At 63.5% G+C, this 47,272-nt stretch carries 38 protein-coding genes and 1 tRNA gene; 15 read left to right on the top strand and 24 right to left on the bottom strand.

Annotated elements, in window-relative coordinates; translation table 11 throughout:
- Window positions 1–181 precede the first annotated feature (181 nt).
- A complete protein-coding gene (locus QJT82_RS37555; protein WP_028343306.1) occupies window positions 182–1,312 on the top strand; it encodes a GNAT family N-acetyltransferase in 1,131 nt (376 codons plus the stop codon).
- Window positions 1,313–1,386: 74 nt separating this feature from the next.
- Here the strand turns inward: QJT82_RS37555 and QJT82_RS37550 are convergent, their stop codons facing one another.
- Window positions 1,387–2,607: an NAD(P)/FAD-dependent oxidoreductase gene (locus QJT82_RS37550; protein WP_028343307.1), complete on the bottom strand. Its 1,221-nt coding sequence runs from the start codon at window positions 2,605–2,607 to the stop codon at window positions 1,387–1,389.
- 598 nt (window positions 2,608–3,205) lie between these two features.
- Here QJT82_RS37550 and QJT82_RS37545 point away from each other — a divergent pair.
- The gene (locus tag QJT82_RS37545) at window positions 3,206–4,552 is read left to right on the top strand and encodes a polysaccharide biosynthesis C-terminal domain-containing protein (RefSeq protein WP_028343308.1); all 1,347 of its coding nucleotides are present in this window, start codon (window positions 3,206–3,208) and stop codon (window positions 4,550–4,552) included.
- Window positions 4,553–4,673: 121 nt separating this feature from the next.
- On the opposite strand, the gene QJT82_RS37540 is transcribed toward QJT82_RS37545, so the two are convergent.
- A complete protein-coding gene (locus QJT82_RS37540) occupies window positions 4,674–6,782 on the bottom strand; it encodes an exopolysaccharide transport family protein (protein WP_028343309.1) in 2,109 nt (702 codons plus the stop codon).
- Window positions 6,783–7,061: 279 nt separating this feature from the next.
- Here QJT82_RS37540 and QJT82_RS37535 point away from each other — a divergent pair, with 279 nt between their 5' ends.
- Window positions 7,062–8,252 carry a glycosyltransferase family 4 protein gene (locus QJT82_RS37535; protein ID WP_028343310.1) on the top strand — a complete coding sequence of 397 codons (1,191 nt, stop codon included), beginning with the start codon at window positions 7,062–7,064 and terminating at the stop codon, window positions 8,250–8,252.
- Between the two features lie 15 nt (window positions 8,253–8,267).
- Entirely contained in the window at window positions 8,268–9,824 is a 1,557-nt protein-coding gene (locus QJT82_RS37530; protein ID WP_035632676.1) for a hypothetical protein, read from the top strand.
- Between the two features lie 18 nt (window positions 9,825–9,842).
- Here the strand turns inward: QJT82_RS37530 and QJT82_RS37525 are convergent, their stop codons facing one another.
- Genes QJT82_RS37525 through QJT82_RS37470 form a run of 12 tightly spaced genes read right to left on the bottom strand, consistent with a single transcriptional unit; the run spans window position 9,843 to window position 22,273 of the window.
- On the bottom strand, window positions 9,843–11,045 hold the full coding sequence (locus QJT82_RS37525) for an ABC transporter substrate-binding protein (RefSeq protein WP_035632677.1): 1,203 nt from the start codon (window positions 11,043–11,045) through the stop codon (window positions 9,843–9,845).
- Between the two features lie 55 nt (window positions 11,046–11,100).
- Entirely contained in the window at window positions 11,101–11,802 is a 702-nt protein-coding gene (locus QJT82_RS37520; RefSeq protein ID WP_028343312.1) for an SDR family NAD(P)-dependent oxidoreductase, read from the bottom strand.
- A 39-nt stretch (window positions 11,803–11,841) separates the two neighbouring features.
- A complete protein-coding gene (locus QJT82_RS37515) occupies window positions 11,842–12,648 on the bottom strand; it encodes a glutathione S-transferase (RefSeq protein ID WP_028343313.1) in 807 nt (268 codons plus the stop codon).
- 25 nt (window positions 12,649–12,673) lie between these two features.
- Window positions 12,674–13,834: an iron-containing alcohol dehydrogenase gene (locus QJT82_RS37510; RefSeq protein WP_028343314.1), complete on the bottom strand. Its 1,161-nt coding sequence runs from the start codon at window positions 13,832–13,834 to the stop codon at window positions 12,674–12,676.
- Between the two features lie 40 nt (window positions 13,835–13,874).
- A complete protein-coding gene (locus QJT82_RS37505; protein ID WP_028343315.1) occupies window positions 13,875–14,648 on the bottom strand; it encodes an enoyl-CoA hydratase-related protein in 774 nt (257 codons plus the stop codon).
- Window positions 14,649–14,660: 12 nt separating this feature from the next.
- The gene (locus QJT82_RS37500; RefSeq protein ID WP_028343316.1) at window positions 14,661–15,671 is read right to left on the bottom strand and encodes a nitronate monooxygenase family protein; all 1,011 of its coding nucleotides are present in this window, start codon (window positions 15,669–15,671) and stop codon (window positions 14,661–14,663) included.
- A gap of 22 nt (window positions 15,672–15,693) precedes the next feature.
- On the bottom strand, window positions 15,694–16,881 hold the full coding sequence (locus QJT82_RS37495) for an acetyl-CoA C-acyltransferase (protein WP_028343317.1): 1,188 nt from the start codon (window positions 16,879–16,881) through the stop codon (window positions 15,694–15,696).
- Between the two features lie 15 nt (window positions 16,882–16,896).
- Window positions 16,897–18,027, bottom strand: coding sequence for an acyl-CoA dehydrogenase family protein (locus tag QJT82_RS37490; protein WP_028343318.1), 1,131 nt, complete (start codon window positions 18,025–18,027; stop codon window positions 16,897–16,899).
- A 20-nt stretch (window positions 18,028–18,047) separates the two neighbouring features.
- A complete protein-coding gene (locus QJT82_RS37485) occupies window positions 18,048–19,229 on the bottom strand; it encodes an acyl-CoA dehydrogenase family protein (RefSeq protein WP_028343319.1) in 1,182 nt (393 codons plus the stop codon).
- A 12-nt stretch (window positions 19,230–19,241) separates the two neighbouring features.
- Window positions 19,242–19,979: an SDR family oxidoreductase gene (locus QJT82_RS37480; RefSeq protein ID WP_028343320.1), complete on the bottom strand. Its 738-nt coding sequence runs from the start codon at window positions 19,977–19,979 to the stop codon at window positions 19,242–19,244.
- 51 nt (window positions 19,980–20,030) lie between these two features.
- The gene (locus tag QJT82_RS37475) at window positions 20,031–21,575 is read right to left on the bottom strand and encodes a class I adenylate-forming enzyme family protein (protein WP_245288843.1); all 1,545 of its coding nucleotides are present in this window, start codon (window positions 21,573–21,575) and stop codon (window positions 20,031–20,033) included.
- Between the two features lie 59 nt (window positions 21,576–21,634).
- Complete coding sequence (locus QJT82_RS37470; RefSeq protein ID WP_028343322.1) at window positions 21,635–22,273, bottom strand: 2-hydroxychromene-2-carboxylate isomerase; 639 nt, start codon at window positions 22,271–22,273, stop codon at window positions 21,635–21,637.
- A gap of 206 nt (window positions 22,274–22,479) precedes the next feature.
- Between QJT82_RS37470 and QJT82_RS37465 the strand changes: the two genes are divergently transcribed.
- A complete protein-coding gene (locus QJT82_RS37465) occupies window positions 22,480–22,986 on the top strand; it encodes a helix-turn-helix domain-containing protein (RefSeq protein ID WP_026193238.1) in 507 nt (168 codons plus the stop codon).
- 46 nt (window positions 22,987–23,032) lie between these two features.
- Here the strand turns inward: QJT82_RS37465 and QJT82_RS37460 are convergent, their stop codons facing one another.
- The 3 genes from QJT82_RS37460 to QJT82_RS37450 form a co-directional block, all read right to left on the bottom strand.
- The gene (locus QJT82_RS37460; protein ID WP_028343323.1) at window positions 23,033–23,908 is read right to left on the bottom strand and encodes a PhzF family phenazine biosynthesis isomerase; all 876 of its coding nucleotides are present in this window, start codon (window positions 23,906–23,908) and stop codon (window positions 23,033–23,035) included.
- A gap of 27 nt (window positions 23,909–23,935) precedes the next feature.
- On the bottom strand, window positions 23,936–24,979 hold the full coding sequence (locus tag QJT82_RS37455) for an alpha/beta hydrolase (RefSeq protein WP_028343324.1): 1,044 nt from the start codon (window positions 24,977–24,979) through the stop codon (window positions 23,936–23,938).
- A gap of 104 nt (window positions 24,980–25,083) precedes the next feature.
- Window positions 25,084–27,405 (bottom strand): molybdopterin guanine dinucleotide-containing S/N-oxide reductase, encoded by a 2,322-nt coding sequence (locus QJT82_RS37450; RefSeq protein WP_028343325.1) that lies wholly within the window; start codon window positions 27,403–27,405, stop codon window positions 25,084–25,086.
- A 621-nt stretch (window positions 27,406–28,026) separates the two neighbouring features.
- Here QJT82_RS37450 and QJT82_RS37445 point away from each other — a divergent pair.
- The 6 genes from QJT82_RS37445 to QJT82_RS37420 all read left to right on the top strand — a co-directional run bounded on the left by QJT82_RS37445 (window position 28,027) and on the right by QJT82_RS37420 (window position 34,377).
- The gene (locus QJT82_RS37445; protein ID WP_028343326.1) at window positions 28,027–28,689 is read left to right on the top strand and encodes a hypothetical protein; all 663 of its coding nucleotides are present in this window, start codon (window positions 28,027–28,029) and stop codon (window positions 28,687–28,689) included.
- Complete coding sequence (locus QJT82_RS37440; RefSeq protein WP_245288844.1) at window positions 28,686–28,952, top strand: HGGxSTG domain-containing protein; 267 nt, start codon at window positions 28,686–28,688, stop codon at window positions 28,950–28,952. Before QJT82_RS37445 ends, QJT82_RS37440 begins: the two co-directional genes overlap by 4 nt.
- Window positions 28,953–29,047: 95 nt before the next feature.
- A complete protein-coding gene (locus tag QJT82_RS37435; RefSeq protein WP_155258704.1) occupies window positions 29,048–29,317 on the top strand; it encodes a hypothetical protein in 270 nt (89 codons plus the stop codon).
- Window positions 29,318–30,202: 885 nt separating this feature from the next.
- Window positions 30,203–30,469, top strand: coding sequence for an HGGxSTG domain-containing protein (locus QJT82_RS37430; protein WP_028343328.1), 267 nt, complete (start codon window positions 30,203–30,205; stop codon window positions 30,467–30,469).
- A 191-nt stretch (window positions 30,470–30,660) separates the two neighbouring features.
- Window positions 30,661–31,779 carry a hypothetical protein gene (locus QJT82_RS37425; RefSeq protein ID WP_028343329.1) on the top strand — a complete coding sequence of 373 codons (1,119 nt, stop codon included), beginning with the start codon at window positions 30,661–30,663 and terminating at the stop codon, window positions 31,777–31,779.
- 288 nt (window positions 31,780–32,067) lie between these two features.
- The gene (locus QJT82_RS37420) at window positions 32,068–34,377 is read left to right on the top strand and encodes a glycosyltransferase family 41 protein (RefSeq protein ID WP_035632680.1); all 2,310 of its coding nucleotides are present in this window, start codon (window positions 32,068–32,070) and stop codon (window positions 34,375–34,377) included.
- 452 nt (window positions 34,378–34,829) lie between these two features.
- Here QJT82_RS37420 and QJT82_RS37415 read toward each other — a convergent pair whose 3' ends face one another.
- From QJT82_RS37415 to QJT82_RS37405, 3 genes are read right to left on the bottom strand one after another with little or no spacing between them, the layout of a single operon-like run.
- On the bottom strand, window positions 34,830–35,531 hold the full coding sequence (locus QJT82_RS37415) for a YafY family protein (RefSeq protein WP_028343331.1): 702 nt from the start codon (window positions 35,529–35,531) through the stop codon (window positions 34,830–34,832).
- A gap of 44 nt (window positions 35,532–35,575) precedes the next feature.
- Entirely contained in the window at window positions 35,576–36,508 is a 933-nt protein-coding gene (locus tag QJT82_RS37410; protein ID WP_028343332.1) for an NAD(P)-dependent alcohol dehydrogenase, read from the bottom strand.
- A gap of 20 nt (window positions 36,509–36,528) precedes the next feature.
- The gene (locus QJT82_RS37405) at window positions 36,529–36,906 is read right to left on the bottom strand and encodes a nuclear transport factor 2 family protein (RefSeq protein WP_028343333.1); all 378 of its coding nucleotides are present in this window, start codon (window positions 36,904–36,906) and stop codon (window positions 36,529–36,531) included.
- Window positions 36,907–37,080: 174 nt separating this feature from the next.
- Here QJT82_RS37405 and fabF point away from each other — a divergent pair, with 174 nt between their 5' ends.
- Window positions 37,081–38,343, top strand: coding sequence for a beta-ketoacyl-ACP synthase II (gene fabF, locus QJT82_RS37400; RefSeq protein WP_028343334.1), 1,263 nt, complete (start codon window positions 37,081–37,083; stop codon window positions 38,341–38,343).
- Window positions 38,344–38,430: 87 nt separating this feature from the next.
- Here fabF and QJT82_RS37395 read toward each other — a convergent pair whose 3' ends face one another.
- The 3 genes from QJT82_RS37395 to QJT82_RS37385 form a co-directional block, all read right to left on the bottom strand.
- The gene (locus QJT82_RS37395; protein WP_028343335.1) at window positions 38,431–39,612 is read right to left on the bottom strand and encodes a radical SAM protein; all 1,182 of its coding nucleotides are present in this window, start codon (window positions 39,610–39,612) and stop codon (window positions 38,431–38,433) included.
- Between the two features lie 26 nt (window positions 39,613–39,638).
- Complete coding sequence (locus tag QJT82_RS37390) at window positions 39,639–40,034, bottom strand: hypothetical protein (RefSeq protein ID WP_028343336.1); 396 nt, start codon at window positions 40,032–40,034, stop codon at window positions 39,639–39,641.
- A gap of 633 nt (window positions 40,035–40,667) precedes the next feature.
- On the bottom strand, window positions 40,668–41,240 hold the full coding sequence (locus QJT82_RS37385) for a hypothetical protein (RefSeq protein ID WP_028343337.1): 573 nt from the start codon (window positions 41,238–41,240) through the stop codon (window positions 40,668–40,670).
- A 190-nt stretch (window positions 41,241–41,430) separates the two neighbouring features.
- Here QJT82_RS37385 and QJT82_RS37380 point away from each other — a divergent pair, with 190 nt between their 5' ends.
- Together QJT82_RS37380 and QJT82_RS37375 are read left to right on the top strand one after the other, a co-directional pair.
- Window positions 41,431–44,295, top strand: coding sequence for a transglycosylase domain-containing protein (locus QJT82_RS37380; protein WP_035632682.1), 2,865 nt, complete (start codon window positions 41,431–41,433; stop codon window positions 44,293–44,295).
- Window positions 44,292–45,314 (top strand): hypothetical protein, encoded by a 1,023-nt coding sequence (locus QJT82_RS37375; protein WP_245288845.1) that lies wholly within the window; start codon window positions 44,292–44,294, stop codon window positions 45,312–45,314. Before QJT82_RS37380 ends, QJT82_RS37375 begins: the two co-directional genes overlap by 4 nt.
- Before the next feature lie 209 nt (window positions 45,315–45,523).
- Here the strand turns inward: QJT82_RS37375 and QJT82_RS37370 are convergent.
- Window positions 45,524–45,595: transfer RNA gene (locus QJT82_RS37370), tRNA-Glu, on the bottom strand.
- A 118-nt stretch (window positions 45,596–45,713) separates the two neighbouring features.
- Between QJT82_RS37370 and QJT82_RS37365 the strand changes: the two genes are divergently transcribed.
- Window positions 45,714–47,090, top strand: coding sequence for a tyrosine-type recombinase/integrase (locus QJT82_RS37365; RefSeq protein ID WP_018273347.1), 1,377 nt, complete (start codon window positions 45,714–45,716; stop codon window positions 47,088–47,090).
- Window positions 47,091–47,272 lie beyond the last annotated feature (182 nt).

Genomic DNA, 47,272 nt, shown 5'->3' with positions numbered 1-47,272 from the left:
GCTCGCCCGTAATTTTTTGGCCGCTGTTCATCTCGCCGCTCTCGTCGCATATTGGCTCAATTGAGTCTGGACCCTAATACAAATCGTATTCTGCCGCTGCCCGAGCCGATCGACCTTTGCTATAAGGGCGGCGTGCCGGATTCAATCGGCGCTTTGAAACTGTCGTTTTGTTTGGTCTCACATGAACAAGAATGATGACGCGTTCGATGTCAGCATCGACGACGCATTCGACTTCCTGTCTGAAGAGTACGTGACGTTATTTGAAGGCTCGGACGCGACCGCCTTCCAACATCCGCTATGGCTGGACAGCCTTTACCGCAAGCTCGCTCCCGCCGCGTCGGCCAGACCGCTGGTCGTCGCCGTCCGCCATCGTGCGAACAAGTCGCTTGCGGCCGTGCTGCCGATGCTGCGCGTGCGGCGCGGCCCGATGCGCACCATCGAATTCGCCGATCTCCGCGTGTCCGACTATCTGTCGCCGGTGTGCAGCATCGCGACCTTCACCGACCTGCTGCAAGACCAGGCTGCCTGCGAAAGGCTTCGACAGCTGCTGCGGCCGTTCGACCTGCTGCGCATACCCAAGCTGCTCGATGCGAGGATGCGGATCGAGAATCTGATCGGCGCGCCCCACCGCAGCCTGATGGATACCAATGCTTACGCGACGGTCCTGGTCGCGCCGTTCGAGCAATGGCAGATCAATGCATTGGGAAAGTCGTATCAGAAGGAGTTGGCAAAGAAACGGCGCCAGATCCACAAGAAGGGCACACTCACCTTCTCATGCTGCGACGACAGCGCTTCCATCGGCGAAGCCATGGAGACGATGAGAAAGTTTCGCGGACCGCGGTTTCACGAACAGGGTGATGGCGACCTGTTGCAGCGACCGGAGTATTTCGATTTCTACTCGAGCGTGGCGCTTCGCGGCATGGGCTCCTTTGCCCGGCTCTACGCCATGAAGATGGACGGCAGCGTCATCGCCACCGCGCTTGGGCTGGTCCACCGCGGCAGCGTCCTCGTCGTCATGACGGCGTTCGACATCGAGGGATACAAGAGCCAATCGATCGGCGCGCTGACATTCGAGAGCGTCGCCAGGGATTGCGTCGAGCGCGGCGACCGCGTGCTCGATTTCACCATCGGTGACGAGCCCTACAAGATGCAGTTCGGCGGTCAGCCGACGCCGATGTCGGCGGTGACGCAGGCCGGCAGTGCGGCCGGCTCGCTCGCGCTGTTTGCCTTGAAGCAGGCGCCCTGGATCAAGCAGGCCGCCAAGCGTGTGACCGACCTCAGGCCGGTCCGCACCTCGACCGGCACGCGCTAGAGCGCGATGAGATCGGCTCGGATCATCATCGCGCTGCAGCACATTGTGAACATGATCTCGGCGCGACGACTCGCCTAGCGGAGCGCGCTGCGGACACGCATCACCCATCCCGGATGAATCCGGTCCACCCGGTGGGTGATCATGCGGCGCAGGAAGTGCAGCTTCCGCCGCAAGTTCCAGCGCACACCGGTGTTCAACGTCAAGGCCTGGCGGAAGTTCGCCAATTGCAGCGAGTGCTGATCGGCGGCGAGCTTGTCCCGATCGGAATAGAACTGCGCAATCTTGTCCACGCCCATGCCGGCGGTCTCCAGCCAGCGCGGCACATAGTCCGTGCAAAGACGTTCGACGTCCACCAGCAGTCGGCCCACGCCGGTTCCGGCTGCGGGACAATTGGTCTGAAACGCATCGCCGATCAACACGACGCCCGGCTGCAGATGGCCCTCGGTCACAGTCAGATCCATGACCCAGTTCTGCACCTGGCCGACCACCTCGAAATCGCCGAGATAGGGCTGCAATCCCGGCATCAGGCGAAGCAGCGTCCGTCTGGTGTCGCGGCGCAGCTCGCGCATGATCGGATCGGTCGGATCGCGGAACATGAACAGGTTCGCGCGCATGCCGCCCGACATCGGAAACAGGCTGAGATAGTCGACACCGTCAGCCGCCTCCTCGCCATAGCAGGTCAGCGCATCGAAATCGAACGGCGCGTTGTCCGGCCGTGCGATCGTGAAGCCGAACGAGACCGAGTGGCGCGCGGCAAGCATCTGCCGGCGCATTCCGAGACTGTGGCCGAGCATGTTTGTCATGCCGGTCGCCAGAATGACCAGACGCGAGACGACGCGCTTTCCGGAGGCCAGCGTCAACTGCTGACGTTCCTCGCTGCCGCTGACATTGGTCACCTGGTCGAGCAGGAAGCTCGACGCATCGGGCGTCAGGCCGCGTGCCATGTTGACGAGGTTGGCATAGGAAATCCCGTAGGACCGGCCGACGCCGATATCGACCAGCTTGCCGCTCCTGATGTTGAGCACCTGGTCATAAGGCGCGGCAATGGCCTCGACGTCGTCGATGAAGCCGAGGCGGCGCAGGATATCGATCTGCCGTCCGGCGATCTTCTCGACGCGGAATTCGTCCGGCGGGATCGAACGCTTGTCGATCAGGATGACCCGGTACCCGGCTCGGGCGAGCACAGCCCTTGCAAGCGAGCCTGCCAAACCGGCTCCGACAATTGCGACGTCCGCTTCGATGACCTCGGCCTCGCAGGCCACGATCGGCTTGGTCGCACTTTTCTCGGCAATCATGTTTGTCCGCTCCGACGGCTAGAGCGTTTTCGAGCGAAGTGGATACCGGTTCGCGTGAAGAAAACGCGTCAAAACAAGAATCTAGAGCCCCGTTCCGATTCCATCGGAACGGGAAAAGCTCTGGTTGGCCGCAGAACTGCAATTTCCTTGCCTGCGCTGCCGCCTTGCCGATCGAGCACGGCGAGTTCCAGAATCGAGGTTAATGAAAACGTCCGGACCACGATGAGCGGTCTCTCGGCACATGGCTTGCACGACGGTCGGCCATGAAACCGAACCTTTGCAGGCTCCGCAGCGGGATGGCGAGGCGATTGCCAGGCCATCGAGCTGCGACAGATGGCGTTGACGCGCAAGCGCAGTCTCATCCGGCAAGGTCCGCGCCACTGGACTGGGCGCCGGAGGCAAATCCAACCTGCGCCGTTTGGAGACAGGGCAGACGGCGCCGTTCCAGAATGGAGCAACGCGACCTGGCCCCGTTCACAACTGCGTTGGGCCCGGAAGCCATTCGAAAGGAACGGAATCTTAGCAAGAGAACATTAACACTCCAGGCTTCACCGATTGCTACGGTCAACAGCCCCGACTGGATATTGAGACATCTCTGGTGATTGCCTCCGTGCTCCAATTGTTACGGCGCGACGTCACGCGCGGCGTTGCCGGGACCATCCTGCTCAAGGTTGGCAGCGGCGGGCTCGCATTCGCGTTGTTCTCGCTGGCCGCGCGGGCGATGACGCCCGACGCGTTTGGACACTTCGCAACCCTGCTCTCCGTCGCCCAGATCGCCTCGGTCGTGGGCCTGGTCGGCCAGGAGCTGCTCCTGGTTCGGTTTCTCAATGAGTATGAGGTGCGCGGCCAGACCGCCTTCACCAAGGGTGTGCTGCTGACGAGCCTGAAGAACTCAGCGATCGGGATGCTGATTTCGATCGCCGCGATCGCCGCGGTGGCAGGCATTCGCGGCGAGTGGTGGCTCTTGATCCTGTCGGTCTCGGCGTTCACCGCGGTCAATGCAGGGCTCATGCTCGGCAGCCAGATCGCGCGATCCCTGGTCAGCATCCTGATGGGCGAAGGCAATCGGGAGTTCTTCTGGCGCGTCGCCGTCGTCCTGTTCCTGATCGCAGTGCTGTTCGGCCACCGGCAGCTTACCCCCGCCGAGCTGTTCAGCGCGATGTCGGCTGCGATGGCCCTCGGGCTCGTCGTGCAGATCGTATCGATCGTGCGGGTGCTGCCGAACCTGCGGTCGGTCACGGCGCGCTTCGAGACCTCGCGCTGGAACAAGAGCGCATTCCGGTTCTGGCTCGCCTCCATTCTCGAAGCGGCAAACCAGTATTTCGACGTCATCCTGGTCTACTGGATGCTGGATCCGGCCACCGCCGGCGTCTATTTCGCCGCCTCGCGGCTGGCCAACATCTTCGCCATGCTGTCGGCTGCGCTGTACACGTTCGGCGCGCGCCGGCTCCCCTCGCTGTACTTCAGCAAGAATCACGACGAGCTCGAACATACGCTGAAGCTGATGGCCGAGGTGACCGCGCTCTGCGTGCTCAGCGGCCTCGTCATTGTCTGGGTGGGCGCCCCCCATCTGCTCGGCCTGTTCGGACCGCACTTTGCGGCGCAGCAGTGGGTGTTGATCGTGCTCGCGATCGGAACGGCCTTCCAGGCGGCGGGCGGGCCCTCTGCTGCTGTTCTGCAGCTGACAGGCCATGAGCGCGATTACGTTCCCGTTGTCGCAGCCAATGTGGCGTTGCGGCTGCTGGGATTTGTCGTGCTGATTCCCTGGCTCGGCGTGCTCGGCGCCGCGATCTCGGCGACGGTTTCGCTGGTCGTCGCCACCATCGCGCTCAACGTGCTGTGCCGGCGGCGGACCGGCGTCGACCCATCCATTCTGGTGCTGTCGCATCTGTGGCCGTCGAAAGGTGACGCCTACGCGGTCCGCGTTGCGGACAGCAACGACTAGAAGCGTTTTTCGAGCGGAGTGGATACCGGCTCGCGTGAAGAAAACGCGTCAAAACAAGGATCCAGAACCGCGTTCCGATACTATCGGAACGGAAAAGGCTCTAGCTCCAGCCGTACCGCCTTCAGCTCGCCAGGCCCAGCGCTTCGTCCCGGGGACCGCGAACGGCGGCATTGACCGCCACGCGATTGACGACCAGCGCGGTCGGGACCGAACCATACCCGGATAGATCGGCCCGCGCCTTGCCGATCGCAGCCGAGTTGGCAGCCCCTTCGCGAACCACGAGGATCACGAGGTCGGCATGGGCAGCCAGCGCCACCGCGGCCGGCTGCAGGGCAAGCGACGATGCGTCGACGATGATCAGGCCGAAATCGGCGCGAATATCGTCCGGCGGATAGGGTGGCGTCTTGCTGCTGGCGCCCAGCAGTTCGACGACGGACGGCAGATCGGCCTTGATGATCCCCGATCCTTGCGGCGGCGCGGCCTCGGCGCGCCTGGATTCCATCTCGATCAGGACGCTGAGCGTGCCGTTCTTGACGGCGGATCGGTTCAGCGACCGTGCGACGGTGCTGCCGCCGGCGCCGCCCTCAACCGACAGCAGGAGCGCCACCTTGCCGTGGTCTCCCGGCAGCTGCTCGATGTTCTCGATCAGCAGCTGAAGATGCGGACTGAGTTCAGGCTCGGCCGTCGTCGCGATCGGGGTCTGCCAGACGCTCCTGACGGCGTCCGGCGACGGTATGTTGGGAATGCGGGCCAGCACCGGCAATCCCGGCGGCAGCGCGGGTTGCGGCGCGGCGGGCGCCGGCGGTGCAGGCGCCTCGGCCCGACGAAGCGGCGGAATGGCCTTGATCGGGAGCTGCTTCAGATTCAGACCGGGAACGGCGACGATCGCCGTCGACGTCAGCAGCGAGACGATCGCGAGCGCGACCAGCAACAGCGGAAGCGGCGGCAGCGTCGAGCGCACCGGCGGCGTCGCAGGCGATGCGACCTTGGTCTGCGAGCTCTGCAGCAGCCGCTGCTCGTCGGTGGTCTTGTAGCGCGAGAGGAATTGCTCGTAGATATTCTTGTTGGCATCGGCGTCGCGCTGCAATTCCTGCAGCTTGACCAGAGCCTGACCGTCGACCAGGATTTGCTGTTCGACCGCCTTCTGCTGATCCTCGAGCGCCTTCTGCTGATCGCGCTGCGCCTCATATTCCGACTTCGCGGTGTCGATGTTCTTCTTCCGCTCGATCTCGATCTGGCGGTTGAGATCGTTGAGCTGGCTGAGGGCCATCACGAGGTCTGGATGACGATCGCCCAGCACCCCCCGCTTCTGTGCGATCTGGTCGTTGAGCGCGGAGCGCTGGGCGCGCAGCGCACTCAGCAGGTCCTGCTTGACCGGCCCGTCGACATTGGCCTTCAGGTCGCGCTGCAGTTGCTCATAGCGGACCTTGGCCTCCTCGGTGCGGGCGCGCGCGGCGGCGACCTGCTGGGTCAGATCGGTGACGCGCAATTGCTGCGTCGTCGATTCCTTGCCGGCGTTGACGATCCGGTGCTCGAGCTTGAACTTCGCCACGGCATCTTCCGAAGACCGCAAGCGGTCGTTCAATGTCTTGAGCCGGCTCTTCAGCCAGTCGGCGGCTTCGTCGGTCGCCACGCTGCGCGTGCCACGCTGGCTGGCGACGAACGCCTCAGCCACCGCATTGGCGTAATACGCCGCACGCTGCGGATTGTTGGACGTGAACTTGATGGCGATGACATAGGTCAATCCGCGCCGGGAGATGTCGAGCCGGTTGCGAAACCGGTCGAGCAGGCGCGTGGGGTCGGTCCTGCCGCCGGAGATGTCGCTGTCCTCGGCGACCTTGAGTTGCTCGATCAGCGGCCCGAGAAATCCGTCGGATTTGGCGATCTCGACATAGCTCTGCAGTGCTGCGGCGTCCTGACCGATCCCCGGCAGGACGTCCTGGTCGGTGGTCACGCGCTGTTCGCGCGGGTCGACCACGACGAGCGCGGTCGCGGCATAGCGCGCCGGAATCAACATCAGCAGAATGACGCCGACCGCGAAGATCACCGCGGCGAGCATCAGAATGCGTTGACCGTTCTCGCGGAAAAATGCCACCACGCCGGGAATGCTAAGCACGCCCTTGGTGGTTTCCGCAGAGGATTGGCTGGCCGGCACGCCGGCAGTTTCCCACGACGCGGCGAGTTCCGTGGCTTCGGAACGTCTCGAGCCTACGCGGTTACCGAACTTCATGAGGCTGTGACTCGAATTCAACTGACAGTACTGCCCCAACGTAAATATCTATGGTTAATCCGCGGTTACCCCCTCTTCATGCGGCCGTAACCAATTAGTTAACGAGCCGGCTGTACCCTTTGTGTGAGACAATGGCTCTCGATTGCTGGCGATGTCTGACCGCACTAAATGAGCAGTAACCTCAACACGCGCTACTCGGTGTACGAGCGCGCTTCGCGTGATAAGCACGCGCGCAATAGCGAGGGAGCCGTCGCCACTCCTTCGACGGGTGAGGAAGCCGTGCTCCATTACAGGCCAAGCACAGAATTGCGCGAGGCATCGACCGCATCACGCAATCAATCGAACGAGAGCAAGCCGAAGCTGCGTGTCGTCCTGGTACAGACCCAGGCCGAGAACGCCGGCGCGCAGGAGATATCGCGGCTGGTCGGCGCGGGCCTGACCGCGCGCGGCTATGACGTCGCCAACCTGTTCTTCTTCCGCAAATCGGATTCGTTCGACGAGCCGCCCAATACATTCTATTGCGCACCGAGCCGCCCGGGAAATCCGCTGGCGCTGCTGCGGATGCTGTGGACGCTCGCCGCTCATCTCAGGACCCTCAGGCCCGATGTCGTGCTGACCTTCCAGCACTTCGGCAATGTGATCGGCGGAGGCGTGTCGCGGCTTGTCAGCCGCGCTCCTGTCATCGCCAACCAGGTGTCCTCGGCGATGTCGATGAGCGTGCCGGTGCGCGCCGCCGACATCATCATGGGCTCGGCCGGCTTCTTCCAGTGCATCACGCTGAATTCGCGCGACATGGAGCGTGAATATGCGCGCTATCCCGCGCCCTATCGCTCGCGCATGACGCACGTCCCGCATGGCTTCGACGACAAGTCGCACAGCCTGCCGAAGGACGTCGCGCGGCAGCAATTCAAGCTGCCGCCGGATCGCACGCTGCTCGGCTGCGCGGCACGGCTGCATCCGCACAAGCGGCTCGATGCGGCAGTTCGCCTGCTGGCCTCCGACCAGTCCTGGCACCTTGTCCTCGCCGGACAAGGCGCGGATGAGGAACGGCTGCGAGCCCTGGCGAGCGAGCTGAAAGTCTCGGACCGGCTGCACTTCATCGGCGAGATCCCACCACGCCAGATGGCCGATTTCCTGGCGTGCCTCGACGTCTTCGTATTTCCGACACAGGCCGAAACCTTCGGCCTCGCCGCGGTCGAAGCCGCGAGCGCCGGCATTCCCTGCGTCGTCAACGATCTTCCCGTGCTGCGCGAGGTGCTGTCCTACCAGGGACAGCCTGCCGCAGTGTTCGTTGATGCTGCGAACGAGGCCGAGTTTTCGGCCGCGGTGGCGAAAGTCCTGACCGATCGTTTGTTGAGCGACCAGCTGCGGCAAAGTGCCGTGGGCCTGAAGTCGCGTTATTCGTTGGATGCCATGATAGAGGAATACGTCCGCATTCTCGGCAATGCCGTAGGAGTGGACGCGCACTAGGAAATCGGGCTGGACATGATTATCGAGTTTCGCTGCGATCGCGCGCAGGCGCGACTCTGGATGCGTCGCGAGACGCTGCGCGTCAGCGATCAGGATATTCCCGTTCAAATCGCCTGGACTGCGACGCCGGGGCCGAGGCCTGCCGGCCTCGACATGCTGTTCGAACTCGAACGCATCGTGCTGCGCAAGGGCAAGGCCGGCGATGCCGACAGGCTGAAGACGATTGCGGAACGTCCGCGCATGGGCAGCCCCGATGTGGTGGTCGACTTCACCACTGCCGAGCGGGACCCGAACTGCTCCGCCGGGCTCTATCTCCGTCCACGCTTCAACGGACAGGCGGGCGAAGCCGCCGCACTGGCCGCCATTCTCGCCGGCGACCTGCCGGTGATTGAAATCGTCAACGAGCTCGACGGCATGGTCATGGACCGCGGCCATCCCTCGGCGGAAATCGCGGCCGGCCTGAGCGGCGGGCTCGAAACGGTGATGGCGCGCACCTTGTCCATGCTGCCGCCGATATTGTCGGGGGCTCCGCGCCTGGTGCCACAACTGGCTGTGCCGGCGGCCGGCAGCGCGCCGCGAAATCCCGCGCCCTTTGTCCTGCGCGGCGTCGCGACTTCGATCGCGAAGGAAATCTACCGTCTCTGCTGCTACGCGCCGCATTGGCATGTCGGCTGGCGCTACGCCGACAACGCGGATGTCTGGCGGACCGGTGACCTGTCGGGACCTGCCTGGAACGTGCTCGGCGATCCCGGCAATCACTTCTATGCCGATCCCGTCCCGGTGAAATGGCAGGGCAGGACCTTCGTGTTCTTCGAGGACCTCGACCACCGGACCGGCAAGGGCATCATCTCCGCGATCGAATTCGACGGCAACGGACCGGTCGGCACCGTGCTGTCTGTGCTCGAAGAGCCGTGGCACCTGTCCTACCCGTTCCTGATCGAGAACAACGGCGAACTGTGGATGATCCCGGAAAGCACCGCGCATCGGGATGTCCCGATCTACAAATGCGTCCGCTTTCCCGACAAGTGGGAACGGCAAGGCACGCTGTTGTCCGGGCTCGAACTCGCCGACGCGACCATCACGCAGCATGACGGCCTCTACTACATGTTCGGAGCCTGGCGCGACGGCACCGGCGGATATTCCGACACGCTGGCGATCTATTACGCCGAGCAGTTGTTCGGCCCCTGGCGGCCGCATGCAAGCAATCCGATCCTGATGGATCGCGCGACGACCCGGCCGGCCGGCAATTTCGTGACCGTCAACGGCAAGCTGTGGCGGCCGGTGCAGGACTGCACCAACGGATACGGCGCGGCGCTCGGACTTGCGGAAGTGCTCGAACTGTCGCCGACGACCTACAGGCAGGCCGTGCGCCATCTGCTCAAGCCCGGGCCGCTGTGGACCGGACGCAAGCTGCACACGCTCAATCGCTGCGGCCAGCTCGAGGTGATCGACGGCTCGCGGGTCCAGCCAAAGACCGCGGCCTTGCTGAACAGCCTGCGGTCGAGCGACCGGTCGGCGCAGCGGGAGTGGCAAAACACGCTGGCGAAGCCGATCGCACGTCGGCTCCACTAGCGCCTCGGTTGGCCCGGCTCAATTCAGGTCGGCGCTCAGCACGCCGCCGAACTGCTCCCATGAGCTTCCGGTCCAACGTTGCAGCTGAAGCTGCGTATAGGCCATGCTGTTGTCCGGACCTGTGTTGATGGTGATGCCCGGCATCAGGGTCGGCAGCACGAGCCCCCTGATGTTGCGCGCCTGCTTCACGATGTTCTCGCGCGAGAGGTCGTCGCCGCACTGCTTCAGCACCTGTTCCAGGATCTGGCCCTGCTGGGTGCCGAACAGATAATTGTTGTCGCCGATGTCGGCGCCGGGAAGATACTTCTCGAAATGGGCGCGATACCATTTCATGCCGGGATCGTCGGCCCACTTCTTGTCGTTCGGATCCTTGGTGACGGTCGCCACGACAACGCCCACCGCCTTGTCCGCTCCCGCCGGCACGATGGTCGCGGAAACAGAGCTCGACACGTAGTTGACGATGGTCAGCGGCGACCAGCCGATCTCGTTCGCCTTCTTGATCGCCTGGGCCGCGAATTTCGGCGTGCCGGCGATCAGGAACGCCTGCGCACCCGACGCCTTCAGCGTCACCACGCGGGATTCGATCGTCGGCTCGGTGACCTCATAGGGCGACGTCACCACCTTCTTGTCGAAATCGGCCTTCAGCACCTCCTTGAACGCGGCCACGAAATCGCGTCCGAGATCATCGTTCTGGTAGAGGATTGCGATCTTCGCATCGGGCGCCGTCTGCGTGATGTATTTTGCGTAGATCTTTCCTTCGGTGTTGTAGCTCGGCAGCCCCGTGGTGGTCAGCGGAAACTCGGTGAAGTTCGCAAACTTGGTCGCGCCGCTGACGACGAACAGATGCGGCACCTTCTTGGCGGTGACGTATTTGATGGTCGCGCCGATGCCGGGCGTGCCGAGCGGACTGAACAGGAACGCCACCTCGTCGCTCTCGATCAGCTTGCGGGTCTGCTCCACGGCCTTGGGCGGCGTGTAGGCATCGTCATAGGTGATGAGGTTGATCTTGCGGCCGTTGACGCCGCCGCGGTCATTGACGGAATGGACGTAGGCGATCAGGCCCCTGCCGGTGTTGCTGAGCGGCGACGCCGGGCCGCTGAACGGGAACGTCGCTCCGACCTTGATTTCCGACTCCGACACCCCCGGCGTTTCGGCGCGGACTGGAGCTGCGGCAAGCGCCGCGAGCATCGCAACGGACACGGCAAACGTCTTCAACAGCATGAAATTCCTCCTGAGCTTTTATGAATTGACCAATTCCTGCAACCGCCGCGCGGCGCTACCAGGCTTCGCCGAACGGCCTGATCTCGACGTTGAACGACCACGCGCTGCGATCCTGATGGGCGACGTGCCAGACCTCGTCGGCGATCGCTTTCGGCTTGATGAAGAAGTCGTCCGGCCGATCCGGCCAGCGCTTCCGCGTCCACTCCAGATCGATCACGGCATCGATCACGAGATAGGCGACGTGCACGCCTTGCGGCCCGAGATCGCGGGCCATCGCCTCGGCGAGAATCCGCTGCGCTGCCTTGGTCGGCGCGAACCCCGCGAAGCCGGCCTTGCCGCGCAGGGCCGAGGTGTTGCCGGTCGCGACGATGGCGCCCTTGCCCGCACCGATCATCGCCGGCGCGAACCGCCGTGCCAGGTACAACAGTCCCATCGTGTTGACCTGGAAGTTGCGATTGAGAACCTCCGGATCGATCTCGCGGAAGGTGCCGAACGCCCCGCCGACGGCGTTGTGAATGACCACGGCGGGATTGCCGAGATCGTGCTCCACCGCGGAGGCCACCGCCTCGACCTGCGCGGGATCGGACACATCGCATCGATAGGCCTTTGCGCCCGGCAGCTGCTGCTCGAGCGCGGCGAGACGCGCCTCGTTCCTGGCGAGCAGCGCGACGCGGTAGCCGCCCTCGGTGAATCTCCGGGCGAGCGCCGAACCGGTGCCCGGCCCAACGCCGGATATCAGACAGACAGGTGCGGTCATGCGATCAACCCTCCGCGTTGCGGCCTATGGCCTTCATGGTCAGGCGGCCGCCTTCGACAGCAGCTTCTCGACGTAAGGCTTGAGGTCCGGCCCGATATGCTCATGCGCGATCAGGCGGTCAAAGTGGGCAAACATCAGCGGATACTCATCCTGCACACCCGGGTGCAGGATTTTCGCCAATCCCTGCTTGCGCAGCTGCTCGGCCCGCGCGTGTTCGTTCATGAACAATGCGAGTTCGGCGGCAAAGCAGATGTCGGCAATCGAGATGCCGTCCCCGACCAGCACCTCCCGCCGTGGCGACAGCGCCTGCTCGATCCCGGACGCAAAGATCGCGAACGCATCCTTGGCCCGCGCATGAATGGCCGCATCGACTGTGCCGCCCGACAGCGCCAGCAGATAGATTTGCGAGTCCCGCGCAAACACCAGGCTGACGTCGAGAAAGCTGTCGATCCTGGACGCCTCATAGGCGTCGCGTCCATAGAGCGGGAACGCTGCCTCGCCGAGCCGCGCCACCGCGCGCATGATGCTGTTCGATTCGAAGATCCCGACCTTGCCGTCGGCGCCGAACGCCGCCGGCACATTGCCGAACGGCTGTGCCGCCATGAACGCGTCGGTCTTGAAGAGCTGCGCGCCGGTCAGTCCGACCCGCCCGGTCCGTGCCAGCGACGACAGCGAGGCGCGCTCATGCTCCGCCAGCGGACGGGCATCATAGTCCCACAACCAGTCGCGCAACTCCTTGCCCGAGGCGCCCCTGACCTCGACATCGACACCGCAGAACCGCGCCGCGATGGTTGCCTTCCAGACGCGCGGGTTCGGCAGATAGGAGAAGATGCGCAAGGCGGCCATGGTGGACTGCTCCGGTGCTAATGCCTCAGGCGGCCAGCTTCAGGATCTTGACGACGTCGGCGGGTTCGCGGATCGGCTGCGGGTTGGCCCGCGTGAAGATCGACAGCATGGCGTTCCGGCCGATCAGCTCAAACCGATCTTCGCCGACGCCGACATCGGCAAGCCGGCGCGGCAGGCCGAGTTCCGCGATGAACGCCGCGAAGGCTTCGCCGGCGTCACGCCCCGGCGCGCCGAGCGCGGCGGCAATCGATTGCTGTGCGGCTTCCGTCGCCGGGCGGTTATAGCGGAGCACGCTCGGCATCATCACCGCCGTGCAGAAATAATGCGGCACATCGCAGGTGCCGCCGAGCACGTGGCCGATAGCGTGACTGGCGCCCATCGGCACCCGCGACTGCAATCCGAACGCCGACAGCCAGGAGCCGAGCTGGCAGCTCAGCCGCGCCGCCGCGTCGTCGGGGTGGGCCTTGGTGCGCAGCAGGCCGTCATGCAGATAGCGCAGCCCCTGCTGGCACACCGCATCGACCAGCACATTGGGGCGGCTGGAGCAGATCGCCTCGATGCCGTGATCCATCGCCCGCGTGCCGGAACCGAGCCAGAGCTTCTCGGGCGTATATTTCGTGATCGCGGGATCGAGGATGATGCTGCGCGGCATCATCATCGGATGGTTGAAGATCTGCTTCAGCTTGCGGCCGGTATCGGTGACCAGCGCGCCGGAATTGTATTCGCCGCCGGACAGCGTGCTGGGGATCGCGATCATCCGGACCTTCGGCGACCGGAATGGCCCGAAGCGGCGGTCCGGCGTGGTCTCGAAGCCGTCGAGCCCATCAGGCTCGAAGATCGCGTGCTCGATGCACATCAGCACGATCTTCGCCGCATCGACCACCGAGCCGCCGCCGATCGCGACCACGAGGTCCGCCTTGGCCTCGCTGGCTTGCCGCGCGATCTGCGTCACGACATCCCTCGTCGTGTGCTGCGGTACGCCGTCGAAGGTCGCGGCATGGCGGTCGCCGAGGGCTTGACGGATTTTCTCGATCTCGTCGGTCGTGGTGTTCAACGTCCGGCTGGCGATCAGATAGACGCGCTTCGCGCCCAGCCGCTCGGCCTCCTCGCGCAGCGCTTCGGCTGCCGGCTTGCCGTAGATCACGGTTTCCATGGTCGGGTATTGATGGCTGCCGGTGACGCGCATGCTTTCACTCCCTCGATGTGTCCGTGAGTTCCGCTGTCGGTCAGGCCGACAGCTTGGCGAAATCAGGCTGCCGCCGTTCCGCGAAGGCGGCGAAGGCCTCGCGCGCCTCGGGCGTCGTCAGCCGCTCCTTGAACAGCACGCCTTCCTCGGCGATCTGCGCCGCGATCTTCTGCTGCTCGCGCATCAGCTTCTTGGTCATGCTGAGCGACCCTGCCGGCCGCCTGGTCAGCGCGACCGCCGCGTCATGCGCCCTCTTGCGCAGATCGGCCTGCGGCACCACGGCGTTGGCGAGACCCGATGCCAGCGCGCCCTGCGCATCCATCGGCTCGCCGAGCGCAAACATCGCATAGGCGCGCGCATGCCCGATCCTTAAGGGAAGCAGCCAGCTCGACGCCGCCTCCGGCACCAGCGCGAGGTTGACGAAGGGCGTGATCAGCCGCGCGTTCTCGGCGAGATAGACCAGGTCGCAGTGCAGCAGCATGGTGGTGCCGACGCCGACCGCATTGCCCTGCACGGCCGCGACCAGCGGCTTGCCGACCTTGCTGATGGTTTCGATGAAAGTGTGGGCCGGACTGTCGACAGCGCTTTCACCGCGCGCCTGGCTTGCGAAGTCAGCCAGATCATTGCCCGCGGTGAAGCTGTCGCCGTCGCCCTGGAACAGGATCACCCGGACGGAGGCATCCGCCTCCACCTGCTTGAGCGCCGCGGACATGACATTGTACATGGCGCCGGTCAGCGCGTTCTTCTTCTCGGGCCGCTGCAAGGTCAGCGTCATGACGCCGGCGGCGATCTCAACCTTGACATGCTCGGTCATGGCACTCTCCCGTCAGGCGACCGCGCGGGCCGGCGTGGTTTCGAATTTGCCGTCGAGGAAGCCGGTCAACCGCTGCCGGATGATCGCTTCGGCTTCAGCCATGATGCGGTCGATCAGCTCCTTGACGGTCGGGATGTCATTGATCAGGCCGACCACCATGCCGCAGCTCCAGGCGCCGGCATCCATCTCGCCGTCGATCATCACCTTCGGATAGACGCCGGCGACCTGCTCGTGGATATCCTCGATCTTCAGCCTGGCGCCCCTCTCGCGCTCGATCTCGAGCAGCTCATCGACGCCCTTGTTCTTCAGCACTCGCTCGGTGTTGCGCAGCGCGCGCATCACGAGACGGGTGTCGAGCTCGTCGGCGTCGAGCAGCGCCTGCTTCACGTTGGGATGAACCGGCGCTTCCTTGGTCGCGATGAAGCGCGTGCCCATGTTCATCCCGGCAGCGCCCATCGACAGCGCCGCGACAAGGCTGCGCGCGTCCGCCATGCCGCCCGAGGCGACGAACGGGATCTTCAATTCGTCCGCCGCACGTGGCAGCAGGATCATGTTCGGGATGTCGTCCTCGCCGGGATGGCCGCCGCACTCGAAACCGTCGACGCTGACGGCGTCGCAGCCGATCTTCTCGGCCTTCAGCGAATGCCGCACCGAGGTGCATTTGTGGATCACCTTGATGCCGGCCGCCTTCAGCGCAGGCATGTATTGCTCCGGGCTGCGGCCCGCGGTCTCCACCGCCTTGACGCCGGCCTCGCGGATAACAGCGATGTATTCCGGATAGGGCGGCGCGGTGAAGCTCGGCAGGAACGTCAGGTTCACGCCGATCGGCTTGTCGGTCATGTCGCGGCAGCGCGCGATCTCCTTGGCCAGCAGCTCCGGTGTCTTCTGGGTCAGGCCGGTGATGATGCCGAGGCCCCCGGCGTTGGACACCGCCGCCGCCATCTCGGCGAAGCCGACATAATGCATGCCGCCCTGGATGATCGGATGCTGGATGCCGAACAGTTCAGTGATTGCAGTCTTCACAAGTCTCTCCCGCGTTTTCCGATCAGTGGACGATTTCGAACAAGCCGGCCGCGCCCATGCCGCCGCCGATGCACATGGTCACCACGCCGTATTTCGCCTTGCGCCGCCGGCCCTCGATCAGGATATGGCCGGTGAGCCGCGCCCCGGTCATGCCGTAGGGATGGCCGATCGCGATCGAGCCGCCATTGACGTTCAGCTTGTCCGGATCGATGCCGAGCTTGTCGCGGCAATAGATCACCTGCACCGCGTAGGCCTCGTTCAGCTCCCAGAGATCGATGTCGTCGATCTTGAGGTTATGTCGCTTCAACAGCCGCGGGATCGCGGCGACGGGGCCGACGCCCATCTCGTCGGGCTCGACACCGGCGGCGACGAAGCCGCGGAAGATGCCGAGCGGCTTCAGGCCCTTCTGCGCGGCGATCTTGTCGCTCATGATCACACAAGCCGAGGCGCCATCCGAGAGCTGGCTGGCATTGCCGGCGCTGATGGTCTTGCCCTCGAACACCGGCTTGATCTTGGCGAGCCCGTCCGCCGTGGTATCCGGCCGCGGGCCCTCATCCTTCGCCAGCGTCACCTGCTGGTAGCTGACTTCCTTGGTGTCCTTGTTGACCACGGCCATTTTGGTCGTGATCGGCACGATTTCGTCGTTGAAGCGGCCGCCCTGCAGCGCGGCGCCGACGCGGCGCTGGCATTCGAGGCTGTATTCGTCCTGCTTGTCGCGCCCGATCCCGTAACGCTCGGCGACGACCTCGGCGGTCTCCAGCATCGACATGTACATCTCGGGCTTCATTGCCATCAGCTCGTCGTCGACGGCATGGAACCTGTTCATGTGCTCGTTCTGCACCAGGCTGATCGACTCGATGCCGCCGCCGATCGCGATCTCGACTCCGTCAAGCATCACCGAGCGCGCGGCGACCGCGATCGCCTGCAGGCCGGAGGCGCATTGCCGGTCGATGGTGGTGCCGGCCACCGTGACCGGCAGCCCGGCGCGGATCGCGCCCTTGCGCGCGACATTCATCACCATGGTGCCCTGCTGCATGGCGCAGCCCATCACTACGTCTTCGACCTCGCCCGGCGCGATGCCGGCGCGCTTCACGGCCTCTGCCATCACATGACCGGCGAGGGTCGGGCCGTCGGTGTTGTTGAGCGCGCCGCGATAGGCCTTGCCGACGCCGGTGCGCGCGGTGGAAACGATGACTGCATCCTGTGACATGCTTGCCTCTCTGACTCAGGCGGCCGCGTCGAGCTGCGCATAGCGCAGCACGTGATAGGCGGGATCGCCGAACTGGATGTTGATGGAGGAAATCCGCTTGAAGTAGTGGCCGACATTGAGTTCGTCGGTCATGCCCATGCCGCCGTGCAGCTGCACCGCCTGGTCGGCGACGAACTTGCCGGCATAGCCGATCTTCGACTTGGCACCCGAGGCCAGCCGGGAGACACCGGCCTCATCGTCGCTGAGACTGAGGCTGAGATGCTGCATCAGCGACAGCGCCTCCTGATGCGCGATGAACATGTCGACCATCCGGTGCTGCAGCACCTGGAAGCTGCCGATCGTGACGCCGAACTGCTTTCGCGTCTTGGAATAGTCCAGGGTCGCAGCGTTCAGTTCGCCGATCGCGCCGACCGCCTCGGCGCAGAGCGCGCCGATGGCGCGGTTGCGGCAGGCTTCCAGCGCGGCGACGCCCTCGCCTTCGCTGCCCAGCAATTCCGCGCGCACGCCGCGCAGGCTGACCTCGGCCGCCCTGCGGCCATCGATCGTCTTGAAGCTTTGCAGGTCGAGATTGGCCGCCCGGCGATCGACCACGAACAGGCTGACGCCGCCGCGATCGTGGCGATGGCCCGAGGTGCGCGCGGAGACGATGAGATAATCCGCCCACGGCGCGGCGATCACCGCCGTCTTCTCGCCAGTGAGCACGTAATCGTTGCCGTCGCGGCGCGCCGTGGTGGTGACGGTGGCGAGATCGAAGCGCGAGCCCTTCTCGGTCCAGGCCAGCGCCCAAAGTTTCGTGCCAGCGATGATGTCAGCGATGAACGCCTGCCTCTGCGCGTCGGAACCTGCCTGTTCGATCAAGCCACCCGCAACGACGACCGTCTCGACGAAGGGCTCCACGACAAGATGCCGGCCGAACTCCTGCATGATGATCATGGTCGACAGCGGCCCGCCGCCGAGCCCTCCGACCGCTTCGGAGAACGGCGCGGCGAGCAGGCCGAGCTCGGCGAATTCAGCCCATTGCTTGCGGCCAAAACCCTCCTCGCTCGCGACGATCTTGCGGCGGGCGTCAAAGTCATACTGGTCGCGCAGCAGCCGCTGGACGCTGGACCGCAACAATTCCTGCTCTTCCGTGAACTGGATATCCATCCGATCCTCGTTGCTTGTGGCTAGAGTCCAAGCACCGCCTTGGCGATGATGTTGCGCTGGATCTCGTTCGATCCGCCGTAGATCGAGAGCTTGCGCGAGTTCAGATATTTCTCCGACGCGGTGTGGCCGTAGTCGGGGCCCGGCATGAAGTGGTTGGCGCTGACCGGATGCTCGCGGATCGCAAGCCCGTAATTGCCGATCGCCCGATGCGTCAGCTCGGTGATGTCCTGGAAGATCTCGGTGCCGCGGATCTTGAACAGCGAGGCCGCCGGTCCCGGGTCGATGCCGCGCGCCATCTGGGCGACGACGCGAAGCTCGGTCGCCTCCAGCGCCAGCACGTCGAGCTCGACGCGGGCGATGTCCCTGATGAACTCCAGATGCGCCGGATCGTCTTCCGGGATCTCGGCCTTCACGATCTTCTTCAGCCGCTCGATATAGCGCGTCGAACGGCCGATGCCGGCCATGCTGGTGCGCTCATTGCCGAGCAGGAATTTGGCGTAGGTCCAGCCCTTGTTTTCCTCGCCGATCAGGTTCTCGGCGGGGACACGCACGTTTTCCAGGAAGACGTCGTTGACCTCGTGCGAGCCGTCGATGGTGATGATCGGGCGCACGGTGACGCCCGGCGACTTCATGTCGATCAAGAGGAAGGAAATGCCGGACTGCGGCTTGGCCGTGGGATCGGTACGAACCAGGCAGAAGATCCAGTCGGCGTGCTGCGCCAGCGTAGTCCAGGTCTTGTGACCGTTGACGATGTAATGGTCGCCGTCACGCACCGCCTTGGTGCGCACGGTGGCAAGGTCGGAGCCGGACCCCGGCTCCGAATAGCCCTGGCACCACCAGTCCTCGCCGGACAGGATGCGCGGCAGGAATTTCCTTTTCTGCGCATCGTTGCCGAAGGTGTAGATGACCGGACCGACCATGGTGACGCTGAATGCAAGCGGCGGCATGGTGCCGGCGCGCGTCGTCTCCTGCTCGAAGATGAAGCGGCGGGTGATCGACCAGCCGGGCCCGCCATATTCCCTGGGCCAGAGCGGCGCGATCCAGCCCTTCTTGTGCAGGATGCGATGCCATAGCAGCATCTGCTCCTTGGAGAGATCGGTCTCTGGATTGGCGACGCGCATCTCCGCCGGATAATTGTCCTTGATGAAGGCGCGAACCTCGTCGCGGAACGCCGCATCTTCAGGGGATAGCGCGAGCTCCATCTGCAGTGCTCCCTACCACTTCTCGCCGAAGGGCCGGATTTCCAGTTCAAAAGTCCAGGCGCTCTTCGGCTGCTGATAGAGCTGCCAATAGGCGCCCGCGACCGACGCCGGCGGCATCAAGAGATCGGGATTGTCGAGCGCGTTCGGGCCGAGCGCCTCGATACGGCGCTGCCGGACCCATTCGGTGTCGACGCCGGAATCGATGATCAGATGCGCGACATGGATGTTCTTCGGCCCCAGCTCGCGGGCCATCGCTTGCGCCACGGCACGCAAGCCGAACTTGGCACTGGCAAACGCGGCATACCCGCTGCCGCCGCGGAGTGACGCGGTGGCGCCGGTGAAGAAGATGTTGCCCCCGCCACGCGCCGTCATCAGCCGCGCCGCCTCGCGTCCAGCCAGGAAGCCGGAGTAGCAAGCCATCTCCCAGACCTTGCGGAACACGCGCTCGGTGGTCTCGAGGATCGGGAAATTGACATTGGCGCCGATGTTGAAGATGCAGACCTCGAGCGGCGCATGCTTGTCGGCGTCATTGAGGAAGGCCGTGATCTCCTCCTCGTTGCGCGCATCGAGCGAGCGCGCGTGGATCTCGCCGCCGGCGGCCTCGATCTCCTTGACCAGCGGCGCCAGCTTGTCGCCGTTGCGGCGGCCGGCGAAGATCGTAAAGCCTTCGGAGGCGAACTTCTTGGCGATCTCGCCGCCGATGAAATCACCGGCACCAATGACGGCCACCGTCCTGTTTCGCTTCTGCATGGTGTACTCCGGTCTTGTTTGAGTGAACTGGCTCGCGGCGGCGGCTCAGCCTCAGCTGCGCAGCGACTCCGCCAGCTTGTGCTTCAGCAGCTTGCCCGTCGATGTCGCGGGCAGCGCGTCCATCAGGATAATCTCCGACGGACGCTTGTACGAGGTGAGTTGCGGGGCAATATGCGCCATCAGGTCCTGTACGGTGGCGGTCGAGCCCTTGATCAGCTGCACAAAGGCGACCACCTCCTCATTGCCCTCGACCGGCCGGCCGACCACGGCGCACTGCACCACGGCGTCGTGCGTGCTCAGCACCGCCTCGATCTCGGCCGGATAGACGTTGAACCCGGAGCGGATGATCATCTCCTTGGTTCGCCCGACAATGTAGAGCGCATCATTCTCGAAGCGGGCCAGATCCCCGGTGTTGAACCAGCCGTCGGGATCGATCGCCTTGGCGGTCAGGTCGGGCGCGCGGTAATAGCCGCGCATCACGTTGGGGCCGCGAACATGCAGCTCGCCGACTTCGCCTGCCGCAACCGGCTTGAGGTCGCGGCCGACCAGCTTGGCCTCGAGGCCGGGCATGACGGTGCCGACCGCATGGTCGGCCCGCGGATTCTCGGGCCGGACGCCGGAGATACCCGGCGAGCATTCGGTGATGCCATAGCCGTTGAGCAGCGGCAGCCCGAGCTCCTGCTCAACCCGCGATTTGAGATCGAGGTCGAGCGGCGCGCCGGCCACCGAGATCACCCGCAACCGGCCGCGATCGAGCTTCGGCAGGCCGGCATTGCGCCGGTATTCGAGCAGACGCTGATAGGTCGCGGGCACGCCGTTCAGGATCGTGATGCCCTCTTCAGTCATCGACTTGACCAGCGCGGCCGGATCGTATTTCGCCACCAGACGCACGGTGGCACCAATCATCAAGGTCATGGTCAGCAACGAGATGCCGACGATATGCGAGATCGGCAGCACGCAATATTGCACGTCATCGGCCGCCATCTTGCGGAAGCTTGCCGTCGCCCGGGCGCTGAACAACAGATTGCGATGGGTCAACATCACGCCTTTCGGGGTGCCCGTGGTGCCGGAGGTGTAGATGAGGACCGCGACCTGGTTTGCGCCGTCGGCCTCGACCGGCTCCGCCACGGTTGCCAGGTTCAGGCCGGTGACGGCGATACCGCGGAGCGGGCCGACATCCTGCACGGCGGCCTCGTAGCGCGCGGCATGCGTAGCCGCCTCCTGCGAGACCTCGGCGGTCAGCAGCACCCGGCGGGCGCCGCTGTGATCCCTGATCTGGTCGAGCTCACGCGGCGACAGCCGCGGATTGACCACGATGGACCAGACGTCGAGCCGACTCGCCGCCAGCAGCAGGCAGGCGAGCGGAATCGAATTCTCGCTCACGATCATCATGCGGTCGCCGGCGCGGATGCCGAGTGCCCGCAACGCCTCGGCGACGCGACCGACCGTTCGGTCGAGCTCGCGATAGGTCAGCCGCATCTTGTCGTCGATCAGCGCCGGGTGATCCGGCGTCGCCCCGACGTGGTGGTCGATCACCTCGTGGATGCGGTTCGGCAAGCCTTCCACACTTCCTTCAAACTGGGTCGACGCCTGCACCGAAACCTCCCTGTGACAGCCCTTTGGGCCTGATTTGTTGTCTTGAGGAATTTTCCCGCTCAGGCGGTCTTGCGCCGCCCCGCGGCCAGCTGCGCGACGATCTCGTCCTCGACCTCGCGCAGCTTGTCCTTGCCGAAGAAGATCTCGGCGCCGACAAAGAAGGTCGGCGAGCCGAACGAGCCGCGCGCCACCGCGTTGCTGGTGTTGTCGATCAGCTTCTTCTTCACCTCGTCCTGCTGGGCGCGGGCGATGATGCGGTCGATATCGAGGCCGGAGGACAGGAACGCTTCGCGGAACACCTGCGGATCGTCCATCTTCTTGGGCTCGGACCACATGTGGTGATAGGCGGCGCGAAAGTACGGCTCGAACTGCCCTTCGAAATCGGCAGCGACGACACCGCGCATCAGCATCAGCGTGTTGACCGGAAAGAACGGGTTGGTCTTGAACGTCGTGATGTTGTGCCGGCGCAGGAAGCGCTCGGTCTCGAGCGCGTTATATTCCGGCTTGTTCTTGATGCCGCGCAGCGACTCGCCGGGCGACATGTTGCCGGTCGCCTTGTAGACGCCGCCGAGCAGCACCGGGATGTAGTCGAATTTCACGCCGGTGCGCTTCTCGATGTCGGGCAGCGCCAGTTCCGCCAGATAGGCATTCGGACTTCCAAAATCGAAATGGAATTCGACCTTGAGCGGAGCAGCCATGGAACGCCCTTCCCTTCGATTGCCAGCGGCCGTCAGCCGCCGCGTTGATCGAGCCGGGACCTTAAGTTCTATTTTAGAACTGTCAATATGATATTTGTCATCCAATGACCAAGCTGCGGCTACAGGCTAGGCATCCTATTGAAAAGACGTTAGTTCTGTTTTAGAATTTTACTGAGCGATATCGTCGCCGGCCGCAGGAGATGCTGATGAAATGGGATGCCCTCGAGGAGGAGCCGTGCTCGGTGGCCCGCACGGTGGCTGTGATCGGCGACCGCTGGAGCCTGTTGGTCCTGCGCGAATGTTTCCTGCGCATCCGCAGGTTCGATGACTTCCAGGCGTCGCTCGGGATCACGCGGCATCTGCTTGCCGACCGGCTGAAGAAGCTGGTGCGCTTCGGCGTGCTGCGCAAGATTCCCTATCAGGAAGCGCCGAAGCGCTACGAATACATCCTGACGCAGAAGGGGCTCGACCTCTATCCGATCATCATGTCAATCGTGCACTGGGGCAACGTCCACATGGTCGATTCGCGCGGCCGGCCGATGCTGCACGAACACAAGACCTGCAAGAAGATGTTCGATCCCGTCATGGTCTGCTCGGAATGCGGCGAGCCGCTGAGCGCGAAGGCGGTCCACGTGCATCCGGGCCCCGGTGCGCGGAAATCATCACCAGTGCACGCCAAGGCGCAGGAGCGAGCCAGGCGCGCCGCTGACTAGACCTGATACTGTTTACGAAGCCGGCTCGCCTTGCGCTGGCGGCTGCTCAGTGTGACGGCGCAGCCATCAGCGCAACATCGCCGCCAAGCAGGCAGCCGACAGGACGGCCGCCGGCGAAGCCGATGCGGACGCGAATCTCGGACAGCCGCCCCATCGCCCTGCCCTGCAGGATTCGGATCTCGTCGTCATCAGGAGCGACCAAGCCATAGTCGAGCAGGCCGAACGCCAGCGCCGCGGCCGCAATGCCGGTTGCGGCATCCTCCCGATAGCCGGATGAGCGCGGGAATTGCCGCGCCTCGAACAGGCGAGCCTTTCGGTCGATCACGGCGAATGGATAGAGCCCGGTCGATCCGATCCGGCCGCAGACCGCCTCGACGTCCCCTATCGCGGGATCGAGCGCATTCAGCGCTTCGGGGGAGCGCATCGGGATCAGGGTCTTGATCCGCGATGTGACGGCATTGCACGGTGTTGTCGCATCGATCGCTTGCGGCCCGACCGCGAGCGCCCAGAGCACGTCATCGCGTTGCCCCGTGGTGAGCGGAACGGTCTTCCCGGCCGGCTGGGTGATCTCGACGTTGGGCTCGCCGTGACGATCACGGCTGATGAAGCCGGTGACCGGACCGCTGCGCGTCGAGATTCGGATGGTATCGCCGGGCAGCTTGCCCTGGCGCGCAAGCAGCCAGAGCGCACCGATGGTCGCGTGGCCGCACATTTCCATTTCATGATTCGGAACGAAGAAGCGGAACGTGACGTCGAAATCGTCGCTCTGCGCCGGCAGCGCGAAACCGGACTCGAGACCGTGGCGGCGCGCAACGTCCTGCATCTCGGCGGCGCTCATGCCGCTTGCATCCACCACGATCGGACAGGGATTGCCGCCCTGCCCATCCACCGTGAACACGCTGACCAGTTCCGCTGTCGCCATGATGTCGCTCGCTTGTCTCGCCGTCTGCTACTTGACCAGCGTCGCGCCGGTCTCCGGATGCTGCAGCCAGCCGAGCAGCGCCTCGTGGAAGCGCGCCGGCGCCTGGATCTGCGGCGAATGGCCGAGGTCGGGGAATTCGATCAGCTGCGCATGCGGAATGCGCTTCGCGGCCTCCTTGCCCAGTACCGAATAATTGCCGAGCGTCTTGCGAATCTCCGGCGGCGCGGTGTCCTTGCCGATCGCGGTGGTGTCCTTGTCGCCGACAAACAGCAGCGTCGGCGGCTTGATCTGCTCGAATTCGTAGAACACCGGCTGGGTCGCGATCATGTCGTAGAGCCGCGCCGAGCTCGACGCCACGGCGGCGCGGCCCGGACCGCGATACATGCCGGCCAGCATCTGCACCCAGGTCTCGTAGGACGCATCCCAGGTATCGGCGTAATAGGTGGCGCGCTCATAGGCGCGGATGCTGTCCGCGGTGACGCGCGTCTCGCGCTGCATCCAGCCGTCGAGGCTGAGCCACGGCACGCCCTTGGCCTTCCAGTCTTCCAGGCCGATCGGATCGACCAGAACCAGGTGGTCGGTGGCCTCCGGATACATCAGGGCATAGCGCATCGCCAGCATGCCGCCGGTCGAGTGGCCGACCATGATCGAATGCGCGATCCCGAGCGAGGCGAGCAGCGCGCGGCTGTTGCCGGCGAGCTGCTGGAAGGTGAACTGATAGCGTTCCGGCTTGCTGGATTTGCAGAAGCCGATCTGGTCCATCGCGATCACGCGATAGCCGGCGCCGCTGAGCGCCTTGATGGTGCCGTCCCAGGTCGCTGCACAGAAATTCTTGCCGTGCAGCAGCACCGCGGTCTGGCCGTTCGGCGTCGCCGGCTTGATGTCGAGATAGGCCATGTCGAGCTCCTGCCCCTGCGAGCTGAAGCGATAATGCTCGAGCGGATAGGGATAGTCGAAGCCCTGCAGTTCCGGTCCATAGGCCGGCTCGGCGGCCGATTGCGCCAACGCGTTGGACGATCCGAGCGCGACGGTCGCAGCGACGGCAAGGTGAAACAAGGCTTTCAGGTGCATCTCAGCAAATCCAGAACTCGGGGACGATCTCCGTGATGCCGTAGCTGAACGCGTGGGCACCATCCAGCGCCCAGCGATGATTTGTTCGTGATCTCCGCGCGAAATTACGCCGGATCGAACGCGCGGATCGGCGGCAGATTGCCGTTGAAGCGCTCGACCTCGACGCTGGTGAGCTGGCCGGTGCAGCCCTGCGCGAAGGATGACGTGCCGATGTCACGCGTCAGCACGTTCGGATTGCCGTGCACGCAAAGCGGCGCTTCGTCCTCGGGGTCCATCGGATCGTACCAGGCGCCGGTCGGCAGCTGAACCACGCCGGGCGCGATGCCGTCGGTAACATGCACCGCGGCAAGGCAGGCACCGCGCGCATTGAAGATGCGGATGATGTCGCCATCCGCGATGCCGCGCGCGGTCGCGTCGCGCGGGTTCATGCGCGCAACCTCGCGGCCGCGATGCTTGGCGTCAAGCGAGTGACCGCCGAAGTCGAGCTGACTGTGCAAACGCGTCACCGGCTGGTTGGCGACGAGGAAGCACGGCGCGCCTGATGTCGGCGTGTCGGTCTTCTCGAGCCAGACCGGATGGCCCGGACAATCCGCATCGCCGTGACCTGCGATCTTCTGCGAGAAGATCTCGATGCGGCCGCTCGGCGTCGGCAGCGGCCACGCGACCGGGTCCTCGCGAAAACGACGCAGCGAGCCGCCGTCGTCGAGATGCTGCGGCACGACCAGGCTGCCGCGCGCCCAGAACGCCTCGAAGCTCGGGGCTTCGAGCCCGCGCGCGGCGAGCGCCTTGCGGGTCGGTTCATAGAGATGTTCAAGCCATTGGCGCGACGTGCGTCCCTCGGTGAAGGGCTCGCGGGCCCCGAGCCGCTCGGCGAGATCGGCAAAGATCTCGTAGTCGTCGCGGGCGAGGCCGAACGGCTCGGCGATCCGGTGCATGGCGACCATCAAGGGATCGTTGCTGGAATAGCCGATGTCCTCGCGCTCCAGCGTCATGGTCGAAGGCAGCACGATGTCGGCGTGGCGGGCGGTGGCGGTCCAGGCGAGCTCGTGCACGACAAGCGTGTCGAGCCGCGCAAACGCCTTGCGCAGGCGGTTGAGGTCCTGGTGATGGTGGAACGGATTGCCGCCCGCCCAATAGACGAGGCGGATATCCGGATAGGTCCGCGTCTCGCCATTGTAGCGATAGGTGGTGCCGGGATTGAGCAGCATGTCGGCGATGCGCGCCACCGGAATGAAGTCGGCGACGCCGTTGCGGCCCTGCCCGAGCGTCGGTCCGGGCACCGCGTTGACGCGACGGCCGTAATAGCCGATCGCGCCAAGCGAATACGCGTAGCCGCCGCCGGGCAGGCCGATCTGGCCGAGCGCCGCCGCCAGCACCATGCCCATCCACACCGGCTGCTCGCCATGCTCGGCGCGCTGCAGCGAATGCGAGACGGTGATCAGCGCACGACGCCCGGCGAGCCGCCGCGCGAGCGCCTTGATCGTGCCGGCGTCGATGCCGCAGATCGCCGCGGCCCATTCGGCGCTCTTGGCCTGGCCGTCGCTCTCACCGGTGAGATAGCGCAAAAACACCGGCCAGCCCTCGGTGTAGCGATCGAGGAAGGCCTGATCGTGCAGGCCTTCGCTGACCAGCGTGTGGACGATGCCGAGCATCAGCGCGGTGTCGGTGCCGGGCGTGGCCGTCATCCACTCCGCTCCCGCCTCCACGGGGAGATCGTCACGCAGCGGGCTGACCAGGATGAACTGGCAGCCGCGCCGGTGCGCGGCTTCCATGGCGCCGCGCTCGACATGCTTGCTGATCGAGCCGCCGGCCACCATGGAGTTCTTCAGCGCCATGCCGCCGAACGCCAGCACGATGTCGGTCTCGGCCGCGATCTGCTCCCAGGTCACGTTGCGCTTGGTGATGTCCTCGTAGCCGGTGAGTATCTGCGGCAGCAGCACCGAGGACGCGCCCGAGGAATAGGTGTTCACCGAACGCACATACCCACCCATCGCGACGTTGAGGAAGCGGTGCACCTGGCTCTGCGCGTGATGGAAGCGGCCCGCGCTGGACCAGCCGTAGGAGCCGCCGAACGCCGCGCCGGGGCCGATCGTGTCGCGGATGCGCGTCAGTTCGCCGCCGAGCAGATCGAGCGCCTGCTCCCAGCTGACCGAAACGAACTCGTCGCGGCCGCGGCGATCGTCCGGGCCGGGCCCGCGCTCGAGCCAGCCGCGGCGGATCGCGGGCTGCGCGATGCGCGCCTGGTGGCGCAGCGCGCCGGGGAAGTTGTTGATGATGCGGTTCGGATCGGGATCAGCGGCGTAAGGCCTGACTTCGAGACCCGCCTTGCCGAGACGGGCCGAGAACACGCCCCAATGCGAGGTGTGCGGCTTGAATCCGTCGGACAAATCGAGCCCGGGATCGGGGTGGCCAATGGTCTCGCTCATCGATGCTCCTTCATCCGCAGGCCGGCGCCTCGGCGGGCCTGTCGCAACCCAAGTCTGTCGCAACATTCCCCGCCAGTATAATGATCCAATCGGCGCACGGTACCCGCTAACACGGATCGCACCGTGCCTTGCCGGCATGACTGCGCCTGACGGCGGCGGAACTCGCCACCGCAGGCAGGGCTGTCGCATATGCGCTCGATCCCTCCACAAACTCGTCATGCCCGGCCTTGTGCCGGGCATCCACGTCTTGGTTTCCGCGTGGAAAAGACGTGGATGGCCGGGACGAGCCCGGCCATGACGATGTGGAAATAGCAGCGCCAAGCTTTGCCCTGCCATATGCGATCGCCCTACTCGCCGCAGGCCCGCGCCGCCCAAATATCGAAAACAACCCCATGCAAAGGAGCCGGCGGCCGCCGGCGCCCGACAAGGCCACTTGACGCGTCGGGCAAATCAGGGATACATTTCCAATATTCCGAAATCGTGCAAGCCCCCTCGCCCGCAACAGCGGGCGCGACGGATGCACTTGCGACCGAAACCCCTCCCCACAATCGACATCGCACCGGCTGCCGCAGCGAGCGATCGCCTGCGCGCTTGCCGCGCGCGTTCCAGGGAATACCCGACATGGATACTGCACCCGAAATCACCGTGCCGACGATGCCCGCCGCCCCCGGCCAGACCCAGGCTGCCACACCTCCGCGGATCAAATTCTCCTCGCACGGCTTCTGCATCGACCATCCCGATCCAGAGCTCGGCGCACAGCTGATGGCGAACGCATTGGGGGTCGCCGACCGCGACGCGATGGACGGCATCCTGCGGCAATTGGTCAAGGCCAGCGTGAGCGGCGGCAAACCCTGCGAGGTCAACCTCGCCTTCATGATCTCGATGGTGAGAAGCATCGGTCCGCGGGATTCCGTCGAGGCCATGCTGGTGGCGCAGATGGTGTCGGTTCATGTGATGGCGATGCGATGCGCCCATCACCTCGCGCATGCCAAGGATCTCGCCCAGCACGACAGCGCCGCGCGCGCATTGGGCCGGCTCGCCCGCACCTTTCCCGCCCAGATCGAGGCGCTGAACCGCCACCGCAGCCATGGCGAGCCCGCCATCACCGTGCAGAACGTGAAGGTCGAGGACGGCGGCAACGCCATCGTCGGCAACGTCACGCAGCATGCGAGCGTGATCGTTTCCGACACCAGCCCGGCATCCGCGGCGCGGAATGCGCCGAGGGCTGCGGGTTCGAGGCGACGGCGGAATCCCGCTGATGCCGGGCAGGACGCCCAGGCGTGACCGATCACATCGGAAATCCCGGCCCGATGCTGGCAAGCCGGCGTTGCGGCGCCAGAACCCGCACGGGCAGCGCGTGCCGCGCGCCGGCGGTGCACGGCAAGACGCGCTGCCGCATGCACGGCGGAGCTAAGGGATCCGGTGCGCCACGGGCAAACCGCAATGCGCGCAAGCACGGCCGGTTTACAAGGGATGCGATCGTCGAGCGACGGCAGATCCGGGCGTTGTTGGGGGACGTGCGGAGGCTGCTGGAGGGAATGAAGTGATTGCGTTTCGCAAATGGCCGCGCGCAAAAACGGCATTTGGGAACGTCGATCTTCGAGGCGTGTTGCACCGGCTCGCTAGCAAAGGAAACGTTCACATGAAAATTGCGAAGATCGCACTGGCAACGGCATTCATATTCGGGTCAATCGCAGCAGCGAGCGCGCAAGGCGGTGGTGGGGGTGGAGGCGGCGGTGCCGGTGGCAGCGGTGGCAACTCTCCCGCTGCGACCAGCGGTCAAGGTGCATCCAGCAGCCCCGGTGCAGCAAACCCGGGCGCGACGATGAACGATCCGAAGTCGAAGGAAGGCGGTGGTAGCGGCAGCGCCATGAAGCATGAGACGATGCCGAAGGACCACATGAAGAAATAGACCGCGACCGAACCGATGGTCGTTCGCGCGCACGCCGCAACGGCCAATGGGCCGCCGGGTGAAATCCCGCTGGCCCATTCCCGCTAAAGCATGATCCGGAAAAGTGCGAAGCGGTTTTCCCTCGCGACAAACGCGGGACGCGTTTGCGCCGGGATCATGCTCAAACAAAGAGCTAAAGCGCGATGACGATTCAACCCAATCTCATCGCGCTTTAATGGATCATGAGGGCTGCGGCGATGCCGAACGCCGTGAGCGTTGCAACCGCCAAACTCATCAGGGTTATCGCTACAGGCCTCGGCATGAATTTAAACCCGCTGAATGCAGTAAAAGGTTGCCGGTTGCCGACATTGCCGCGTTCCGCGAAGACGACAACCACCCCGTCGCGGCCCCGCGGGCAACGATCCGGATTCGCGGGGGTCAGTGCACGAAAGCCAGCATCAGCGCAAAGGTGACCAGCGCGTAAGTGCTGGTGACGGTGATGCCCAAGTACAGACGCTCCATTGCGGCCTCCTGACCTCAAGGCGCCGCCCCCGCGCCATCAACCTAGCGCCCGCTCCGGCGCCGGGCAGTTGGAATTCCGGGTCATGGTAAATCTACGGGACCGTCCATCCGGGCTAGCCCCTCTAAGCTGCCGGCGCCAACCCTGTGGGCTCTTGCGGCCGACTGAGGAAGTAACCCTCTCTTGCCAATTGCCGGCCTGTCGGGCTTGTCACCGTGCAGAACGTGAAGGTGGAGGACGGCGGCAACGCCATCATCAGCAAACGTCATCCGGCATGCGAACGTGAACGTCTCGGACCAAGAGCTGGTATCCGCGGCGCGGGCACCGAAGGCCGCGGGCGCGCCGCGACGGCGGAATTCCGCCGATGCCAGGCGGGACGCACAGGCATGAGCGATCACGTCAAGAATACCGGCCCGATGCTGGGGATTCCACGTTGCGGCGCCAAGACCCGCTGCGGCGGTTCATGCCGCGCGCCGGCGGTGCGCGGCAAGACGCGCTGCCGCATGCACGGCGGCGCAAGGGAATCCGGCGCGCCAAAGGCAAACCGGAACGCGCGCAAGCACGGCCTGTTCACGAGGGAAGCGATCGCCGAGCGACGGCAGATTCGGGCGTTGCTGCGTGACGCACGAAAGCTGCTGGATCGAATGAAGTGATGCTGCTTACCCGCCCGGCTTTGTGCAGCTTGCGGCGCGATCAAGTGAGACATCCCTCATATGTGTATGCGGATTTCAATCCGAGGCCCGCGCTATTTTCAGAAACAAATTTCCGGCGGAAATGGCCGCCCGAGTGTGTCATCACAGCGGAATTGTTTGCTCGATAGACGGCACGACCCAGGATAAATTTCATGATTGTGCGGGGACTTCTTTTTGTCATCCTCAGCATTTTTCCGGACGGCGCAATTGCCAGAAGCTGGTTTCTCAATGGCCTCGGGAGCAGCGGCATTTATCACATCTGGGAGTTCGGCGACGACGGCCTGGTGTCGAGCCTGACGCCGGCGCTGTCGCCGCCTGATGGCGTTCTTCATTTGGCGTGGCCATCCGCGATCGCGCCGGATGCACATACGCGGCGTCTTTATGCGTCGGCGTATACGACGGGCTGGTTTCAGGTGCGGCTCTGGACATCAACGAATGGCGGCGCCTGGATTCCGCAAGGAATCGCCTTCCAGGCTGGCGCGTCCGAGCCTGGCGGGATCGGCCCCGCGCAGGTGGTGTATGAGCCCGGAGCATCCGAACCATACATGATCTATTACCTCGACCGCGCGTCGAAGCAGATCAAGCTGGCCACCAGCGTCGACGGCATGACGTTCACGCGCCATGGCGCCGTGATCACCCCCTCACTGCCGGAGGAGGCGTCCGGGCTATCGATCAGCTATGCCTGCCGGCGCGCGAACGGTGAATATGTCATCTTCTATCACGGCTACTACAACAACATGCAGAATGCAGTCGCGCTGGTTGCCACGGCAGATAACCCGCACGGCCCGTTCACGAAAAAGACCATCATTGCGCGCCCCGATGGTTTCGCATCGACGCTTTCCGCCAACCGTCTCAATGCAACCGCGACGTCGGGCGTCGCGGTGCCGCTGGGGATTCCCCTGCTAGTTGGTGGCGGCACCGCAAGACAGGAGGCCAACGTCGCAATCAAACAGGATGAGACGACGATCTGGTTCGAACGGCCATTTGTGTTCGATCACGTTTCGGATCGCCTGGTTTCGGTCTCACGAAACAAGGTGGAGTTGTCCTACGCCCAGGAGCAACAGGACGGCAGTTGGCGCGGAGTCTTCTCGTTCTACAATCCAGACCCCGGGGTCGCTTCAGAATATACGACGGAGGGGAGCGCTCGATCCCTGACGGCGCCATGGTCGTATTCAAGAACGGGCTTTCGTTTCAAGCCATGGTACCGCGGCGGGGAAAATTCGACCGAGAACCCGACGCCGCTTCTCAGCAACGACGCGTGTTCGAGCTAGAGTGGCAGGCGCGTCGTGACGCGGCTTTAATGCTCCAGACGCCGCCCCCGCCTCCGTCGTGACCTCCAAGGTTCGGCTGCGGCTGACGAGGCAGCCACTCGGCTGACCGAGGACCATCCGCTTCAGCCCGACTATTCGCGGAGCTGTTCCTTTAGGCCGTTGCGCAATCGAGGGCGATCTGTCAATTTCAACCTTTGATAGACGAGCGATCCATATCGCGGGCACAGGATGCGACATGTCTGCCAGCGTGAGGCCAAGACCCGGACACGGAGCGCGTGAAGACGTCTGATGCCCGAAACAGGTGAATTTCAAAAATCCAGTTCGACCGACCTGCAGCGCGCCTTCGCGCAGGCTGTCGCACTGCATCAGCGGGGTCAGTTGGCGGCAGCAGAAAAGATCTATGAAGACATTCTCCGACAGCAGCCAGACAATTTCGATGCGCTGCATCTGCTGGGCCTGATTTCCGCGCAGACCGGGCGTAGCGAGCGCGGCGTCGACCTGATCCGGCGAGCGATCAGGCTCAACGGCAACGTCGCGGACGCGCACAGCAACCTGGGCAACACACTGCGCGCGTTGCGTCGCTTCGACGAAGCGCTCGCGAGCTTCGACAGGGCGATCGCGCTCAGGCAAGACCTTGCGCCGGCGCTCTACAATCGGGGACTTACGCTCGCGGACCTTGGGCGCCACCAGGAAGCGCTCGCAAGCTTCGATCGCGTGATCGCGCTGGCGCCCAACCATGCAGATGCCCATCGAAACAGGGGCGCCGCGCTGAGAAAGCTGGAGCGGCTGGAAGAGGCCCTGGCGAGCCTGGACAGGGCGATTGCGCTCAAGCCCAACGATGCCGGTGCACACAACGATCGCGGCAACGTGCTCAACGACCTCAAAAGGTTCGATGATGCGCTCGCGAGCTACCACCGGGCGCCGGGAATAGCCGGCGCGTGCTACAACCGCGGCAACGTGCTGATCGAACTGGATCGTCTCGAAGAGGCAGTTGCGAGTTACGACAAGGCGATCGCGCTCCAGCCCGACTATGCCGAGGCCTACAACAACCGCGGCTCGGCGCTGTTCAGGCTCAGGCATCACGACGCGGCGCTCGCCAGCATCGACAAGTCGATCCAGCACAAGGGCGACGATGCGGCTGCCCACGCCAACCGCGGCAAGGTTCTATCCATTCTGGCGCGCTACCCCGAAGCACTCGCTGCCTATGACAAGGCCGTCGCGCTCAAACCGGACCAGGCCGATATCGAAGGCTATCGTCTGCACGCCAAATCCCACATTTGCGACTGGGCCGGCTTTGACGCTGGGTGCGACCAACTTATCGAGTTGATCAGGACTCGGAACGCGACGACGCCGCCATTTCTGTTTTGTAGCGTTCCTTCATCGACCGTCGACCAACTGCTATGCGCCACGCGATGGACCGCGAAGAATCATCCGCCGTCCGCAAGCCAGCGCTGGCGAGGCGAGCGCTACGATCACGATCGAATTCGCATCGGCTATTTCTCGTCAGATTTTTGCAACCACGCGACATCGCTTCTGATGGCGGGGATGTTCGAGTGCCACGACCGGTCGAAATTCGAGACGGTGGCAATCTCATGGTCACCCAACGCCCCCTCGGAGATGCGTCGACGGCTGGAGGCGTCGTTCGATCGATTTGTCGAGGTCCGGGACATCAACGACGATGAGGTCGCCGACCTGATCAGACAATTGGAAATCGACATCCTGGTTGATTTGAAAGGCTTTACCGGGGGATCCCGCACCAGAGTCCTTGGCCGCCGGCCTGCCCCCATCCAGGTCAATTATCTGGGCTATCCGGGAACACTCGGTGCCCCGTTCATCGACTACATCATCGCCGGTCGTACCGTGATCCCGGACCACCATCGCGAATTCTACAGCGAAAAGGTGGTCGCTCTGCCCAACAGCTATCAGGCCAACGACGACAAGCGCGCTATTTCCGATCGCGTGTTTACGCGCGGCGACGTCGGGCTGGCACCGACGGGCTTCGTGTTTTGCTGCTTCAACAACAACTACAAGATCACGCCTGACATGTTCGATCGGTGGATGAGGATTCTCGGCCGCGTCGACGGCAGCATGTTGTGGCTCCTCGAAGCCAACGCCGACTCTGCCGCAAATCTGCGAAACGAGGCGGTCGCGCGTGGCGTGGCTGCGGAGCGCCTTGTGTTCGCGCCGCGTATGTCGTTACCTGACCATCTCGCACGTCATCGCCTCGCCGGCCTGTTCCTCGACAGCACTCCCTACAACGCCCACACGACCGCCAGCGATGCGCTATGGGCCGGCCTGCCGGTGCTGACCATTCTCGGCGACACGTTTGCCAGTCGGGTCGCGGCGAGCTTGCTCCATGCGGTCGGCCTGCCCGAGCTTATTGCGGAATCGCCGGAGGCTTATGAGCGCATGGCGGTCGATCTGGCGACCCATCCCGAGAAGCTCGCGGCGCTCAGAACCAGGCTGGCGGCCAACCGGCTAGCGGCACCGTTGTTCGATACCAAACGTTTCACCCGGCATATCGAGGCCGCCTATACCGCGATGTATGAGCGTCACCGGGCGGGCATTACGCCGGACCATATCGTCGTCCCGGCGTGATCGTTGCTGCCTGCAGTCGCTCATCAGCGTATTCGAGGTCGCAGACACCACGATCCGGATCAAGGGGAGCAGGGATGGGCTCAAAAAGCCGGTATTGGCGACGCCAAAGGGCCATTCGCGTTCGCGGCCAATGCAAGAAGCACAGCGCTCTTGGCATTCTCGGTCGCCATTCCAGCCGGCCGGTTTGAGACTGTTCGTCCAACCGTCGAGGCGGCCCTGGTCGAATGCCGTGACGAGCTTCTTTCCCGCGTTACTCGATCGCGCGACGAAGGGGGCGTTTACGGTGACAGTGCGCTAGAGCATTTTCGGTTCTGATTGAATCAGAACCGAAGCTCTAGATTCTTGTTTTGACGCGTTTTCTTCACGCGAACCGGTGTCCACTTCGCTCGAAAACGCTCTAAATCGCCGACGAGGTTAAGTGCACGGCCGCCGCAATTGTCCCTGAACGTGCCCTATGATCGATTGCCCGACGCATTCTGCTCGTCAGCTTGCGCCCGCCATTGCTTGACGAGATCGCGTCTGCGACCGGGATAGCGCTCCTTCAATGGCTTGATGCGCGCGATCCGGTCTGCGCGGAAGGTGCGGAAATCCTTTCGCAGCTCACACCAGCCGGCGATGATCCGCCGGGCCTCGAAAAAGCCGAGCATAATTGGCCAGATGACGCGCGCAGTCTCCGCTCCCTTCGGGTCGCGATAGACGATGCGGAGCTTATGCTGCTCGCGCATCGCCTGGCGGAGCATCTGAAGATCCACGGACGCAGTCTTGGGCGCCCTGCGGCTGACGTGAAAGCTCCTGTCGTCCACCCTGTCGCGCAGTTCGGCAGGAAGTACCGCGCTGATCTTGGAAAGCGCATTGTGTGCTGCGAATGCCAACCCCTCGTCCGTTTGCCGTTGCACCCATTGTACGCCCAGTGCAACGGCCTGAATCTCTTCTTCGGAGAACATCAGCGGAGGCAGGAGAAAGCCGGGACGCAAGACGTAACCGACGCCCGGCTCTCCTTCGATCTCCGCCCCCAGCGCCTGCAAGGCGGCAATGTCGCGATAGATCGTCCGCAACGAAACACCGGCCTCGCGCGCAAGGTGCATACCCGATACCGGACGCGAATGACGCCGGAGCACCTGCATGAGATCGAAGAGCCGTTCACTTTTGGACATGGAAGCAGTCTAGCACGCTCATGCCAGGAATTGGCAGTAGCCTGTCAGCCGACCGCGACGAGCCCTTTCCCGCCAATCTTCCGGCCTTTTTCGAGGGTCGTAATCAGCGTGATCGCACCGCCGAGCGGCACGGTCTCGGCAATCGGCAGCCTTAACTTCCCTTCTCCGGCTGCATCGGCAATCCCATCGAGAATGTCCGCGCGTGGCGTACACACGATAGGCTTCAGTCGCCGGTTAAAGGCCGATCGGAGAAACTTCATCGGGGTCGGGTCGATGTCCGCGAAGACGCCGTTCCTGCCCGCGAGGCGCAGACCGACCGCTGTCGGCATGATGGCCGCGGTGTCATAGACGACGTCGAACCGATCACGGAGCATCGACAGTTCAGTCTTGCGATAATCAAACACCTTCTGGAGGCCGAGATCACGAGCCCTTTGCATGGCTCCCGCGCTGCAACTGCCTGCAACAGTAGCGCCAAGCATCCTCGCAATCTGCACCGCGGCCTCGCCAACCGCGCCGGTACAGCCATTGATGAACACCGACTGGCCGCGCTTGAGGCCCGCCTTGTCTACCAGACCATTCCAGGCCGTGACGCCCGGCGTCCCGAGGCAAGCCGCGTCCGCGAAGGACACGGATTCGGGCTTCTTCGCGAGAAAGCTCTCGCTGGTGACGACCCCTTCGCCAAGCGCGCCACTCTCCTTGAGCCGCGCGAGACCAAAAACGGCATCACCCGGTTTGAAGCGGGTCACCCCGCTACCAACCGAAACCACGATCCCGGAGAAGTCACTGCCCATGGCGCGTGGAAAGACCTTGCCCGTTATCATCTTCAGATAGCCGTTGCGTACCTTCCAATCGATGGGATTGATTGCGGCGAAGTTGACCTTCACCGCGACCTCGCCCCTACCCGGGGACTGGGGCGCGACATCCTCGAGCTTCATGGTCTCGGGGCCGCCATATGCGTAGTATTGAATGCGCCTCACGATACGCTCCGTCGACAAGGTCAGTGGGGCTGGACCGTCGCCGCGTAAGCAGCGAACGCTGTCGCATCATAAATCACGCGCGTGGAAGCGATCTTGCCGTTCTCGACCGTGAGGTGCTCGGCCACGATGGCATTCGCCACGGGATGCGTATCCGCGTCATAAACGATCACAGCCTCCGCATCGTCGCCGAAAGCGGCGAGAAGCGTCAGCTTCTTGATCATTCGCGAAAACCCTTCATGAAAGCCGCGAAACGCCGCGCTCCCGTTGAGTTCTCCGCGCGGCGAGTTGCAAACGATGTCGTCGGCGGAGATGGAGACGATCTTGTCCGCATCCCTGCTGGCCATTGCATCGAAGTAGGTGTGGGCTACAGCCAGCGCCTTGCCGTTACGTTCAGTCATCACGTATTCCTTTCCCTGAGGTGATGGACTGAAGCTAACGCGTACCACTGACAGATTTTGTCAGCATGATATAAAACCATGAAATCGCTTATTTTTGTGCCCAATTGCCAATAAATTACGATCATCATATATAGAAGGAGGACCGGCCATGCCGGCAAGAGCGACAGGAGAACCATGCGTCGAATTGTTGTGACGGGCCTCGGGACAGTGTCCCCGCTGGGCTGTGGCACCGAACTGGTGTGGTCGAGGCTGCTTGCGGGGCATTCCGGGCTCACGGCATTGCCGGAGTGGGCGGCCGCGCTACCGGCGCGCGTCGCAGGACAGGTTCCTGACAAGAGCGACGATGCTGAGGGCGGCTTCGATCCCGATTCCGCAGCCCCGCGCAAGGACCAGAAGAAGATGGATCGGTTCATCCTGTTCGCGCTGCTCGCAGCGACTGAGGCCGTGGCGCAGGCCGGCTGGATGCCGACCGAGGCACTCGCGCAGGAGCGAACCGCCACCGTGATCGCATCCGGGATCGGCGGATTTCCGGCGATCGCAGACGCCGTGCGCACGGCGGAAAAGAGCGGCCTGCGCCGGCTGTCGCCGTTCACCATTCCCTCCTTCCTGGCAAATCTCGCCGCCGGGCACATCACGATTCGATACGGCTACAAGGGTCCGATCGGCGCGCCGGTGACCGCCTGCGCCGCGAGCGTGCAAGCGATCGGCGATGGCGCGCGCCTGATCAGGTCCGGCGAAGCCGACATTGCGATCTGCGGCGGCGCGGAGGCCTGCATCGATCCCGTGAGCCTTGGCGGCTTTGCGGCCGCGCGGGCGCTTTCGACGTCCTTCAACGACACGCCGGCGCGCGCGTCGCGGCCGTTCGACCGCGACCGGGACGGCTTCGTCATGGGCGAAGGCGCGGGCGTCCTCGTCATCGAGGAACTCGAACACGCGCTTCGGCGCGGCGCGAAGCCGATCGCCGAGCTCATCGGCTACGGCACGACGGCCGACGCCTATCACATCACCGCGGGCCCCGAGGATGGCGACGGCGCCCGGCGCGCGATGGAGGCGGCGCTCCGGCAGGCCGGCTTGCGGCCCGACGAGGTCCAGCATCTCAACGCGCATTCGACATCGACCCCGGTCGGCGATCTCTCCGAGCTCGAGGCCATCAAGCGCGTGTTCGGGCGCGAGGGAAAAGTTGCCGTCAGCGCGACCAAGTCGGCGACAGGACATCTGCTCGGCGCCGCCGGCGGCATTGAGGCGATCTTCACCATCCTGGCGCTGCGCGACCAGGTCGCGCCGCCGACGCTCAATCTGGACAACGCCGATTCCGCAGCACAGGGCATTGACCTCGTCGCGAACGTCGCACGGCGAATGACAATCGAACACGCGATCTCGAACGGCTTCGGATTTGGCGGCGTCAACGCCAGCCTGGTGTTTCGACGGTGGTCTTGAGGCGGTCGGGCCTTGCTCGCAATGGAAAGATGCCCGGCGTGTCGGGTCATCAGATGAAGAGCGGAGCTAGCGATCGATTCAAATTGCCTAACCGCCCGCCGCTGCGCTGCGCACGCCAATCCGCTCCCCGTCCTGCTTGCGGACGTAGAGATGACGTTCCAGCACGGATTGCATGTTCTCGAACATCGAATAGAGATCGTCGCAATAGACCGACGGATTGTCGAAACCGTTCTTGGTGGAGAAGCGGTGCGGAAGATAGCCTCCGCCGCAGGCGTTCATGAACTTGCACTGCCGACATTTCTCGCAAAGATTGACTGAAGCATCGCGTGCGGCTTTCCAGCGCGGCTCGGTCCTGACGTCGTCGATCGCGTGATCGAAGATGTTGAACCTCGTGTTGGTGAAACCGTCACCCGCAATCCGCAGCACGTCGTGGGCCTCCACCGTGCCGTCAGTCATGACCGTGCAAAGCTCGACCGGCTTGTGGCCCACGCCTTCGGTCGGCGCGTTGTCGCCGATCAGGGCGGTGACCATGTCGGAAATGATGCGGACATTCGATGTCGGCGTCGTGCGATTGGCTTCCAGCCACAGGTCGAAAAGGCCGTTATAGAACGGGGCAATGGACGACGGCTTCTCGTCCACCGTCGCGTCGGGAATCATGATGTCGTAGTTGGCGATGCCGCACGCCGCGAAAAAATCCGCATACTCCTGCGGCGCGTAAGCCGGGTTGCAAACCGCGAGGGCGATCACGCCGATGTCGCGCGAGACCAGCATGCGGGCGGCACGTTCCACAGCGGCATGGGTGCCGGTACCTTGAAACGTCTTGCGGTGAGCGTCGTGAATATGTGCCGGCCCATCGATACTGATCGCCACCGAAATATTGCGGGCCTCGAAGCAGTCGAGCCATTCATCATCGATCAGAACGCCATTGGTCGTCACCGCGATGGGGATCTCGCAGCCGGTCCGGGATGAAATGCCCTCGCAGCCCTCCGCAAAACGGTGAAAATTATCGACGCCCCAAAGCAGCGGCTCACCGCCGTGCAGGATCACGGGAAAGTCGACGAGGGAGTATCTGGCGACGTGTTGTTCGAGGCGCAGCAATAGCTGCTGCAGCACCTCGGCACTCATCAGCTTGGGCTTGTCATAGACGGCCGCATCGCGAAACCAGTAGCAATAGGAGCAATCGATGTTGCACCTCGCCGCTACCTTGACCAGCAACTGCGTGATCGGCTGCTCCTGGAACGCGACGGAATTTGAAGCGTCAACCGACATACGGATACCAGCGAGCTGCGATCGGCCTAGTAGCCCCTGACGAAGCCACCTCGTCGGAACGCGCCTGCTCCGGGATAATATCCGCCGGCCCTGCGAAATGCGCCGGCGCCCGGATAGTAGCCGCCACCCCTGCGAAAGCCGCCCGCATAGGGCCCCCTGGCAAAGGCCCCGCGCCTGAAATAGACCTGAGTTGCCTGGGGCTGGTCGGAAATCACCCCCAGCTGGAAGCCCTGTACGTCTTGAGGGCTCTGTTCTTGAAAGCTCTGTTCTTGCGGGCTCTGTTCCTGAGCGCTCTGTTCCTGAAGGCTCTGCTCGCGCACACCACTCAGCAATGCGTCGATACCCTGATGATCGCTTTCGATTGTCGCACCCGGCCCGTGCAGTTGCAGCAGGCTCGCCAAGACCGTCAGCGTAATCGCCATCGTCGAGCTCCTTTTCGCGATACCACAATCGAACGAAATGTCGGCGCGTGCCTTACGCCGGTCGAGCAACTGAAAGTATAGCAGCGGATTTGCAGCGGAGTCTAGGTATCGCGTCTGCGCTGATCGGTTCGCACGGGGTGAACGACCAAGGCACGCTCTCGCGCGCGCCGGCTTTCGCGCATCGGGCTCGATCCGGATCGACCTGGCGGTCCTCGCGCGGTCCCGTTCCGAAAGACCTGCTTCCGAAAGACCTGCGCAATCGCTCATGCGTTTGATCGCGGCCAACGGCGCCGCAATCTGAAGCGGGAGCCGTAGGCATGCGCTCGCAATGGCCGCTTTTGCAGGCCGAAGCGGGTCAGTCCGGGTTTGCGGATGAGGGCTCAAATGGCGCTCCCTAGGGATGGGGCAGAAATGAGTGATTTCAGTGGGTTAAAGAAAAGTTTGGGCAGCAACTGCCTTATTGCTTTTCAAAGCGCTTCAGAACGGCTGCCCAAACGTACCCTATAGGCGATGAAAGCCGCGCCTCGCCGCCAATGCCGCAAACTCAACGGCGACGGCAGTTGAGCACCTCGCCGCGCCTCATGGCGTCCAGGCGCCGTCGTTACGACTGCAAATCACTTCAAGCGGAAAACTTCACTCATCCAATTTCTTGCTCAGTTCAGCATCGAGCTTGTTCCGGTCGACAGACTGAAAGAACGTGATGGGTCTGCATTTTCCTTCGAAATCCGCGAGGACGACGGCTGTCCACGGACTCGTGGTCTCGCCCGAACCGTCGCGGGTGTCCGGCATGACCTTGCGAGCAGCGATCACATACCAAGCGCGACCAGCCGTTGCCGCCTTCGCAGCCGCAGCGAACTCATCTAATATTCCACGCAGATTTTTGCGCATTTCTTCTTCAGTGTCACCGCGGAGGTATTTTCGAGCCGACTTTCCCGCCTCCCCGTACTCATGATGAATGTTCAACTGCAGTCGGGCATCGTCCACTTCGATCTTGGTCACCCGTGCCACCGCTCCGCCTTCGCGAAGATAGTCTCGCACCCGGACGTCGCAGGCAAAAAATCTGTCCGTGGGAGCGGCGCTGGCAGCAGGGGAGACCGCGGCAAGAGCCCGGGTGCTCCTTTTTCTAGAAGCAGCATCCGCAGGCATCGCGGCGATGGCGGCGCTGATGAGCGCCACGGCAAGCACGACTGGAAGAGGGGCATTCATGGGTGCGCTGCCAATACGGACTTTTTAAAACGCGCTGGCCGCAGCGTTGGTTCCGCGGCGCGGCCGGTCGGAGCAGTGCTGAGGGCCCGGAGAAGCGGGCGGCGGCGCCTCGGGAACTTTTTCCTCAATACAGGCTTATTCAATATTGTTCGGGACCTTACGGGGGCGGCTTTTCGACCGTCGGCAGGTCATGGACTCGATTCTCATCAAGATCTTCGCCACGGCGCTTGCCTTCAGCCAGGTCACTACCCGGCCGGATGGGGTCAAGACGGAGTTCGATGCGGTGCGCGACCGCGTCGAGGTGGCGCAGCTTTTGAGTGCCGGCTGCGTCCACATGCGCAAGGCTTTCGACATCGAGGACATCAACCTGGACGATCTGATTGCCACTGCCATGGATGACAAGGAGGCGTTGAGCAGCGAGATCAGGGCACTCAAAGGACTGAATCTGGCCGACCTCCACGTAGCCTACAGGCAGTTCTGCAAGGTCGAAAAAGTTGAAGGCTCTCCGGTCGATCTCGGTCAGGTCATCGCTTTCTACAACAGCGCGGTCAAGGATCTGCCCGACGCCGTGCAGCTTAAAGACCTCAGGCTTCCTGTCACCAGCGTCATCCTCGACAACAAGAGCCAGCGCCTTGCCGAGATTTACGCGCCGAACAATCGCCGCATCTGGCTCAAGCTTGCGGATATCCCAGAAGCGGTGCGCAACGCTTTCATCGCCGCCGAGGACAAGCGCTTCTTCCAACACACCGGCATTGACGAGCGCGGACTGGTCCGCGCCTTCATCGGCAACTTCACGCCGCCGGGCCGGCCGCAGGGCGGCTCGACCATTACGCAGCAGGTCGCGAAGAACCTGCTGGTGGGCAACGACATCACCTACGAAAGAAAACTGCGCGAAATGATCGTTGCCTCGCGGATCGAGCGCGCCCTGACCAAGGCAGAGATCCTCGAGCTCTATCTCAACTCGATTTATCTCGGTCGCGGAGCCTGGGGCATCGAGATGGCGGCGCGCAGCTATTTCGGCAAACCAGCCAAGGCGCTCTCCGCAGTCGAGGGCGCCCTGCTCGCCGGGCTCGCCAAGGGACCGAATTACTTCAATCCCGACCACCACCCTGAGCGCGCGCGCGAGCGCCTTGCCTATGTGCTGAGCCGCATGCAGGATGACGCCATGATCGACGCCGCCGCGGCGCAAGTAGTATTGCCGCAGTTCGTGGAGTACCGGCCGACGCGACGGGACTTCGGCTTTCACTTCGTCGATCACATCGGCCGCGAGGCAAAGATGGTCGCGGGCCTCGATACTCTCACCAATTCCTCCTACACGGTGCGCTCGACCGTCAACTCTGCCTTGCAGCGCGTAGTCGAAGCGACATTGCAGGAGGGCCTCGCGCGGTACGAACTGAACACCGGTCGTTACAAATTTGAGGGACCCGAGGCGAATATTTCCGATGCTGTCCGTCTGATTGCGGCAGACCCGAGGGCCACCGAACCGGCTTGGCGCGTGGCGTTGAAGACGACGCGGCTACCTCTCTATGACGTTCACTGGGAAGCGGCGGTCATCCTGGAGAATACGCGTGGCAAGCGCGGCCATGCGATCAACGTCGGTCTGACTGACGGAAGCATCGTGCCGCTGAACACCTGGAGCGACGCGATCCGGCGCGGTCTCAAGCCGTACGACGTGGTCTACGTACAGGTGCGCGAAGCCAAGGGTAAGCAAGCGGCGCTTGCCGATCTGCGCATTCGACCGACCGTGCAGGGAGCGGCGCTCGTACTCGGGAACGAAAGCGGCCGCATTCTCGCGATGGCGGGCGGCTTTTCGTATCCGGCAAGCCAGCTCAACCGCGTCGTCCAGAGCCTGCGGCAGCCCGGCTCCACCTTGAAGCCGCTGACCTACCTCGCCGCCCTTCGCAAGGGATTGCAGCCCAACACGCTGGTGATGGACGAACCCATTACGCTGGCGCCGATCGGGACGACGGTTCACGCGCGCCAGCGCGATTTCTGGTCGCCGAAGAACTACGACGGCGGCGCTATGGGCCCCATTACACTGCGGCATGCGCTGGAAAACTCTCGGAATCTTGCCACCGTGCAACTGCTCGCGACCGGTCTCGACGACAGCGCCGAGCGAGGCCTCGACCGGGTCTGTGATGTCGCGATGGAAGCGCAACTCTACAAAGAATGCACGCGCCACTATCCGTTCGTGCTCGGTGCCCAAGCAGTGCGGCTCATCGATCTTGCGGCGTTCTATGCAGCGATCGCCAACGAAGGCGCACGACCCCAGCCCCATGCGATCGAAACGATCGAACAGGACGGTCGCCCAGTCTACCAGCACGATCCGCATGCGGTCTCCTGGATCGGCCCCGCCGACCGCGCATCGTTTTACCAGCTGAAGTCAATGCTACAGGGTGTGCTCGCGCGCGGAACCGCGCGCGTGGTAAAACATCTCTCGCCCTATGTCGGCGGCAAGACTGGTACCACTGATAATTCGGCAGATGCCTGGTTCGTCGGTTTCACAAATGACGTCACCATCGCCATCTGGGTCGGCTACGACAACGGCGACGGCGGGCGCCGCACGCTTGGGCCCGGCCAGACCGGAGCGAAAGTAGCGCTGCCGATGTTCGAGCCGATCGTGCAGGCAGCCTGGGAGTTGCACGCTCCGAGGACGGTGTTGAACGGCCCTTCGCGCGAAGCCATGCATCAGCTCGTTGCTCTGTCGATCGATCCTTATACGGGCGATCCGGCATCGGCCGGCTCCGGGCGCGCTTTCACCGAGTACTTGAAGAGGGATCCATCGGGCAGAATCAATGATTCGCGATTTCGGATTGTCTCGCGTGCAGAACGCTACGCCTATCGTGGCGGTCAGGACGAAAACGACGGGCCATTCCAGCAGTGGTCCCACGATAACCGCCTTTACGGCGATAACCGGCCGCCATTTCCATTCCCGACCTGGCGTCTTGGTCCGCGCGAATATCCCTCCTCGCGCGGATATCCCGATGACGAGGACCGCCTCCCGCGACCGCCGCTTCGAGTCGATCCCGATTATTTCTGGCGGCGGCTGAATTGAGCATTGACGCCATGAGACTCTACCGTGCCGCTGCCCTCATCGCCGCCTGCGTGGCCGCCTGCACGGGCGCGGAAGCGCAGGAATTCCAGTTGGAGGACGTGCCCGGAGCCGCCAGCGTTCCGATCACGCAGATCAAACCGCTCACGGTCATCTTCGCCGACCAACGCAACGACAAGCTCGCCGATTCCTCGACCGGGCTCATTCCTTTCGACGATTGGGCCCGCTCACGTCCGGTTCAGCGGCGCTTCCTCTCGCTCTTCCCGACCTTCGTTGAGCCCACGCTCAACCAACAAGCGAAGCTAAAGCTCTCGGTCTACCAGGCGGAGGCGCGGTTTCGACTTCCAAGATCGGCAGCGGCAATGGATCTGTCGCGGTATGCGAGTGTCGCGTTCCTCGAGCAGATCGATCCGGCAGTCAAGCACCGGCCGATCACGGCGGGCGATGCTGTTCCCAACAAGGACGCGGGCGCCGCGCACAACCGTCCGCCGAATCGCCGCTGGTGCGAGGACGCGAAGGCGATCTGCGTGCAGTCCCGCTACATGTTCGAAGGGAAAATTCCGTCGGGCATTCAGCTTGCCAACAAGCTGCGCGAGGAGAGCAAAAAGCCCATTCCGGATTTCATCGAGTTCCAGAGTGAGATCATGTTGGTCACGCAGCCGCTCCTTGCCGAGCTGCCGAGCCTGACAGGGCTCGATTCCACAGTCACCAGTGCGCTCGAGCAGAACATCTTTTGGGTCAACCAGGTCATCCAGTTCGGCAAGCTGCTCGCGGTTCTGCAACAGCATCCGACCGAGCGGGAAGCCGCCATCGCAACGGTCTATATCCTGATTGCGGTCAGGAACGACGTGCTGAACAAGCAAAGGGAATACAGCAATACACCCATTCTGCGGAACCTCGTGCCCGCGCAACTGCTGATGGGCAAGAGCTCCTTCAACAGCGGCGATTCGCTGAGCGCCGGCCTGCCGAAATACGCCAGAAGCCGCATCAAGGCGATCGCCGACATGATGGAGCGGGAATAAGCAAATCGTGTGTGGCGACGAATGGACGCCGGTAGATGGACAAATCGCGTTGCAGTCGACAGGCGTCTAAGAAACCCCGAAGAACTGGCAAACAGTCACCGAGCCGGGGTAAGACTGCTGCCCACCACCGCTTGCAAGATCAGTCGATCGACGGGTTGACACTCCCGATCGGGACTCACATCGCAAAATGTCGTGGAATATCGCGTATTTGGCGCTCCCTAGGGGAATCGAACCCCTGTTTCAGCCTTGAGAGGGCTGGAAACAGTTTCCGCCGGAGTTCGCAGTCGTTCGTCATAATATAGCCTTTTCAATAGTTTAGATAGACATCGTTCTTCGTTGTTCGGCTTTGTACGCCGATGCTTATTCGACGGATATTCGACGACTCCGGGTTCGTATGCCATGACAAAGACGCTCACTGAGGCTCAGATCACGACTGCCAAGGCGCGCTCGAAACTGGAACTTGGCGTACATTGGCGCCGCCTCGATGCCGGGGCGCATCTTGGCTATCGCAAGGGCAAGCGGAGCGGCGTTTGGTTCGTGCGCTGGCGCAATCACCATGAAGGAGCCAACTACAAGCAGGCGCCGGTCGGCATCGCCAACGACGTCAACGACAAACTTGCCGAAGGCACGCTGACTTTCGAGCAGGCGGTGACACAAGCGCGGGAACACGTCACCCGGTCCAGAACAGAAGCGGCGGCCCAAGCCGCCGGACCGGCACCCACCGTGCGGACGGCTGTAGAGACATACATCAGGGAACGTAATGCCCGTGATAGCCGACGGGCCGGTCGCGAGGTTCGATCCGATGCTGGTCACCGCTTACGGCGTTACGTTCTTGGTCAAGAGCAGCGTGGTAGCCAGGAAGCCGTTGAGGCCGCCTCTCTCGCCGCAGTCCATCTACACGCGCTACAGGAAGATGATCTTTTGACGTGGCGCGAGGGCCTTCCTGTAGAATTAAAGGCGACGACAAAACAGCGGCTCATAAACGACCTGAAGGCCGGGCTGAATGCAGCATGGCCTCGCCTGTCGGCGGAACAAAAGAAGCTGAACCCGACATTCCCTTCGATTGTGAAAGACGGGTTTAAAGCTGAGCGCATCGATGATGATGATGAGGCATCAGTCGCCCGAGATAACCAGGTCCTTACGGATGCGCAAATCGGCACCCTACTTCGAGCCGCGCGCGAGATCGACGATGAGCAGGGATTTGAAGGCGACCTACATCGCATTGTCGTGTGCCTTGCAGCCACGGGTGCGCGATTTGCGCAGGCGAGGCGGATGCGCGTCAGTGATGCACAACGGGAAGAGCAGCGCTTGATGGTACCAGGTTCCTACAAGGGACGTGGTGGCAACGGTGGCTCCGTTCCAGTTCCGGTGGGCGAAGATGTCATCGAACTCCTGTCGCCAGTCATTTTAGATCGCCCAAAAGAGGCGCCGTTGTTCGAGCGATGGAGCTACGAGCAGGAGGCCGGCAGCATCGTTTGGAGAAAGTCAGAACGCGGTCCTTGGAAGACGGCAGAACTTACTCGTCCGTGGCACGCCATCCGCGATCGCGCAGCGCTACCAGGGGCCATTCCCTATGCGTTGCGACATTCCAGCATCGTTCGCGGCTTACGAAACCGGCTCCCTATTCAACACGTTGCTAAGCTGCACAACACTTCCGTGAAAATGATCGAGCGACATTACGCGAAATATATCTCAACGGCGTTGGAAGATCTCGCGCGGGCGGCAGTTGTCCCCCTAGTACCGCGGCACGCCGAAAATTCGGTTGGGCGTGGATGATCAATGAGACGCGCTCGCCGGCGAACGCTCACTCTTAGTGGCTTCCACCACACGCCTGATAGTATCAGGCTTCAAGACTCGCGGCTTTTCGGACTGAGCCAGTGTAGTCGTCCGTGAAGATCGGCTAAGCGATTGAGGCAGAATCGCATTTGCTGGTGTGGACTGTTTTTGGATTGCAAGGT

Origin of the sequence: Bradyrhizobium sp. Mp19 (genome assembly GCF_029952935.1) — a bacterium.
In the GTDB taxonomy this organism is placed as follows: domain Bacteria; phylum Pseudomonadota; class Alphaproteobacteria; order Rhizobiales; family Xanthobacteraceae; genus Bradyrhizobium; species Bradyrhizobium elkanii.
This window is presented reverse-complemented; position numbering and strand designations above follow the sequence as displayed.

Coding starts and splice junctions, on each gene's coding strand:
- QJT82_RS37555 (WP_028343306.1), top strand. CDS start 182: ATGAACAAGAATGATGACGCGTTCGATGTCAGCATCGACGACGCATTC.
- QJT82_RS37380 (WP_035632682.1), top strand. CDS start 41,431: ATGGACTCGATTCTCATCAAGATCTTCGCCACGGCGCTTGCCTTCAGC.
- QJT82_RS37470 (WP_028343322.1), bottom strand. CDS start 22,273: ATGGCTGCTCCGCTCAAGGTCGAATTCCATTTCGATTTTGGAAGTCCG.
- QJT82_RS37450 (WP_028343325.1), bottom strand. CDS start 27,405: ATGAGCGAGACCATTGGCCACCCCGATCCCGGGCTCGATTTGTCCGAC.
- QJT82_RS37530 (WP_035632676.1), top strand. CDS start 8,268: ATGATTATCGAGTTTCGCTGCGATCGCGCGCAGGCGCGACTCTGGATG.
- fabF (WP_028343334.1), top strand. CDS start 37,081: ATGCGTCGAATTGTTGTGACGGGCCTCGGGACAGTGTCCCCGCTGGGC.
- QJT82_RS37390 (WP_028343336.1), bottom strand. CDS start 40,034: ATGGCGATTACGCTGACGGTCTTGGCGAGCCTGCTGCAACTGCACGGG.
- QJT82_RS37520 (WP_028343312.1), bottom strand. CDS start 11,802: ATGACCGCACCTGTCTGTCTGATATCCGGCGTTGGGCCGGGCACCGGT.
- QJT82_RS37365 (WP_018273347.1), top strand. CDS start 45,714: ATGACAAAGACGCTCACTGAGGCTCAGATCACGACTGCCAAGGCGCGC.
- QJT82_RS37515 (WP_028343313.1), bottom strand. CDS start 12,648: ATGGCCGCCTTGCGCATCTTCTCCTATCTGCCGAACCCGCGCGTCTGG.
- QJT82_RS37420 (WP_035632680.1), top strand. CDS start 32,068: ATGCCCGAAACAGGTGAATTTCAAAAATCCAGTTCGACCGACCTGCAG.
- QJT82_RS37505 (WP_028343315.1), bottom strand. CDS start 14,648: ATGACCGAGCATGTCAAGGTTGAGATCGCCGCCGGCGTCATGACGCTG.
- QJT82_RS37435 (WP_155258704.1), top strand. CDS start 29,048: ATGAAAATTGCGAAGATCGCACTGGCAACGGCATTCATATTCGGGTCA.
- QJT82_RS37525 (WP_035632677.1), bottom strand. CDS start 11,045: ATGCTGTTGAAGACGTTTGCCGTGTCCGTTGCGATGCTCGCGGCGCTT.
- QJT82_RS37430 (WP_028343328.1), top strand. CDS start 30,203: ATGAGCGATCACGTCAAGAATACCGGCCCGATGCTGGGGATTCCACGT.
- QJT82_RS37550 (WP_028343307.1), bottom strand. CDS start 2,607: ATGATTGCCGAGAAAAGTGCGACCAAGCCGATCGTGGCCTGCGAGGCC.
- QJT82_RS37485 (WP_028343319.1), bottom strand. CDS start 19,229: ATGGAGCTCGCGCTATCCCCTGAAGATGCGGCGTTCCGCGACGAGGTT.
- QJT82_RS37465 (WP_026193238.1), top strand. CDS start 22,480: ATGAAATGGGATGCCCTCGAGGAGGAGCCGTGCTCGGTGGCCCGCACG.
- QJT82_RS37445 (WP_028343326.1), top strand. CDS start 28,027: ATGGATACTGCACCCGAAATCACCGTGCCGACGATGCCCGCCGCCCCC.
- QJT82_RS37540 (WP_028343309.1), bottom strand. CDS start 6,782: ATGAAGTTCGGTAACCGCGTAGGCTCGAGACGTTCCGAAGCCACGGAA.
- QJT82_RS37385 (WP_028343337.1), bottom strand. CDS start 41,240: ATGAATGCCCCTCTTCCAGTCGTGCTTGCCGTGGCGCTCATCAGCGCC.
- QJT82_RS37405 (WP_028343333.1), bottom strand. CDS start 36,906: ATGACTGAACGTAACGGCAAGGCGCTGGCTGTAGCCCACACCTACTTC.
- QJT82_RS37495 (WP_028343317.1), bottom strand. CDS start 16,881: ATGTCACAGGATGCAGTCATCGTTTCCACCGCGCGCACCGGCGTCGGC.
- QJT82_RS37425 (WP_028343329.1), top strand. CDS start 30,661: ATGATTGTGCGGGGACTTCTTTTTGTCATCCTCAGCATTTTTCCGGAC.
- QJT82_RS37460 (WP_028343323.1), bottom strand. CDS start 23,908: ATGGCGACAGCGGAACTGGTCAGCGTGTTCACGGTGGATGGGCAGGGC.
- QJT82_RS37395 (WP_028343335.1), bottom strand. CDS start 39,612: ATGTCGGTTGACGCTTCAAATTCCGTCGCGTTCCAGGAGCAGCCGATC.
- QJT82_RS37510 (WP_028343314.1), bottom strand. CDS start 13,834: ATGCGCGTCACCGGCAGCCATCAATACCCGACCATGGAAACCGTGATC.
- QJT82_RS37415 (WP_028343331.1), bottom strand. CDS start 35,531: ATGTCCAAAAGTGAACGGCTCTTCGATCTCATGCAGGTGCTCCGGCGT.
- QJT82_RS37480 (WP_028343320.1), bottom strand. CDS start 19,979: ATGCAGAAGCGAAACAGGACGGTGGCCGTCATTGGTGCCGGTGATTTC.
- QJT82_RS37455 (WP_028343324.1), bottom strand. CDS start 24,979: ATGCACCTGAAAGCCTTGTTTCACCTTGCCGTCGCTGCGACCGTCGCG.
- QJT82_RS37490 (WP_028343318.1), bottom strand. CDS start 18,027: ATGGATATCCAGTTCACGGAAGAGCAGGAATTGTTGCGGTCCAGCGTC.